Origin of the sequence: Collimonas sp. (genome assembly GCF_039923675.1) — a bacterium.
Lineage (GTDB): Bacteria > Pseudomonadota > Gammaproteobacteria > Burkholderiales > Burkholderiaceae_D > Collimonas.
Genome location: NZ_JBDTCG010000015.1, coordinates 57672 through 115342, shown reverse-complemented (window position 1 = coordinate 115342; position 57671 = coordinate 57672). Strand labels below are relative to the sequence as shown.

53 protein-coding genes (1 of these 53 only partly in view) are annotated in these 57671 nt (G+C 56.3%); 8 read left to right on the top strand and 45 right to left on the bottom strand.

From position 1 onward, the window contains the following. The 4 genes from ABI171_RS03395 to ABI171_RS03380 all read right to left on the bottom strand — a co-directional run. Positions 1 to 1231 carry the 5' portion of an AlkA N-terminal domain-containing protein gene (locus ABI171_RS03395; protein WP_348091197.1) on the bottom strand. The gene continues 254 nt to the left of window position 1, outside the view, so 1231 of the gene's 1485 nt are visible here — the first part of the coding sequence; its start codon is at positions 1229 to 1231; its stop codon lies beyond the left edge, outside the window. A 245-nt stretch (positions 1232 to 1476) separates the two neighbouring features. Further along, positions 1477 to 1836, bottom strand: coding sequence for a hypothetical protein (locus tag ABI171_RS03390; RefSeq protein WP_348091196.1), 360 nt, complete (start codon positions 1834 to 1836; stop codon positions 1477 to 1479). Positions 1837 to 1980: 144 nt separating this feature from the next. Beyond that, positions 1981 to 2850 carry an SAM-dependent methyltransferase gene (locus ABI171_RS03385; RefSeq protein WP_348091195.1) on the bottom strand — a complete coding sequence of 290 codons (870 nt, stop codon included), beginning with the start codon at positions 2848 to 2850 and terminating at the stop codon, positions 1981 to 1983. A 99-nt stretch (positions 2851 to 2949) separates the two neighbouring features. Beyond that, entirely contained in the window at positions 2950 to 3582 is a 633-nt protein-coding gene (locus ABI171_RS03380; RefSeq protein ID WP_348091194.1) for a response regulator transcription factor, read from the bottom strand. Between the two features lie 251 nt (positions 3583 to 3833). Here ABI171_RS03380 and ABI171_RS03375 point away from each other — a divergent pair, with 251 nt between their 5' ends. Then, the gene (locus ABI171_RS03375) at positions 3834 to 4538 is read left to right on the top strand and encodes a response regulator transcription factor (protein WP_348091193.1); all 705 of its coding nucleotides are present in this window, start codon (positions 3834 to 3836) and stop codon (positions 4536 to 4538) included. A gap of 5 nt (positions 4539 to 4543) precedes the next feature. On the opposite strand, the gene ABI171_RS03370 is transcribed toward ABI171_RS03375, so the two are convergent. Further along, positions 4544 to 4885, bottom strand: a complete 342-nt coding sequence (locus ABI171_RS03370; RefSeq protein ID WP_348091192.1) for an L-rhamnose mutarotase — start codon at positions 4883 to 4885, stop codon at positions 4544 to 4546. Positions 4886 to 5193: 308 nt separating this feature from the next. Between ABI171_RS03370 and ABI171_RS03365 the strand changes: the two genes are divergently transcribed. Further along, a complete protein-coding gene (locus ABI171_RS03365; protein WP_348091191.1) occupies positions 5194 to 6030 on the top strand; it encodes a FadR/GntR family transcriptional regulator in 837 nt (278 codons plus the stop codon). Here ABI171_RS03365 and ABI171_RS03360 read toward each other — a convergent pair. From ABI171_RS03360 to ABI171_RS03350, 3 genes are all read right to left on the bottom strand, one after another. After that, entirely contained in the window at positions 5981 to 8023 is a 2043-nt protein-coding gene (locus ABI171_RS03360) for a primosomal protein N' (protein ID WP_348091190.1), read from the bottom strand. The genes ABI171_RS03365 and ABI171_RS03360 overlap by 50 nt on opposite strands. 817 nt (positions 8024 to 8840) lie before the next feature. Beyond that, on the bottom strand, positions 8841 to 9920 hold the full coding sequence (hemE, locus tag ABI171_RS03355) for a uroporphyrinogen decarboxylase (RefSeq protein ID WP_348091189.1): 1080 nt from the start codon (positions 9918 to 9920) through the stop codon (positions 8841 to 8843). A 98-nt stretch (positions 9921 to 10018) separates the two neighbouring features. Beyond that, positions 10019 to 10933, bottom strand: a complete 915-nt coding sequence (locus ABI171_RS03350; protein ID WP_348091208.1) for a LysR family transcriptional regulator — start codon at positions 10931 to 10933, stop codon at positions 10019 to 10021. A gap of 159 nt (positions 10934 to 11092) precedes the next feature. On the opposite strand from ABI171_RS03350, the gene speB reads away from it, so the two are divergent. Then, positions 11093 to 12046, top strand: a complete 954-nt coding sequence (gene speB, locus ABI171_RS03345; RefSeq protein ID WP_348091188.1) for an agmatinase — start codon at positions 11093 to 11095, stop codon at positions 12044 to 12046. 49 nt (positions 12047 to 12095) lie between these two features. Here the strand turns inward: speB and ABI171_RS03340 are convergent, their stop codons facing one another. After that, positions 12096 to 12950, bottom strand: coding sequence for an AraC family transcriptional regulator (locus ABI171_RS03340; protein WP_348091187.1), 855 nt, complete (start codon positions 12948 to 12950; stop codon positions 12096 to 12098). Between the two features lie 125 nt (positions 12951 to 13075). Here ABI171_RS03340 and ABI171_RS03335 point away from each other — a divergent pair, with 125 nt between their 5' ends. Beyond that, the gene (locus tag ABI171_RS03335; protein ID WP_348091186.1) at positions 13076 to 14032 is read left to right on the top strand and encodes a phytanoyl-CoA dioxygenase family protein; all 957 of its coding nucleotides are present in this window, start codon (positions 13076 to 13078) and stop codon (positions 14030 to 14032) included. A 189-nt stretch (positions 14033 to 14221) separates the two neighbouring features. Then, positions 14222 to 14713, top strand: a complete 492-nt coding sequence (locus ABI171_RS03330; RefSeq protein WP_348091207.1) for a thioesterase family protein — start codon at positions 14222 to 14224, stop codon at positions 14711 to 14713. On the opposite strand, the gene ABI171_RS03325 is transcribed toward ABI171_RS03330, so the two are convergent. The 10 genes from ABI171_RS03325 to gabT all read right to left on the bottom strand — a co-directional run bounded on the left by ABI171_RS03325 (position 14710) and on the right by gabT (position 29151). Further along, positions 14710 to 16161 (bottom strand): ATP-binding protein, encoded by a 1452-nt coding sequence (locus tag ABI171_RS03325; protein ID WP_348091185.1) that lies wholly within the window; start codon positions 16159 to 16161, stop codon positions 14710 to 14712. The genes ABI171_RS03330 and ABI171_RS03325 overlap by 4 nt on opposite strands. A 380-nt stretch (positions 16162 to 16541) precedes the next feature. Continuing rightward, the gene (locus tag ABI171_RS03320) at positions 16542 to 17711 is read right to left on the bottom strand and encodes an MFS transporter (protein ID WP_348091206.1); all 1170 of its coding nucleotides are present in this window, start codon (positions 17709 to 17711) and stop codon (positions 16542 to 16544) included. A gap of 208 nt (positions 17712 to 17919) precedes the next feature. Beyond that, on the bottom strand, positions 17920 to 18657 hold the full coding sequence (locus ABI171_RS03315; RefSeq protein ID WP_348091184.1) for an OmpA family protein: 738 nt from the start codon (positions 18655 to 18657) through the stop codon (positions 17920 to 17922). A gap of 303 nt (positions 18658 to 18960) precedes the next feature. Continuing rightward, the gene (locus ABI171_RS03310) at positions 18961 to 20847 is read right to left on the bottom strand and encodes a S53 family peptidase (RefSeq protein ID WP_348091183.1); all 1887 of its coding nucleotides are present in this window, start codon (positions 20845 to 20847) and stop codon (positions 18961 to 18963) included. Positions 20848 to 21698: 851 nt separating this feature from the next. Beyond that, positions 21699 to 23153, bottom strand: coding sequence for an NADP-dependent succinate-semialdehyde dehydrogenase (gene gabD / locus ABI171_RS03305; RefSeq protein WP_348091182.1), 1455 nt, complete (start codon positions 23151 to 23153; stop codon positions 21699 to 21701). An 86-nt stretch (positions 23154 to 23239) separates the two neighbouring features. Further along, positions 23240 to 24073, bottom strand: coding sequence for an ABC transporter permease (locus tag ABI171_RS03300; protein ID WP_348091181.1), 834 nt, complete (start codon positions 24071 to 24073; stop codon positions 23240 to 23242). Between the two features lie 4 nt (positions 24074 to 24077). Further along, positions 24078 to 25373, bottom strand: coding sequence for an ABC transporter permease (locus ABI171_RS03295; protein ID WP_348091180.1), 1296 nt, complete (start codon positions 25371 to 25373; stop codon positions 24078 to 24080). Between the two features lie 198 nt (positions 25374 to 25571). Further along, positions 25572 to 26612 (bottom strand): ABC transporter substrate-binding protein, encoded by a 1041-nt coding sequence (locus ABI171_RS03290; RefSeq protein WP_348091179.1) that lies wholly within the window; start codon positions 26610 to 26612, stop codon positions 25572 to 25574. Positions 26613 to 26660: 48 nt separating this feature from the next. Beyond that, entirely contained in the window at positions 26661 to 27761 is a 1101-nt protein-coding gene (locus tag ABI171_RS03285) for an ABC transporter ATP-binding protein (RefSeq protein WP_348091205.1), read from the bottom strand. 67 nt (positions 27762 to 27828) lie between these two features. After that, positions 27829 to 29151, bottom strand: a complete 1323-nt coding sequence (gene gabT / locus ABI171_RS03280; protein ID WP_348091178.1) for a 4-aminobutyrate--2-oxoglutarate transaminase — start codon at positions 29149 to 29151, stop codon at positions 27829 to 27831. Between the two features lie 160 nt (positions 29152 to 29311). Here gabT and ABI171_RS03275 point away from each other — a divergent pair, with 160 nt between their 5' ends. Then, the gene (locus tag ABI171_RS03275) at positions 29312 to 30790 is read left to right on the top strand and encodes a PLP-dependent aminotransferase family protein (RefSeq protein ID WP_348091204.1); all 1479 of its coding nucleotides are present in this window, start codon (positions 29312 to 29314) and stop codon (positions 30788 to 30790) included. A gap of 32 nt (positions 30791 to 30822) precedes the next feature. Continuing rightward, entirely contained in the window at positions 30823 to 31596 is a 774-nt protein-coding gene (locus ABI171_RS03270; RefSeq protein WP_348091177.1) for a transporter substrate-binding domain-containing protein, read from the top strand. 79 nt (positions 31597 to 31675) lie between these two features. Here ABI171_RS03270 and ABI171_RS03265 read toward each other — a convergent pair whose 3' ends face one another. The 26 genes from ABI171_RS03265 to ABI171_RS03140 form a co-directional block, all read right to left on the bottom strand. Beyond that, complete coding sequence (locus tag ABI171_RS03265; protein WP_348091176.1) at positions 31676 to 32494, bottom strand: SGNH/GDSL hydrolase family protein; 819 nt, start codon at positions 32492 to 32494, stop codon at positions 31676 to 31678. Positions 32495 to 32570: 76 nt separating this feature from the next. Next, positions 32571 to 33377, bottom strand: a complete 807-nt coding sequence (locus ABI171_RS03260; RefSeq protein ID WP_348091175.1) for a PPK2 family polyphosphate kinase — start codon at positions 33375 to 33377, stop codon at positions 32571 to 32573. A 43-nt stretch (positions 33378 to 33420) separates the two neighbouring features. Further along, entirely contained in the window at positions 33421 to 33861 is a 441-nt protein-coding gene (locus ABI171_RS03255; protein WP_348091174.1) for a CoA-binding protein, read from the bottom strand. A gap of 96 nt (positions 33862 to 33957) precedes the next feature. Continuing rightward, positions 33958 to 34212, bottom strand: a complete 255-nt coding sequence (locus ABI171_RS03250) for a hypothetical protein (protein ID WP_348091173.1) — start codon at positions 34210 to 34212, stop codon at positions 33958 to 33960. A gap of 202 nt (positions 34213 to 34414) precedes the next feature. After that, positions 34415 to 34840: a F0F1 ATP synthase subunit epsilon gene (locus ABI171_RS03245; RefSeq protein ID WP_348091172.1), complete on the bottom strand. Its 426-nt coding sequence runs from the start codon at positions 34838 to 34840 to the stop codon at positions 34415 to 34417. Positions 34841 to 34998: 158 nt separating this feature from the next. Further along, the gene (gene atpD, locus ABI171_RS03240; protein WP_348091171.1) at positions 34999 to 36399 is read right to left on the bottom strand and encodes a F0F1 ATP synthase subunit beta; all 1401 of its coding nucleotides are present in this window, start codon (positions 36397 to 36399) and stop codon (positions 34999 to 35001) included. Positions 36400 to 36448: 49 nt separating this feature from the next. Beyond that, positions 36449 to 37333: a F0F1 ATP synthase subunit gamma gene (atpG, locus tag ABI171_RS03235; protein ID WP_348091170.1), complete on the bottom strand. Its 885-nt coding sequence runs from the start codon at positions 37331 to 37333 to the stop codon at positions 36449 to 36451. A gap of 17 nt (positions 37334 to 37350) precedes the next feature. After that, positions 37351 to 38892, bottom strand: a complete 1542-nt coding sequence (atpA, locus tag ABI171_RS03230; protein WP_038494300.1) for a F0F1 ATP synthase subunit alpha — start codon at positions 38890 to 38892, stop codon at positions 37351 to 37353. 52 nt (positions 38893 to 38944) lie between these two features. Further along, positions 38945 to 39484 (bottom strand): F0F1 ATP synthase subunit delta, encoded by a 540-nt coding sequence (locus tag ABI171_RS03225; protein ID WP_348091169.1) that lies wholly within the window; start codon positions 39482 to 39484, stop codon positions 38945 to 38947. 2 nt (positions 39485 to 39486) lie between these two features. Further along, positions 39487 to 39957 (bottom strand): F0F1 ATP synthase subunit B, encoded by a 471-nt coding sequence (locus ABI171_RS03220; RefSeq protein WP_348091168.1) that lies wholly within the window; start codon positions 39955 to 39957, stop codon positions 39487 to 39489. A 67-nt stretch (positions 39958 to 40024) separates the two neighbouring features. Next, positions 40025 to 40270 carry a F0F1 ATP synthase subunit C gene (atpE, locus tag ABI171_RS03215; RefSeq protein WP_038494309.1) on the bottom strand — a complete coding sequence of 82 codons (246 nt, stop codon included), beginning with the start codon at positions 40268 to 40270 and terminating at the stop codon, positions 40025 to 40027. 106 nt (positions 40271 to 40376) lie between these two features. Further along, positions 40377 to 41201 (bottom strand): F0F1 ATP synthase subunit A, encoded by an 825-nt coding sequence (gene atpB, locus ABI171_RS03210; RefSeq protein ID WP_348091167.1) that lies wholly within the window; start codon positions 41199 to 41201, stop codon positions 40377 to 40379. Next, positions 41198 to 41542, bottom strand: a complete 345-nt coding sequence (locus ABI171_RS03205; protein WP_348091166.1) for an ATP synthase subunit I — start codon at positions 41540 to 41542, stop codon at positions 41198 to 41200. Before ABI171_RS03205 ends, atpB begins: the two co-directional genes overlap by 4 nt. 342 nt (positions 41543 to 41884) lie before the next feature. Further along, on the bottom strand, positions 41885 to 42781 hold the full coding sequence (locus tag ABI171_RS03200; RefSeq protein ID WP_348091165.1) for a ParB/RepB/Spo0J family partition protein: 897 nt from the start codon (positions 42779 to 42781) through the stop codon (positions 41885 to 41887). Between the two features lie 137 nt (positions 42782 to 42918). Further along, positions 42919 to 43689: an AAA family ATPase gene (locus tag ABI171_RS03195; RefSeq protein WP_348091164.1), complete on the bottom strand. Its 771-nt coding sequence runs from the start codon at positions 43687 to 43689 to the stop codon at positions 42919 to 42921. Positions 43690 to 43708: 19 nt separating this feature from the next. Next, positions 43709 to 43918 (bottom strand): hypothetical protein, encoded by a 210-nt coding sequence (locus ABI171_RS03190; RefSeq protein WP_348091163.1) that lies wholly within the window; start codon positions 43916 to 43918, stop codon positions 43709 to 43711. A 16-nt stretch (positions 43919 to 43934) separates the two neighbouring features. Beyond that, complete coding sequence (gene rsmG / locus ABI171_RS03185) at positions 43935 to 44597, bottom strand: 16S rRNA (guanine(527)-N(7))-methyltransferase RsmG (protein ID WP_348091162.1); 663 nt, start codon at positions 44595 to 44597, stop codon at positions 43935 to 43937. Between the two features lie 69 nt (positions 44598 to 44666). Continuing rightward, positions 44667 to 46592, bottom strand: coding sequence for a tRNA uridine-5-carboxymethylaminomethyl(34) synthesis enzyme MnmG (mnmG, locus tag ABI171_RS03180; protein ID WP_348091161.1), 1926 nt, complete (start codon positions 46590 to 46592; stop codon positions 44667 to 44669). Between the two features lie 442 nt (positions 46593 to 47034). After that, entirely contained in the window at positions 47035 to 47808 is a 774-nt protein-coding gene (locus tag ABI171_RS03175; RefSeq protein ID WP_348091160.1) for a TSUP family transporter, read from the bottom strand. A gap of 313 nt (positions 47809 to 48121) precedes the next feature. Continuing rightward, positions 48122 to 49099: a branched-chain amino acid ABC transporter permease gene (locus ABI171_RS03170; protein ID WP_348091159.1), complete on the bottom strand. Its 978-nt coding sequence runs from the start codon at positions 49097 to 49099 to the stop codon at positions 48122 to 48124. A 28-nt stretch (positions 49100 to 49127) separates the two neighbouring features. Beyond that, positions 49128 to 50012 carry a branched-chain amino acid ABC transporter permease gene (locus ABI171_RS03165; protein ID WP_348091158.1) on the bottom strand — a complete coding sequence of 295 codons (885 nt, stop codon included), beginning with the start codon at positions 50010 to 50012 and terminating at the stop codon, positions 49128 to 49130. Between the two features lie 142 nt (positions 50013 to 50154). Beyond that, the gene (locus tag ABI171_RS03160) at positions 50155 to 51363 is read right to left on the bottom strand and encodes an ABC transporter substrate-binding protein (protein ID WP_348091203.1); all 1209 of its coding nucleotides are present in this window, start codon (positions 51361 to 51363) and stop codon (positions 50155 to 50157) included. Between the two features lie 80 nt (positions 51364 to 51443). Continuing rightward, a complete protein-coding gene (locus ABI171_RS03155; RefSeq protein ID WP_348091157.1) occupies positions 51444 to 52199 on the bottom strand; it encodes an ABC transporter ATP-binding protein in 756 nt (251 codons plus the stop codon). Next, a complete protein-coding gene (locus ABI171_RS03150; RefSeq protein WP_348091156.1) occupies positions 52199 to 52969 on the bottom strand; it encodes an ABC transporter ATP-binding protein in 771 nt (256 codons plus the stop codon). Before ABI171_RS03150 ends, ABI171_RS03155 begins: the two co-directional genes overlap by 1 nt. Before the next feature lie 200 nt (positions 52970 to 53169). Further along, on the bottom strand, positions 53170 to 54795 hold the full coding sequence (locus ABI171_RS03145; protein ID WP_348091155.1) for a GMC family oxidoreductase N-terminal domain-containing protein: 1626 nt from the start codon (positions 54793 to 54795) through the stop codon (positions 53170 to 53172). 191 nt (positions 54796 to 54986) lie between these two features. After that, positions 54987 to 56513, bottom strand: a complete 1527-nt coding sequence (locus ABI171_RS03140) for a CoA-acylating methylmalonate-semialdehyde dehydrogenase (RefSeq protein ID WP_348091154.1) — start codon at positions 56511 to 56513, stop codon at positions 54987 to 54989. 151 nt (positions 56514 to 56664) lie between these two features. Between ABI171_RS03140 and ABI171_RS03135 the strand changes: the two genes are divergently transcribed. Further along, positions 56665 to 57552 (top strand): LysR family transcriptional regulator, encoded by an 888-nt coding sequence (locus ABI171_RS03135; protein WP_348091153.1) that lies wholly within the window; start codon positions 56665 to 56667, stop codon positions 57550 to 57552. The last annotated feature ends 119 nt before the right edge of the window (positions 57553 to 57671 follow it).

The following is a 57671-nucleotide window of genomic DNA, read 5'->3' as shown; positions in this document are numbered from 1 at the left end:
TGGCGCGGCTGTCGAGCAATTGCGGATCAGCTACTAGTGCGGCGGCCATCGCCGATAAGGTTGCCGCGCGCGATTTCGGCATGCCGAGCGGCCCCAGATCCGTCTTCGCCACATGTGCGGGTTGCGGGAATACATGGGTGAGGCCGGGACGGTCTGCGCATTGTTCCCGCAGCGCTTCGCCATGCTGCGCCACCAGTTTGGCGGCTAGCCGGATGGCGCCGGCCACGGTAATCTGCTGCCCCAGTACGGCGCGCATCGCCAGTTCAAACCCATCCCAGGCGCCTGGCAGGCGCAAGCCGGAACGCGCTGCGGTCAGCGCCGCCATCAAAGGGTCGGCGCTCAATTGCTGGTTGATGGCTTGCGGATCGGCGGCGAGGTCGAACATCCTTCTCAGGCGGGCGATGATGGCCGGCAGCGATGCCAGGCGCGGAAAACGAATGGTGGCTTGCAACGCATGGCCGGCGCCCTGCTGCACCAGCACCGTGCCCTGCACGCCATCGAGACAGATGCTGCGGGAATAACTGCTGTCGGCCACCAGTTCAAGTCCGGTGATGGCGCGCGCCTTGAAAAACGCCAGCATGGCCGGCCAGTCGTACGGAGGACGATAGCGTAGCAATAGCGTCACCTCGCCTTGGGCTCCCGCCGATTGTTCGGGCTGGGCGTTGTGCCGCAAGGCGCTGGGCGGGCGTTGATACAGGCCATGGAAAACTTCGTTGAAACGGCGCACGCTGCCGAAGCCGGCGGCGAAGGCGATCTCGGTGAACGGCATGCGGGTTTCGTGGATCAGTTGCTTGCCCAGCAGCACGCGGCGGGTCTGCGCCACGGTGACCGGCGATGCGCCCACATGCAGCACAAACAGGCGGCGCAGCTGGCGCTCGCCCAGGCCGAGACGCTCTGCCAGCGCATCCATGCCGGCCTCATCCAACGCCCCCATCTCGATCAACGCCAGCGCCCGCGCCACGGCATGCGAGACGCCGGTATTCGAGACGCCGCGCCAGGCGCCGGAATCGGGCGCGGCTTCGGGCCGACAGCGCAGGCACGGACGAAAACCGGCTTCCTGAGCCGCAGCGGCATTGGCAAAAAACAAGACGTTTTCCGATTTGGCGGTACGCGCCGGACAAATCGGCCGGCAGTAGATGCCGGTGGTTTTGACGGCAATGAAAAAGCGGCCGTCAAAGCGCACATCGCGGCTGGCTAGCGCCCGGTAACAGGTGTCGTGATCGAGTTCCATGGCGGCATGATCGCGCCATCGGCAGGTGCTGTCTAGCGGTTTTCGGACATGGGCATTGTGATAATAAAGACGGCGATGAGAGTAGTCATGATGCCGAAGATCCGCGCGAAAATGCGCAGGGTCAGAAAAGCCCCCCGTGGGTGCAATGCGGGATATTGCTATGGTAATTAATGAAAATAGCAGCCGGGAAGCCATGTAACGCGGTTTCTATGGCTTCGACCAGGCTGAGGCATTGTTTACCTGACTTATTTGCCGTTCAGGGCGGGCCACAGGCGCGGGCCGCCGTCGCCGTAGCGGTCATCGAAGCGTTTTAATACGGCTTCGCGGGCGGAATCGGTCAGGCTAGGGTATTTATCGCCCTGCTCGATGGCGGCGTAAGCTTCGCCAGCCTTGGCGAGGTCGTCGGGGATATGGAAATTGCTGACAAAATCTTGTTGCCACTGCTCGGTCACTTTGGCGACCAGCACGGCGCGCGCCGGGTGGTTCAGGACACTGAATTCATCGGCGCCGGCGGTAATCCTTTGCAACGTCTCAGTCAATCCGTCCTCGGTTAGCGGCGCCTTGGTGAATTCTTTAACGGCATGTGAGCCACTCGTCTTACTCATGTCACTCTCCTCGGGTTAAGTGGTGTGATGGTGGACGGCCCGCTGCTGCGGGCAGATGTTGCAGACTCGGTATTGCTCAGATGATGGTCCAGGTTCGCTTGCGCTTTTTTCGCCGTAAAGCATGCGGCAGATTCGCCTGATAAATTATTGCGTGGTGAAAAAGCGTTCTTGCATTTCTTCCAGCCCGAGCGTGTGCAGCACTTCTTGCAGACGCTCGGTCGGTCGCTTGCGCGGCAGGTTCTTGTAGCTGGCGATAATCAATTCATTCTTCATGGAATGCTCCCACCCGACCAGCTCGGTTACGCTGACTTGATAACCGTGCGCTTCCAGCTGCAGGCAGCGCAATACATTGGTGACCTGGCTGCCGAATTCACGCGTATGCAGCGGATGACGCCAGATCTCGGTCAATGCTTCTTTTCCCAGCGATTTACCCTTGTTCTTTTTCAGCACCGAAGCCACTTCAGCCTGGCAGCAAGGCACCAGCACCATGAAACGCGCCTGTTTCTTCAGACCGAACTCAATCGCATCGTCGGTCGCTGTGTTGCAAGCGTGCAATGCTGTGACGACATCGATCCGGCTTGGCAGCAATGCCGACTCGATCGATTCAGCCACCGATAGATTAAGAAACGACATGCCGGGAAACGCCAGGCGCTGCGCCAGTTCCTGCGATTTCTTCACCAGTTCTTCGCGCGTCTCGATGCCGAAGATATGCGAATTGTCACTCAGCGTCTTGAAGAACAAATCGTAAAGGATGAATCCCAGATAAGATTTGCCCGCCCCATGGTCGACCAGCTGTACGCCGCTTTGTTCCCGCTGGATTTCCTGCAGCAGGGGTTCGATGAATTGATATAGATGATATACCTGCTTGAGCTTGCGGCGGCTATCCTGGTTCAATTTGCCGTCGCGCGTCAGGATATGCAGCTCTTTGAGCAGTTCTATCGATTGACCTGGACGAATTTCGTGCTTGGACGGCGCTTGGCCGGTGGAAGTGGATTCTTGCTTGATACCGTTCATGGAGCTTGCTTTCTGTCGGCCAGTCTGGCCCGCTATTCTGCCAAGTATAACGGCTTCGGCCGCCGGAGGTCTTGTAAACGCTCCCTGCGGCCGAAAAAACTAACGCGCCGGCGGACTCACCCGCCCCATCGTGCAGGCGTAGCGGCCCAGTTCGATATCGTTGCGCAAGCCCATTTTTCTCATCGCCGACGCTTTTTGCAAACCCACCGTCTTGACGCTCTTGTTGAGCCGGTCGGCAATTTCGCGCAGGCTATTGCCGACCACGTACATCTTCAGCACTTCGACTTCACGCCGGGTCGGCAGCTTGCCGCTCGGGCCTTTTTTCAGTATCAGCAAGGCCGACTTGCCGATATACGGCGTGCTCTTCGACCCCTCCAGCAGGGCGCGGCCAAGTTCGACCATCTCGTCGCTCTTGTGCACCAACCCTTTCACTCCGCTATGCATGATCTGGTGCAGCACGGCGGGTATGTCGATCATGGTCAACACAATCAGCGAGACCCGCGGGTAGTCGCGCTTGAGCTGGTTGAGCAACGTACAACCGCCGCCGATACGGTTGATCGGCATCGAAAACTCAGTGATTAGCAGGTCGCACGGCGTATCTTGCAGCCGCTCCGCAAGTTCTGCGGCCGACACCGCCGTCGCCACCACCACAAAGCCGGGCATCTGCCGGATGTATTTTCGAACGCCAGAAATAACGGCCGGCTGATCGTCGGCCAGAATGATCTTGATCATGGAATTTTCTCCCTTGGATATAAGTGGTTGGCGTACCGCGCTAGGGTTTTACTTATCGTTATCGATTAGGAAGTATCCAATTTTTACATTATTAAATATATAAGGTAATTTCTTAAATTCGTAGCTTAATTGATAACCAAGATGCAAAATGGATAATATCAATCCCGCTGTCACAAGCTGCTGGGATTCCCGGACTATTGCTATTCCTGGACCAGCCCTATCCGGTTTGGTTTTGCCATGGAGCAAACATTGTGAAAATCGTTCTTGCTGACGACCACCCCGTATTTACCGCAGGGGTGCGCGATTACCTCGATCACGTACCGGATTGCCGCGTGATCGCCTGCGTAACCAGTGCCGATGACTTGGTCCGCTGCCTGGAATCGACGCCATGCGATCTCGTCATTACCGAGTTTTCAATGCCGATGACGCGTGTCAGCGATGGCTTGCATCTGCTGTCCTACATCCGGCGTCACCATCCGCATACCTGGCTGATCGTGCTGACCATGAATGCCTTTCCGGTCGTGCTGCAGCAGATCATCAATAGCGGCGTGAACGGCTTGCTGCATAAAAGCGATGCGATTCCTGAACTCGGCAAAACCATCCGCCAGCTGGGTAGCAGCACGCCATACGTGGGGCCCTCGTTTCAGGCGCTGTTGCAGAACGAAACCGAGGAACAAGGCAAATGCCGCCTCCCCAGCCCACGCGAGATTGAAGTGCTGCGCCTGTATGCGGCCGGCAATAGTTTGCGCGATATCGCCAAGCGCCTCAGCAAGAGCGTGAAAACCGTCAGCCTGCAAAAGGCGTCGGCAATGAAAAAGATGGGTTTGCGCAACGACATCGAACTGGGTCGCTACTGCGCAATGTTCAGCGGCGACATCATCCGGCCGCAAGGGCACGCAGACTGGATAGTGCCAGGGTTGACAGGTTTTAAACGCGTAGGAAAAATTGAGTCCTGACTGGCTCAGTCCTGCTGGCCCAGATCGAAAATCCGCGTCATCGGCGCCCATTTCTCGCCGGCGGCGGTCCATGGCGTCGCCGCCTGGAATTGCCACATCAAGGCTTCCCATTCCTGCACTTTGGGATTGATGCCGGCGGCATGCGCCATTTGTTCCGGGCTATAAACGGCGTCGTCGGTTTCCATCAGCATCACCAGCCGCGTGCCGAGGCGGTAGATTTCCATGCCGGTCACGCCATGTTGACGCAGATGCGCGGCAATCTCTGGCCAGATCCGGCGGTGATACTGCTCGTACTCCCGGATCAGGACGGGATCGTCTTTCAGGTCGAGCGCCAGGCAATAACGCATGTCAATTGTCTCCGTCTGCCGAGTTTGCAATGAAAAGTGTCCAAGTCACGGATCTGATTGGCCCCTGGATTAAAGCGGGTTAAAATTTCTCTTGAAAAGGTTTATTGGCTGGACCAATATTATCATGTCAAAAAACCTGGCAGCAATCGATAAACCCGATTAATTTGTGCTGGAGGAAACTTATGGTGGCCCGGGCCGATTGAGCAATGCAGGCATTTATCCATGACAAGATGGTCATCCGCTACTGTCGAACCGGCTTCGAGCGGCTTCGGCGTGGCACAATATGCAAAATATCACTCATTGTCGCCATGCCCATACAACTTATCCACAACCGCCGCCTGTATCAACAAATCGCCGACCAGTTACGCGACATGATCGACCGCGGCGAATATGGTCCCGGCGGCAACCTGCCGCCTGAACGGGAGCTGGCCAAGCAATTCGGCGTCAGTCGTACTTCGGTGCGGGAAGCGCTGATTGCCTTGGAAGTGATCGGAATTGTCAGCGTGCGGGTCGGCAACGGCGTGGTAGTGCTGCCGCGCGAAGAGCAGCCTTTAGCCAAGGACGAGCCAGAGCCATCCGCTCTGCAACAGGCGGCGCGCCGCAGCGGTTGGGAAATCGATCCGGAACTCGATCTGGAAATCAGCCACGAGCTGGATGATGAAATTCCGCCATTCAAGCTGTTGCAGGCGCGACGCCTGGTGGAGCCGGAAACCGCCGCCCTCGCTGCGGTCAACGCCAGTGACGAGCAGCTGCGCAGTATCGCTGAAGCCTATGCGCGCAATGTCGAAGATAACCGCAACGGTTCGCACACCCATCCGGGCGACCGCCTGTTTCATATCCGTATCGCCGAGGCCAGCGGCAATCCGGCTTACCTGTTACTCGTCAGTCATCTGCTGGGACGCAAATACGGCATGATGTTCCAGCGCCTGCAAACGCTGTATACCTCGAAAGACATGCCGAACCGTTCAGAGCACGAGCATCTGCTGATCCTGGAAGCGCTGCAGGCACGCGACGCCGCAGCAGCGCGCAAGGCGATGCGGGCGCATATGGATTCCGTGGTGAAGATTTTCTCGCGCTCGGTGCCCGATCAAAATATCAAATATCAACCGGATCCACTTCCAAAGACCACTTCGCGCGTGTCTTGATCTGCCGCAGTTGTGCCATCCAGTCGGTCAGGAAAGCCTGTAAACCCGGACGCGACGGACATTCGATCAGCAATTGCGCGCGGTCGACATTTGCCACGCGGGTCATGGTCATCGGAATCGGGTCATGAATCGTGATGCCCTCATGCTCGATGCAGTGCGCCGCCTGTTGCAGGAATTCAATCGCGGTTTCCAGTTCCTTGGCTTCCGCCCTTAGCAAGGCTTGATAAATGTAGGGCGGCAAACAGGCTTGTTCGCGCTCTTCCAGCAGCGAACTGGCGAAGTGGTCGTAATCGTGGGCGATCACGGCCGCATACAGCGGATGTTGCGGATAACGTGTCTGGATCAGCACTTCGCTGGCACTGCCGCCCTCTTTCTGCGCCGCCCGGCCGGCACGCCCGGCCACCTGCATCAATTGCGCGAACAGCCGCTCGCTGGCGCGGTAGTCGTGCGAAAACAGCGCCGTATCGGGATTCAGGATACCCACCAGCGTCAAATTCTTGAAGTCATGACCCTTGGCGACCATCTGGGTGCCAATCAGAATGTCCACTTCGCCTCGGTGCACGCTATCGAAAGCCGCTTGCGCACTCCCTTTGCGGCGGGTTGAATCGGCGTCGATGCGCAGCACCCGCGCTTCCGGAAACATCGCTTTCAAACCCTCTTCCAGTCTTTGTGTGCCGCGTCCCAGCGGTTGCAGATCGACATTGCCGCAAGTCGGGCAAGATTTCGGAATGCGCAACTCCAGGCTGCAATGATGACAACGCAGCCGATGCTCGGGTTTGTGCAACACCATGAAAGAGGTGCAACGGGTGCAGTTGCTGACCCAGCCGCAGGCGTCGCAAGCAATTACCGGCGCGTAGCCGCGGCGGTTCAGGAACAGCAGCGATTGCTCTCCGCGTTCCAGCCTTTGCTTGAGCGCGCTGATCAGGATCGAGGTCAAACCCTCGCTGGGCTTGTCGCGCTCCATATCTATCCGGCGCACCTTGGGCAAGACCGCATCCTTGACCGCCCGCTCGCGCAATTCCAGTTTTTTATACCGGCCGGATTGGGCGTGATGCCAGGTTTCCAGCGACGGCGTGGCCGAGCCCAGCACAATCGGAATGCTTAATTGATGGGCGCGCCATACCGCCAGGTCGCGCGCCGAATAACGTAAACCTTCCTGCTGCTTGTAGGAAGGATCATGCTCTTCGTCGATGACGATCAGCTTCAGGTGCGGCAATGAGGCCAGCACCGCAAGCCGGGTGCCCAGGATAATCCGCGCCTGTCCCAAGTGCGCCGCCAGCCAGTGGCGCATGCGCTCGCCTTCCGCCAAGCCGCTGTGCAGGGTCGCCACCATGACGCCGGGGAATCGGGCGCGGATGTTTCCCTCCAGTTGCGGCGTCAGGTTGATTTCCGGCACCAGGATCAGGATTTGCGATTGGTTCTCTGCGCCATTTTCGCGTTGCGCCAGGATTTGCGCCGCCGCCTGCAGATAGACCTCTGTCTTGCCGCTGCCAGTGACGCCATACAGCAAGGTTGGCGCAAAACCGCTGGCGCCGGCGATCGTGTCTGCGGCCTGCTGTTGCGCCGGATTCAGTTGCGCGGCATCGATTGGCGTAGCGTCGTGTACCGCACCCGCTTGCTGCAGTTTTTTCAAACCACGGTCCAAGGCTACCGGCGTCAGCGCCCGCAGGTTTTTAGGCAAACCCGGCAACGCCACCTCGCCCAGCGGCCGCTGGTAGTAATCGGCGGCAAAACGGCACAGCGCCAGCCACTGTGCCGATAAAGGCGCGAGCTGGTGGCGTACGGCTTGTACATTTTTTAATTTTTCAGCAGGAACCTCGCTCTCGTCGCTCAGGCCGACAATCATGCCGACCACTTCGCGCCTGCCGAACGATAGTTGCACCAGCTGACCGATGCGCGGCACAGGCTCGCTGTCGTCGCCAGCTTGCCAGCGATAATCGAAGCTACTATCGAGGGGGGTATCGAGGACGATCTGAAGAATGCTTTGTTTCACGAACTTAATGTATTTCCCGAGGAAATTGGCTAACTATCGGTTTCATAAGCGCTTTTAAAACGCACCAGATTTTCTGTGGATAACTTTGTGGACAACGTCAGCTAAACAAGGAGAAAGTACCTGTTTACGCGGCATTCCAGCCGATGGACAAATTTAAATAAAAATAAAAATCCTTTTAAATCAAGGACTTAATTTATGCGTTATTCACAGTGAAAATTTTCTCTGCATTTTAAAAATAGCCTTGCAGAAACAAAAATATGTGCATAACTACATTCAAAATATTCCAAAACAAAGCGCAAAAAGGTAACAATCAAGTCGACATTCGAAACCGACGCCGTGCACCATCATGTCGCCTTTTCCGGAAAAATCATCCAACTTCGCTTTGGCAAAATTAGCGGCGTGTCAACTGCCGCCAAATCGCTATTGCGCCAAATTCCTAAGATTCCACTTAATGTAAAACATTAGGAAGTGTCCTAAGCGTCGGTTTCATAAGCGCTTTTCAAATTATCCACAATGTCTGTGGATAACTTTGTGGGTAACCTGCTCTTGACAGGCTGCAGGCTCATAGTTGACGCGGGTTTCATTAAATTGCCTAAACTAAAAGCAGAAAATAAAACCTTAAAAATCAATTACTTACAAAACACAATCAAGTCGCAAAATAAAAATATCTATATAAATAATTACCGTGGTGCAGCAGATTTATTTTGTGCATAACTAGCGGCTATTGATATGCCTGGCAGCGTTGAATGTGTTATGTGTTTCGCTTTGTAACAGTAGAATTTTCCACGAGGAAAGCCGAAATCTCGCTCCGCCAGCCCTATGCGCGCATTTTACGGCTGATTTCATGGACCGCATCGACCATCACCGCAACCGATTCCGGCGGCGTAAATTGTGAAATTCCGTGCCCCAGGTTGAAGACGTGGCCATTTCCTGCTTGTGGCGCACCGTAGGCATTCAGCAATCGGCTGACTTCGCCACGGATCTGCTCAGGGTTGGCAAACAGTACGGCAGGATCGAGATTGCCTTGCAAGGCAACGCGCAGGCCGACGCGATCGCGGGCTTCAGCCAGGTTGACCGTCCAGTCGAGGCCGACAGCGTCGGCGCCGATGTCGGCAATTTGCTCCAGCCACAGGCCGCCGCCTTTGGTAAACACGATTGCAGGAATCGGTACGCCGTCTTTCTCGCGCTTCAATTGCGACACCACCTGGCGCATGTAATCCAGCGAAAATTCCTGGTAAGCGCCGTCCGCCAGCGCGCCGCCCCACGAATCGAAAATCATCACGGCCTGGGCGCCGGCGTCGATTTGCGCATTCAGGTAAGCCGCCACTGCCGCCGCGTTGGTGCTAAGCACGTGGTGCATCAGGTCCGGGCGGTTGTACAGCATGGTCTTGATGGTATGGAATTCGCGCGACCCCTGGCCTTCCACCATGTAGCAGGCGAGAGTCCACGGGCTGCCGGCAAAGCCGATCAGCGGCACGCGGCCGTTCAGCTCGGTGCGGATTTGCGTCACTGCCTTGAATACGTAATCCAGTTTTTCCAGATCCGGCGCTTGCAACGCCATCACGTCTTTTTCGTCGCGCAACGGCCGCTCGAACTTGGGGCCTTCGCCATCGGCAAAGTACAAACCCAGTCCCATCGCGTCCGGCACCGTCAGGATGTCGGAAAACAGAATGGCGGCATCCAGCGGGAAACGCTCCAGCGGCTGCAAGGTGACCTCGGTAGCGTAGTCGGGATTGGTCGCCAGGCCCATGAAAGACCCTGCCCTGCTGCGGGTTTTACGGTATTCCGGCAGGTAGCGGCCAGCCTGACGCATCAGCCATAGCGGCGTGTATTCGGTCGGCTGGCGCAGCAGCGCGCGCAGGAAGGTATCGTTTTTCAGCGGGGCGAATTGTGACATGAGGGCTAATATGAATGCATGTGATAACGCCTTATTATCTCATCCAAAGCCATGGCTGCGGCAGCGCTTTGCCTAATGAGCGGTATAAGGTACCGTCACTAAGCGTTGTCATGGTGAGCCGCGACCAGATCATCGAGGAACGCTTGCAGCACCTCGCCGCGGCTGGACTGGCGGCGCGTCACCATGTGCAATGTCACGTCATAGCAGAGTAATCGGGGATTCAACGCTGCCAGCAATCCCTGTTGCACCAAGGGCGCGGCAAAGTGTTCCGGCAGGAAGCCAAGATGCCGTCCCGACAGCATCAGGACCGCGACCGCCTCCATATTATCGGCCAGCGCCGTCACCCGCGCCGGCTGAAACGCGCCATCCACCCCATCGGCTTCCGGCAGAGGATAGCTGCGCCAGACCCAGTCGTGGTCGGCAAGCGCCGCTAGGCTTAACTTGCCGGCTTGAGTAAACAGCGGATGACCGGCGGCGCAATAGGCTATCTGATGTTCCGCATACAGGGGCGCGTATTCCAGATTCGGCAGACGGTGCCAGAAATAGCCGATGCCCAGATCCAGCCGGCCGTTGATGACTTCTTCCTCCAGCTGGCCCGGCGCCAGCACTGCCAGCGATAGCATGACCGCCTCGTCCCTGGCGCGAAACCTGGCGATTGCCTGGCTCAGGCGCGCATTGGCGCTCATGGCGGTGTGGCCGATCAGGCCCAACTGTAATTTGCCGGCCAGCTTGCGGCCGATTTGCTGCGCATCCAGGCAAAAGTGGTCGATGTTCTCGATCAGCCGGCGGCTGCTCAACGCAAACTGTTCGCCGCGCGGCGTCAGACGGAAGCCGGCGCGGCCGCGCTCGCACAGGCGATAGCCGAGCCGTGTTTCCAGCGTCGCCACTTGGGTGCTGATGGTGGATTGGCTCACATTCAACGCGGTCTGCGCCGCGGAAATGCCGCCGGCGTCCAGCACAGACAAGAAGACGCGGATCAGGCGCAGGTCAAGATCGGATAGCTGGTTGAGCATGGTGTAGCGCTGGCCGTAAACAAAGTCAAATCGATCATACATCTATCTGTATCAATGTAAATGTCTCATTACACAGATTTTTCATAGGGTTATTTATGGCTAAAGTCACAGCTGTTCACAATGCCAAAACGCTGCCCCTTCCCTTTACCGGAGTCGACCATGTCGGAAACCCCGCTTTATCAACCGCTAGGCGGCAACGACATGCCGCGTTTCGGCGGCATCGCTACCATGATGCGCTTGCCGCATGTGACCAGCAGCGCCGGACTGGACGCCTGTTTCGTCGGCGTGCCATTCGACCTCGGCACCTCCAACCGTTCCGGCGCCCGCTTCGGGCCGCGCCAGATCCGTACCGAATCGGTATTGCTGCGCCCCTACAACATGGCCACCCGCGCCGCACCTTTCGACGCCTTGCGGGTAGCCGACTTGGGCGATGTCGCCATCAATCCCTATAACCTGCTGGATTCGGTCAGGCTGATCGAAAATGCCTACGACAGCATCGTCGCTTCCGGCTGCCGCCCGATTTCTCTGGGCGGCGACCACACTATCGCGCTGCCGATCCTGCGCGCGCTGCATCGCAAATACGGCAAGATCGGCCTGATCCACGTCGATGCGCATGCGGATGTGAACGACACCATGTTCGGTGAAAAAATCGCGCACGGCACGCCGTTCCGCCGCGCTGTCGAAGAAGGCTTGCTGGATTGCCGGCGCGTGGCGCAAATCGGCCTGCGCGGCACCGGCTACACTGCGGAAGATTTCGACTGGTGCCGCGACCAGGGTTTCAAGGTGGTGCAAGTGGAAGATTGCTGGAACCAGTCGCTGACGCCGCTGATGGAAGAAGTACGGGCGCGCGTGAGCGGCGGTCCGGTGTACCTGAGCTTCGACATCGATGGCATCGATCCAGCCTACGCGCCGGGCACCGGTACGCCGGAAATCGCCGGCCTGACCGTGCCGCAGGCGTTGGAAATCATCCGCGGCGCCTGGGGCCTGGATATTGTCGGCGCGGATCTGGTGGAGGTATCGCCACCCTACGACCCGCTCGGCACTACCGCTTTGCTGGCCGCGAACCTGGCTTATGAAATGCTGTGCGTGCTGCCCGGCGTACCGCGCCGATAATGTTTTATCTAACAGACAGTAAGCGCTGGCTCTCGACTTCAGATAAGACTCATCTATATCTCTTCTTGAAGTCGCGCGGGCTGACGCCTTTGGCCGCGCGGAACTGGCGGTTGAAATGGGCCAGGTTGCGGTAACCCGCTTCTTGCGCGATCACGCCGATTGCCTTATCGGTCTGGATCAGCTGCTGGCAGGAGCTGCCGATCCTGAGCTGTGCCAGATAAGCGGTCACGGTCAATTGGGTGTGGCGCTTGAAGAAGCGGTGAAACGCCCCCACCGACAAGGCCGCACGTTCGGCCAGTAGCGCGACCGGAATCTCCGCCTGGAAGTGTTCGTGCAGATAATCCAGCACCTTGCCCATGCGATGGCGCTGGACATCCACCGTGATCGACGCCGATGCCACCGACGCCAGCGGCCGTGCCTGCTCATCTTGCGCAAGCAGCAGCAACAATTCCAGCAATATCGGCAAACGCTGCGCGGGAGCTAATTTTTCCAACCGTAGCATCAATGGCTTGACGCCGATTGCCGTCGCCGCAGAAAACTGCAACCCCCTGTCGGCCCGCTTGCCCAATTGCAGCAGCCCGGCCAGTTCCGGCAGGCTGGTTTGCAACTGCACCAGCCAATCGCGCGAAAACCAGATCACCACCGCCAGCATTTGCCGCTCGGGCGCGATACGTTCGCTGGCCGACCAGGTGTGCGGCAGATTCGGGCCGATCAAGATCAGGTCGCCATCGGAGAAATCCGCCAGATGATCACCCACATAACGCTGTCCGCGCGCGTTCAAGGTCAGCGTCAGCTCGAATTCCGGATGGTAGTGCCAGAGGAAAGGCAGCTCCGGCAGCTCGCGCCACAGCAGGCGCCAGGATTGGCCGGGAGACAAGCTGAGATGTTCGTATTGCGGTCGCATAGTGATCTTCGATTGAGCAATAACATCAGAATAGTATCAATAAGCGATAGTTGCCGCGAAATCCGGGCGTGGCCACGGACGCAGAATCTAGCTGCACACCCCATAAAACCAACGTGGAGATCCTCATGAACCAGCCTTACACGGCCGACAAGCAAGTCCTCAGCAACCCGTCCGTACTCTATCCCGACCAGGCGCAATTGCGCGACATTCGGAAAACCTTGCCGCTGCGAGTGCTGACGGCGGCCGATTTTTATCACTGGCAAATCTACGGTTACGTCATTGTCAGGAATGCCGTGGATGCGGAACAGGTCAAACGCACCGCCGATTTCCTGTGGGAGTTCCAGGAGCTCGATCCCGATGCGCCGGAAAGCTGGAACCGGGCGCAGTTGCGCGACCATGAAATGACCGAGCTGAACGGCTCCGGCATGGTCGAGGCCTATCATCACCAGACCTTTTGGGACAACCGCCAGACCCCGCGCATCGTCGATGCCTTCATCGACATCTGGGATCGCGAAGACCTGTGGGTGACCATCGACCGCGCCAACCTGAATACGCCGAACCAAGGCGCGCGGCGTTTCGGCGGCTTCATCCACTGGGATGCCGATACCACGATCGATCCGCTGCCGGTCAACGTCCAGGGCGTGCTGGCGCTATCCGATACGACGCCGGAAGGCGGCGGCTTTCAATGCATTCCGGAGCTGTTCCAGCATTTCAGCGAATGGCGCAAGAGCGCTCCCAAGGATCGCAATCCGTGGCGTCCGGATGTGGCGTCGTTGCCGTGGGAAGTGAAATTCATCCCGATGAAAGCCGGCGACCTGCTGATCTTCAACAGCTTGCTGGCGCATGGCATCAGGCCCAATACCTCGGCCGATAAAGTCAGGCTGGCGCAGTACATCGCGTTCACGCCGGCGCGTGAAGACCAGGCTGAATTGCGGCAATGGCGCGTGGAAAGCTGGCGTCAGCGCATGCGGCCCGATAGCTATGCTTTCCCCGGTGATCCGCGCGAATGGGAAAGAACGCGCTATCCGCTGGCGCAACTGAATGCGCTGGGTGAGAAAATCCTGGGCCTCAGCAGCTGGTGAGGCCGTACGCCTGGTAGCGATACCTGTCGTTGCAGCTCCTATAAAAAAATACTAACAATGAAATGGCTGTCTTCCGAATCGTCGGAGGCGGCCATGTTCACTTGTGAACGTTTTCAAACTCATGGAGCTTCTATGACTACCACGCTACAAAAAACATCGCTGTTTCAAGAAGCCGGGATGACGTCGACAATGTTTTCCCATGGTTCCGCATTACCCATCTTGCCGGTTTCACCCATCTCGCCAATTTCATCTATTTCAAGCAAGGTTTTCCGGCATTCGATCGACATCTATCTGAAAGACTCCAACGCCACCGGCAACATCTACTTTGCCCGTTACTTTGAATGGCAAGGCATCTGCCGGGAACGCTGGTTCTTCGAATGCATTTCAGCCGACATGCTGGCGCCGCTAGGCGTATTCATTACCAAGGACGCGCAGCAGAAATACATCCACGAGACCTTTGCCTTTCAAAAGGTGGAGTGCGAAGTCAGCACCACCGCCATCAAGCAATGCTCGTTTTCCTTGTTGTTCCAATTTTTTGTAGAAGGGAGACTGGTGTCGACCGGACACCAGCAAATTGTCTTTGCCAACAAGGACAAGAAGATCAGCCGCTTGCCGGAGCACATTCTGGAAAAAATCCGGCAATATGAAAATCCGAGAAAAGTAGAGATGCTCTCTAACTAGGGCAGAGGGCGCGCGCCGCCGGTCTCATCTGGTCGGCGCGCGTTGCCGTAGCTGTGGTTCGGACTATTCTGCGGACTCGCAACAACCGGGAACTCCAGCGTGAAACGGGTATATTCGCCAGCCACCGATTCACAGCGGATGCTGCCGCCGAACACCGCCATCACTTGATGGCAGAACGCCAGCCCGATGCCGGAACCGGCCCCTTTTTTGGTTGTATAGTGCGCGTCGAAAATATGCGGCAAGACATTGGCGGCGATACCGGCGCCGGTATCGGTAAAACACAGGCTGTTGAATTTTGCGGAGCGCGCGGTGGAAATGCTGATCTGGCCCTTGGACGCCGCCTTTAAGGCGTACAAAGAATTCTTCAGCAAGTTAAACAACACAAACACGAACAGCCGGTCCGAGCCGAAGAACGCGTAATCCTCCACGGCGGCCAGGTAAATCCTGGTGCGCTCGCCCTGTTCGAAGGGGTAGCGCTCCAGCGCTTCGTCGATCAGCCGGGCCACCGAGTGGTTGGCAAAGGCGTCGGTATCGATGCGGTCCAGCTTGGCCGAAGCCAGCATCATGTCGATCACCACCGTGGTGCGATCGACTTCCTGCGTAATCGAATTGGTGGCCTTCGATAACTGCTTGACCGTGTCCGGACGAATGGACGGCGCCAGCAGGCCGTGTTCTACCGCCAGCCGGTAACCCTCCAGCAAAGTCGGCAAAAACTGCTCCATGCCTTTCGCCAGCATGCGGATCGAGGTCAGCGGCGTGCGCATTTCGTGACCGACCGTGGTGGCGACAGTCATCGGATCCAGCAAGTGATGGCGGACGATGGCGATCGACATGACGCCAAGGCTGACCGCAATGAACAGGACGCCGGGCGGATAAAACTCGATGCCATAGTTGCACAGGTAATCGACGGCGGCGAAAAAGTAAATCAGTATGGCGCCTATACACAAGCGCAGCTTGATGCGTTTGCCGAGTTCCGCCACCTGCTGCTCGCGATAGGTGATGTACAGGCCGCGGTTTACCACAATGACCGTCTGCAGCACATGCAGGGGATGAAGCGGCCCGGCCTTCGGATAATAGCCCCAGAAATACTGATAGTAGCCGGACACCAGCAAATCTGATCCCAGCAGGAAAATCGCCAGGATAGCGGCGAAAGCGTAGGAGGCGTAGACGAATTTCCGCTCCGTGGTGCGCTCGCAGATTTCGGTCAGGAAATGATAGAGGCTGGTCGGTAAAAACAGGATCAGCAGGTAGCCGAACTTCACCACAAACATCGCCATATGCGGATCGCGCAAGGTGAACAGGAACGCCCACGTGCCCTGCCAGAACGCCGAGGTAATGCACAGCACCAGAAAACTGATGCCGATGCGCGTGAAGCCCTTGGTGCATACCACGTACAGGCCGTAGGCCAGGAAGATCGAAGCAACGACTGCGGGCAGTATCGAATACATGAACGACGATCAGGATGAATGCTTGGCTATAAAATATACCGATGCCATGGCGGCTGTCTAGCGAGGCTGGGCACATACGCGCGGATATCGGATATCCGGTCCTTCTTTGCTCTAACCAGTGAATCTACAACCAATCTTTCTTTAAAGCAAGATTTTGGCGCGAGCCATCATCCGCAATTGCCTTGTCACGGCGGCTGGATAGCAGCAAGGCATATGGTAGCAATGCGTAAAAGATAATAATAATGCAAAATCAGTATAACGGCGATCTGATCAATTGCGCCCCGGGATTTGGGGCGCGGCGGGAGTTGGCGCTAGCTTAAGCAGCCGGGCCGATGCAGGGAAGTGCTGCATTCATTGATGGCAGCAGCGAGGCCGCCGTTTTATTCGCTCGGCGTCATCACCAAGCCGCTACTGCGTTCGATCGACGCCGACCACAAGGTAAGCCCGAGCGCCAGGACCACCAGCACCACACCGACATAAGGCAACGTGGTCAGCTGGAAGCCGGCGCCGATCGCCATGCCGCCAAACCAGGCGCCGCCGGCGTTGCCGAGATTGAAGGCGCCCTGATTAAGGGTGGAAGCCAGGTTCGGCGCGGCGCTGGCGCGTTCCACCACCAGCACTTGCAGCGGCGGCACGATCGCAAAGGCCAGTACGCCCCAGACGAAAATCGTGATTACCGCAGGCAATGGCGTGCGCATGGTCAGGGTAAATACCGTCAGGATCACCGCCAGCGCCATCAAGAAGCCGATCAGCGACGGCAGCAAACGCCAGTCGGCCAGCTTGCCGCCGAGTGCACTGCCGACCGTCAGGCCGAGACCGAATACCAGCAACACCAGAGTCACGGCATGCGGCGTCAGGCCGGTGACGTCTTCCAGGATCGGCGTGATGTAGGTGAACACCGCAAACAGGCTGGCCGAAGCCAGTGCGCTGATCGCCAGCACCATCACGACCTGCTTGTCCTTGAGCACGGAAAACTCTTGCAGCAGGCTGGTCTTTTGCATCTCGATTTTCTTCGGCAGCCATAGCGCCAGGGCAATTGCCGCCAGCACGCCGATCACGGTCACCGCCCAGAACGTCGAGCGCCAGCCCAGCTGTTGGCCGAGAGCGGTGCCGAAAGGCACACCCAGCACATTGGCCAGCGTGAGGCCGGCAAACATCAGGGCAATCGCCTGCGCGCGGCGATTGGGCGGCACCAGGCCGGCAGCCACCACCGAGCCGATGCCGAAAAAGGCGCCATGGCAAAACGCCGTCACGATTCGGGCCAGCATCAGCACCGCATAATTCGGCGAAAGAGCGCACAGCACGTTACCCATGATAAACAGGCCGATCAGGCTCAGCAGCGCGCTCCGCCGCGGCATGTTGGCGGTGGCGATGGCGACGATCGGCGCACCGATCGTGACGCCCAGCGCATAGCCGGTCACCAGCATGCCGGCTGCCGGGATGGTCACCCCCAGATCGCGCGCCACATCGGGCAGCAAGCCCATGATGACGAACTCCGTCGTACCGATGCCGAAGGCGGCAACGGCGAGAGCAAACAGGGGCAGAGACAGCATGATGATCGTCCGGAAATGGAACTGCCGAATAGCGGGAAACAGGCGGCAGTCAAGGCGCGCACCGGAGTCGTGGTGCGTAGCAACATTATATCAATCGCGGTTTATTTGTGTTAGCGCTACCAGATTTCGACGATGAAATCGGGTAGCGAGAGCGCAAAGTGTTGGATTTTTGCGATATGGCGGTTCAGGGCAAGCTGCTGCAATCTCACTGCATCGAAAAAGTGGCAATCTCGACGCGCCGGTTAGGCAACAGACAGCGGATCAGCGTTTCCTGAGGAAGGCGATCACTACATTGGGTAACCGGCTCCTGCGATCCGAGGCCGACCGCTTTGATTCTGTCGGCCGGGATGCCATAGCTCACCAGCACATCTTTCACGGTTGTCGCGCGGCGGATCGACAGGTTCAGGTTGTAGCTGTCGGCGCCCAGGCGATCGGTATAGCCGCGCACTTCAACCCGTGCATAGCGGCTGGCCGCGAGGCGCTTGGCGATGACCGCAAGTTGCGCGCGGCCCGTCGGCAGCATCTGATCAAGGCTGGACTGGTCGAATCGGAACAGTGCATCGGCGGAGATGCGTTCTATTTTTGGACGCTGGTACTGAACAGGTGGTGGCGGCACCACCACCACTGGCTGCGCGGCGACTGCAACCCAGTAACCCCTGACCCAGCGCGGTTCATCGCGATGGCGCTGTAGCCAATAGCCGTTTTGCCATGCGTAACCTGAACGGGGCGATTGCGGCACGATTTCATAACGCGGCGGCGGCGCCTCGAAGCGTTGCCAGCCATCGTGTTCATAGACCGTTTGCGGAGCATCGCGACGCCAGCCGGGATCGCTCTGGACCTGTGGTTGATATTGGGGTTGTTGCGCAAACACGTTGTTGGCTGCGCCCAGAAAGCTGGCGCCGGCGACCGACAGGAGCAGGAGATTGCGGATATGGGTATGCATGATGTTGTCCTCGTAATAAGCAGCAGATAACTGCTACGTATTAAACGGGCAACGGTCATCGGCAGACATGCCGACGGTGTAATTTCAGTAACGGAATGTTATTTTTTAAACATCTCCTGCCTTATATAATTTCTGCCTGGCAGCTGGCCACATAAAAAGATACCCCTCCGGCTGTTGCCAGCCGGCGAGGCATTTACCCATTTGAAAATATCATTGCGCTATACGCTGTAGCGCAATGCGCTGCCAGGCCAAACCGGCCCCATGCTTTCCGGCAAGATGTCGATGAGGCCGGTATGTGCTCCCTTATTTGGCCGGGAAGACAGTCGGATTGGCTGTGATGTAAGCGTTCAGGTTATCGATGTTCAGGCTGCCGAAACCGGTCGCTGCACTCCATCCCGATGCATTGGCTTTCATCCCTGGATAAGTCGTGCTCCAGCCGTTGTAGTCGACCGCATCGCCATCGACAGTTGCGCTGGTCACCGGGAAGACCAGATTTGCGTTTGATGGAATGGAGGCGTAGAGGGCCGAGTTAGGGAAGCCGAGATTGTTGCTGTGCGCGGATTCCAGGCGCGACCAGAAACCGGCAAACATCGGCGCCGCCATGCTGGTGCCGCCAACTACGCCGGCAGCGGTACCGCCGTTGTTCGACGCGGTGATGTAGATGTAGGTGCCGCTGGCCGATGCAGCATCAAATACGAGGTCAGGCAAACCACGCGTGGTGTGACCCGTACCGACGATGCTGGAAGTCTGCCAGCTTGGCGCAGTCTCATACTTGCTGAAGCCGCCGCCGCTAGACCAGATACGCACGGCGCTGCCGTCGCCAGTCGATGCGGTGCCTTCATTCCACACTGCCTGGCCGTTATAGGCGCCGGCAGAAGTGGTAAACAAGGCCGTGCCGCCAACCGCCATCACATACGGCGAGCTGGCAGGCTCGCTCACGTCATAGGTCTTTTTCTTGGTCGTAGTATTTGCCACGCCGGGATTGCCCTGAGAATCGGTATCGCAGTTATAAGGACCGGCATCGCCCGAGGCGATAGAGAAGGTAATGCCTTGTGCCACGCCTTGTTCAAACACAGCATCATCTGCTGCTTGTACACCGGATGACTTGGCGGAAGCTTCACACTCGCCGAGTGAAACGTTAACCACGCTAGCGACATTGTCGGTCACGGCTTGGTTATAGGCTGCGTTAAGTGGCGCATCCTGCATCGACGTCGCAGTATAAAATATCAATTGTTTTACGCCACCAGCGGCGCCATAAATCACCTGGCTATCCAAAGCCCATTCGACTTCACCAGACTCATCCGAGGTCTGGCCACCAACGTATACAACGGTAGGAGTCAGCTTTGGCAAGCCTGGATTATTGCTGAGGAAAGTCTGGAAGTCGTTGAGGGTATACGTCATGTTACCTTCAGAGATCGTACCGACAACTGCATTCGACGCCGCAGGCGTCGTGACGGCGCCATAGATGCCTGGGTACTGCACGGGCGTGTGCGAGGTTTCCGTACCGGCCGCGGCCTGGACGATGCTCTTTTGCGTATTGTGCACACCGCTATGCGTCACATGATGGATTGCCGCATTTTGCAGGCCGAGCACCGAGCCGACGATATTCGCCAGTTCCGGCGGCACTTGTGCTGCGGTTTCATTGGCGTAGACGTTGCGGCCTTCATGCGTGAAGCGTTTCAGGGACGTGTTGAACGCCTGTTTCACAGTAGCCGCAGTGCCGTCGGCGCTGACCAGCAAACGGTTCGAGCTGACGCTGATATTCTTGAAGCCGGCTTTGCTCAAGTGCGCGGTAACGGCGTCGACTTGCGCTTGTGTAGGCGAATACTGCTCGGCGAATTGCGCCGGCGTCAAAAACTTGTGGTACACCGAGCTGCCTGGTGTGTAGAGTTCTTTTACGAAGCTGTCCAGTTGTGCCTTGTTGCGCAATTGCAGGCTGACGGTAACGCTCTTTTCTTCACCTTGCGCCATATCCACAGCGACCTGGTCCGCTGTCACCGCGGCACCGGTGCTGTCGTGCGTCTGTACCCGTGGTAAAAAGGCGTCGGTCTTGGTCGATACCCAGTTCGAGGTATCGGTGGCTGCATGCGCCGCCATGCCGATGCATGCGAGGGACAGAGCCAAGGCCAGTGCGCTGATACGCGGCAGTGCGAATTCCCCTGCTTTTGCTGCTGATGCTTTCGATTTCATCTTCTTATTCCTTTTAAAGTAAGCAACACGGAAACAACGTGGAAACATCTTGCGACAACGCTTGAGCGCACCTTCCCATACCCCCGCAATGCGGTGCATGCGCGATGAAGCCTCCCTGCAACTTAGAACCGCGGGTAGCGCACAAACGACAGATGTACGAAACCACAAGGTTGCAAAAAGCAGCCTTAAATGAGCACGCTAAGCGTCAGATTTGCATCGCCTATGCGATGCAGGGTTAACGAACTTCTAGCTCGTTACTGGGATGGCCGGTGTGCAACCCTTGGGGATCGCGCAACCTGTACCGGAATACGGGGGGAGATGGTGTGGAAGGAATCCAAAATTCGTTCGGATTGCGACTGCAGAAACACTGCTGATTCTAAAGACTTAACGCCGGTCATCACTATTCCCTTTTAAGGACCATCGATACGACAGCATTACGCTTGTGGGGTAAGTGTCGCTACAAAAAATCTGTATTTCCACGTGCCTGATATTGCATATTACGGCCCCAGCATAAGTCTTAAATTTCCATACTGCAATATTTACTTATCCGTTCTTACAATTTGTTTCATCTTAAAAAAAACAGAAAATCCTGTACCTGTGCGAGATACAAAAAGACATATTTAAATACAGGGATTTACATGGGATTGTTGGCCGAAAAGCCGCATGAATATTGGCTCGCGGCGTTTTTTACCTTGCCGCATTATGGTGCATTTTTATATTAAAAAATGCCGTATCGACTTGGTGGTGCAGCACCACATTGATGCCTTCCCAGACATCAAAACGGGGTATTCAGTTTGTATAAAATTGCCTGTAAGAACAGGCAATTTTCACCTAAAAATCTTGGCTATTTGTCAGATACCGCCCATGCACAAATATTTGATCACCTGGTAATCCTCGATGCCATATTTGGATCCCTCGCGCCCCAGACCGGATTGCTTGACGCCCCCGAATGGTGCGACTTCATTGGAAATCAAACCGGTATTGATGCCCACCATGCCGCTTTCCAGACCTTCGGCAACGCGCCAGATGCGGCCGATATCGCGCGAGTAGAAATAGCTGGCGAGGCCGAACTCGGTATCGTTGGCCAGCACTACCGCTTCCTCTTCGGTCTTGAAACGGAACAGCGGCGCCATCGGCCCGAAAGTCTCTTCGCGCGCCACCAGCATATCGGCAGTGACGTCGGCCAGCACGGTCGGCTCGAAGAAACTCTGGCCCAGCGCATGGCGCTTGCCGCCAGCCAGTACGCGCGCGCCTTTGGCCAGCGCATCAGCAATATGCTGCTCGACCTTGGCCACCGCTTTCTGGTCGATCAGCGGGCCTTGCGTGACGCCCTCCTGCAAGCCATTGCCAACCTTCAGCCTGGCGACCGCAGCCACCAGTTTTTCCGCGAAGGCATCGTAGACGCCGTCTTGCACATACAGGCGATTGGCGCAGACGCAGGTTTGTCCGGCGTTGCGATATTTGGACGCCATCGCGCCTTCTACCGCGGCATCCAGATCGGCGTCGTCAAACACGATGAACGGCGCATTGCCGCCCAGCTCCAGCGACAGCTTCTTGATGGTGGCGGCGCACTGCTCCATCAGCAAACGGCCAACGCCGGTGGAACCGGTAAACGTCAGCTTGCGCACGATCGGATTGCTGGTCATCTCGGCGCCGATTTCACGCGCAGAACCGGTCACCACACTGAACACGCCGGCAGGAATGCCGGCGCGCTCGGCCAACACCGCCAGCGCCAGTGCCGAGAACGGCGTCGACTCCGCCGGCTTGAGCACCATGGTGCAACCGGCGGCCAGGGCCGGACCGGCTTTGCGGGTAATCATCGCAGCAGGAAAATTCCATGGCGTGATCGCGGCGCAAACGCCGATCGGTTCCTTCACCACCACGATGCGCGTACCTGGCGTTGGCGATGGAATCGTGTCGCCGCCGGCGCGTTTTCCCTCTTCGGCAAACCATTCGATGAATGAGGCAGCGTAGGTGATTTCGCCTTTCGATTCAGCCAGCGGTTTGCCTTGTTCGACGGTCATGATCAGGGCCAGATCGTCCAGGTTGGCCAGCATCAGGTCATTCCATTTGCGCAGAATGATGCTGCGTTCCTTGGCGGTCTTGCGCCGCCATTGACGCCACGCCTCGTCGGCGGCGGCAATTGCGCGTTTGGTTTCGGCGGCGCCCATCAGCGGCACGCTGCCGATGGTTTCGCCGGTGGCCGGATTGGTCACCGCATGGGTGCCGCCGCCATCGGCGTTGCACCACTCGCCATTCAGGTAGGCTTGCTGACGGAACAATGTGGGATCTTTTAATTGCTTCATGAGGTAACTCCTATGAACATTGAAGACCGGCATATCGCAGTGCGATATGCCGGCTAAAAAGCGGTAACTTGCAGGCAAGCGAAGAACTAGATTTTGGCGAGCGCCTTGTTGCGTCCGCGTATCCATTCCAGCACCAGCAGCAGGCAAGTGGAAAACACGATCAGGATAGTGGCCAGCGCAGCGATGGTCGGGCTGATGTTTTCCTTGATGCCGGTAAACATCTGGCGCGGCAAGGTGGCTTGTCCGGGACCGGCGACAAACAAGGTTACCACTACATCGTCGAACGATGTGGCGAAGGCGAATAATGCGCCGGAGATCAAACCCGGTGCTATTACCGGCAAGGTGATACGGAAGAAAGTCGAGAGCGGATTGGCGCCGAGGCTGAGACTGGCGCGCACCAGATTCTGATTGAATCCCTGCAAGGTCGCCAGCACCGTGGTGACCACAAACGGCGCGCCCAGCGCCGCATGCGCCAGTATCAAACCCGTATAGCTATCCGACAAACCGATCTGCGCGAAGAACAGGTAGACGCCGACGCCGACCACCACCACCGGCACCACCATCGGCGAAATCAGCACCGCCATCAGCAAACCCTTGCCGCGGAAATCGGCCTTGTTCAAACCGACCGCCGCCAGCGTGCCGAGTATGGTCGCCAGCACGGTCGCCAGCGGCGCTACGATGAAACTGTTCTTGGCGGCGCTGACCCATTCTTCCGACTGCACCAGGTTTTGATACCAGCGCATGGAGAAGCCGTGGATCGGATAGACCAGGAAAGTGCTATCGCTGAACGACAGTGGAATGATGACCAGGATCGGCAGCAACAGGAACAGCAGCACCAGCAGATTGAAGCCGCGCGAAAAATAAAACCAGACGCGCTCAGTGAGCGATACATAGGGCGGGAATTGCGGAAATAGTTTCATGACTTTATCCCATGCTCACATCGGCTTTTGTGAAACGACGATAGACGCCGTACAACACCAGCGTAGCTGCAAACAGCAAGGCGCCGAGCGCGCAAGCCATGCCCCAGTTGATGGTGACGTTGGTGAAATAAGCGATGTAATAGCTGACCATCTGCTCGTTCGGGCCGCCCAGCAATGCCGGCGTGATGTAGTAACCGACCGACAGGATAAACACCAGCAAGGCGCCGGCGCCGATGCCGGGAAAAGTCTGCGGCACATACACGCGCCAGAAGGCGGCGAACGGATGGCTGCCGAGCGATACCGCCGCCCGCATATAGGTTGGCGGGATCGCTTTCATCACGCTATACAGCGGCAGGATCATGAACGGCAGCAGGATATGGGTCATCGCGATGTAGACGCCGATACGGTTGAACAACAACTCTAGCGGCGCCTGCGTCAGGCCGGTCGCCATCAAGGCCTTGTTGACCAGTCCTTCCGATTGCAGCAGCACGATCCAGGCGGCGACCCGCACCAGGATCGACGTCCAGAATGGAATCAGCACCAGGATCATGAACAGGTTGGCGCGCCGCTCCGACATGGTTGACAGCCAATAGGCCAGCGGATAGCCGAGCACCAGGCAAGCCAGTGTGGCGACCAGTCCCATCCAGAAAGTGCGGCCGAAAATCTTTTGGTACACCGAGGCGCTGGGATCGGCCTTTTCGATATGTCCGAAAGCGTCCTGTTTCAAGTCCAGCGCCGCCAGCAGATAGTAAGGAGAATACGGTGCGCCATTCTTGGCGATCGCCTGCCAGTATGGCAGCTCGCTCCATTGTTCGTCGATATCGATCAGAGCCTGTTTGATATGCGTGGCAGGCAGCGGTTTGCCATCGGCATCAAGCAAGGGCAATGCACGCGCGGTCTTCATGATGATGGAACGCGCGCCGGAAATTTCCGAATTAAGACGGCGCGCCAGCGAACCAGCCTCGCTGTTTTCCCTGGCCTGCAACAGATCGGTCGCCAGCCCTGCATACGCGGCGTCCGGCGGGCTGCTCTTGCGATCCCAGTTGGACAGTGCCGCTACGGTATGCGGCAGCGTGGTGACGATTTCCGGATTTTCCACCGCGCGCTTGAGCAACATCGCAATCGGCACCAGGAAGGTCAGCAAAAGAAAAATCGCCAGCGGCGCGATCAATGCCAACGCAGCGGCGCGCTTGCGAAATTGCGCTTGCCGCAACTCACGTTTTAGCTGTGAATTGTGTGGCGATGCAGGCGGCGCTGCCGGCATCGCGTTAGCGCCGGCAGCGGATGCAATAGAAGTCATGGTAATCCGGTTTGATCAGAATTGAACTGCAAAGAATAGTCGCGCACCGCTTTAACCGGCTGAATTGCGTCATCCTCGCGAACGCGGGGATCCAGGTTGCAATATTCAATTGCAGATAAGTTGGATTCCCGCGTTCGCGAGGATGACGCGTTGAGAATTTCCGCAAGCATATGCATCCGTAAGCAATGCCGACAGCAGTTATTTCGCAGCCCAGGCAGTGAAACGCTGCTCCAGTTCTTCTCCATGGTCCGTCCAGAACGACAAGCTTAGTTGCAATGCATCCTTGGCGTTGGCCGGCGAAGTAGGCAAGTTGGCCAACACCTTCGGATCCAGCAGCTTGAGCGCCTGGTTATTTACCGGGCCGTAGGAAATATTGCTGGCGTAGGCCTTTTGCGAGTCCGGCTTGCTGGCGAAGGCGATGAATTTTTCAGCATCCGCCTTGTTCGGGGTACCCTTTGGTATCACCCAGAAATCCAGCGTGTAGATGCTGCCGATCCAGCTGACTTTCAGGTTCTTGCCTTCCCGTTGCGCGGCGTCGATGCGGCCATTGAACGCGGTCGTCATGACAACGTCACCGGCCACCAGAAATTGCGGCGGCTGCGCGCCGGCTTCCCACCACTGGATGTTCGGCTTGAGCTCATCCAGTTTCTTGAAGGCGCGATCGACGCCAGCCTTGGTTTCCAATAGTTTATAGACGTCTTTCGGCGCCACGCCATCGGCCATCAGCGCAAATTCCAGCGTGTACTCGGCGCCTTTCTTCATGGCGCGCTTGCCCGGGAATTTCTTGGTGTCCCAGAAATCGGCCCAGGTTTTCGGCGCGACTTTCAGTTTATCGGCATCGTAGGCCAGCACGGTCGACCAGACGAAAGCGCCGACGCCGCATTCATGAATGGCGGCGGGACTGAAATCCGCCTTGTTGCCGATCTTGCTGAAGTCGATTTTTTCCAGCAGGCCTTCTTCGCATGCACGGCCGATATCGCCGGCGTCAACTTCCACCACATCCCAGCTGACTTTCTTGGCTTCGACCATGGCCTTGACCTTGGCCAGCTCGCCATTGAATTCCACCACGGTGATCTTGTCGCCGCTAGCCTTGGCGTAGGGATCGATGTAAGCAACCTTCTGCGCTGCGCCGTTGGCGCCGCCGAAATTGACCAAGGTCAGCGCCGCGGCTTGCGCCATGCCGATGGTAGCCAGCGACAGTACGATGCTGGTAAAAACAGGCTTGAATACAGACTTCATCACATCTCCTCGGAATTGAAAAAAAGCAGGCCAGAATTTTTAATAGTGTTAAGTGAAAATCCGCAAGTGCTTGGGATCTATGTCCAATGCAACTACCGTACCTTCGTTCAGTCCCACCAGCGCCGGGTCGTTCAGCGACAGCTTGACGAAGCAATCCTCTTGCTGCGGAATCGCACAGCGCACCCGCACGTGATCGCCGAAATAAATCAGGCTGCTGACATTGACCGGGAATGCATTGGCGGTAGCGCTCGCCAAAGGCAGTAAATGAATTCGCTCGGGCCGGATGCACGCAACAACGTCTTGATTGATGCCGGCCTGGTTGGCGTTGACGCCGCTCAGTAAGCCGCCATGCGGCAGGCGCACCGTGCCGTTTTCGCCATCGGTCGCGCTCAGCACGCCGTGGAAGCGGTTGTTGTCGCCGATAAAGCCGGCAACGAACAGGTTTTCGGGATATTCGTACAGGCGATCAACTACCGCGAGTTGCTGGATGATGCCCTGGTCGAATACGGCGACGCGGTCCGACATGGTCAGCGCTTCACTTTGGTCGTGCGTCACATAGACGAACGTCACGCCAAGGCGTTTGTGCAGGGCTTTCAGCTCCAGCTGCATATGCTCGCGCAGCTGCTTGTCGAGTGCGCCCAGCGGCTCATCCATCAACACCAGCTTGGGATCGAACACCAGTGCCCGCGCCAGCGCAATACGCTGCTGCTGGCCACCGGACAATTGCGCAGGATAACGGTCGCCGAACTTGCCCATCTGGACCATGTCGAGCGCCTTCTTGACCTTGTCGATGCGCTCGCTGCCGTTGATATTGCGCACCCTTAGCGGGTAGGCAACGTTCTGCGCCACAGTCATATGCGGGAACAAGGCATAGTTCTGGAACACCATGCCGATATTGCGTTTATGCGGCGGGACTTTATTGAGCAGCTGGCCATCCAGGCGGATTTCGCCGCCGGTGGGAAACTCGAATCCGGCCAGCATCATCAGGCAAGTGGTCTTGCCGGAACCGGACGGTCCCAGCAAAGTCAGGAACTCGCCGCGCTGGATATCCAGGTTGAGATTCTTGACGACCAGGTTCTCGCCGTCATAGGTTTTCTTGACGCCGGAAAACTGCACCAGCGTATCCTGCGTGGCGCTGTGGCTGGCGATATCCTCAGCAGATGTGGCTAGGTGAGGAGCGATATTCTCTTGCTTCAACTTGTTCTCCTGACAGGTTTCAAGCGGCCGCAACCGAACGCATCGCTGTACTCAGGATGGCGAGCGCCTCATCCATCAAGTTATCCTCTATGGTCAGCGGAAACAAGAAACGGATCGCATTACTGTAGACCCCGCAGCTCAGCAACAGCAAGCCGTTTTTGAGGGCTTCGGCCTGAATCTTCTTGGTGAAGTCGGCATCCGGTTGGCGCGTGCCCGGCCGCATGAATTCCACCGCCACCATCGCTCCCAAGCCACGGATGTCAGCAATCTGCGGGATCTCTGCGCGCAAGCCTTCCAATGTTTGTTTGAGCTTGGCGCCCAGCAGATTGGCCCGCTCGACCAACTGCTCTTCCTCGATCACTTCCAGCACCGCCAGCGCCGACGCCACCGCTAGCGGATTGCCGGCGTACGTGCCGCCGAGACCGCCGGGCGCTGCCGCATCCATGATTTCAGCGCGTCCGCAGACGGCCGACAAAGGCATGCCGCCAGCCAGGCTCTTGGCCATGGTCATCAGGTCCGGAATGACGCCGGAATGTTCTACCGCAAACAACTTGCCGGTACGGGCAAAACCCGTTTGCACTTCGTCAACGATCAGCAAGATGCCATGTTCATCGCACAACTTGCGCAGCGCTTGCATGAAGGCCGGCGGCGCGGCGTAGAAACCGCCCTCGCCTTGCACCGGTTCCAGGATGATGGCGGCGACGCGCTTGGGATCGACGTCTGCCTTGAACAGGGATTGCAAAGCCGCCAACGACTGCTCGCTGCTGACGCCGTGCAGTTCGACCGGAAACGGCACGTGGTAAACCTCGGCCGGAAACGGGCCGAAACCGACCTTGTACGGCACCACTTTGCCGGTCAGCGCCATGCCCATCATGGTGCGGCCATGGAAGGCGCCGGAAAAAGCGATCACCGCGCTGCGGCCGGTGGCGACGCGGGCGATCTTGACGGCGTTTTCGACCGCTTCGGCGCCAGTCGAAAAGAAGGTGGTCTTTTTGGCATGATCGCCCGGGGTAATGGCGTTGATGCGTTCGGCCAGCTCGATATAGCTGGCGTAGGGGACGATTTGATAGGCGGTGTGGGTGAATTTGCCAAGTTGTTCTTGCATTGCCGCAATCAGTTTCGGATGACGGTGGCCGGTATTCAACACGGCGATGCCGGCGGCGAAATCGATAAAGCGGCGATTCTCGACATCCCAGATTTCCGCATTAAGGGCATGCGAGGCGTAGAAATCGCACATGACGCCGACGCCGCGCGGAGTGGCGGCATTCTTGCGCTTATGCAGTTCGGCATTGCTGTTCGAGTTGGCGATGGCCGCGGCCGCGTCGTATCCGTCGTTCTTCATACTGGCTCCTGGTGTCGATATGCGTTTTTTGTCTGTATTACTGCTTATGCACTGCTGCTTTAATGCATACTAAGGCCGGGCTGGCTCTATAATATAGTGCCACTTTCAGTTTTCTCATGGAGCCACTTTGCGCATCGCCTCGCTCACCGATTTCCTGCTGATGCGCATTGAGCGTGGCGCAGATGGCACGATTGCCAAGGCTGCGGCCGCCGGCACGCCGCTCAACCGGCAGATTTACCAAGCCATCCGCGAAGCCATCCTGTCGCAGCTACTGCCGTCTGCCTTGCAATTGCCCTCCTCGCGCGACCTGGCGCAGGAACTGGGCATATCGCGCAACACCGTGACCTATGCCTACGAGCAGCTGATCGCCGAAGGTTATCTGGAAACCCGGGCCGGTTCCGGCACCTACATCGCCGACACCACGCCTGACCAGATTCCAGAAACCCGCCTGAACATGCCGCCGCTGACCGATCCTAGCGGTGAATCGGAATTGTCCGCGCACGGCGCGCAACTGATCCAGCAAGCCGGGGTCAGCGATTTGCAATGGGGCGCTTTCATGCCGGGGGTGCCGGATGTGACGCTGTTCCCGAACAAGATCTGGAGCCGCCTGCAAAACAAGCACTGGCGGCGTTCGCGCGCCGATCTGCTGACCTACGGCGATGCCGGCGGCTACCTGCCGCTGCGCGAAGCAATCGCCGAATACCTGCGCATGGCGCGCTCGGTCAACTGCAATGCCAACCAAGTGATCATCACTACCGGCATCCACCAGTCGCTGGATATCGTGGTCAAGCTGCTGGGCGAGCATGGCGACAGCGCCTGGGTCGAGGATCCCTGCTACTGGGGCACCCGCAGCGTGCTCAATTCGCTCGGCATCAAGCCGGTGGCGATTCCGGTCGACGCCGAAGGCATGCGCATGCGGCTGGCCAACCTGCGGCAACCGCCACGCTTCATTTGCGCCACCCCCTCGCACCAATATCCTCTGGGAATGGTGATGAGCCTGTCACGGCGGCGCATGCTGCTGGAGTATGCGGCGCAGCGCAAAGTGTGGATCATCGAAGACGACTACGACAGCGAATTCCGCTATGGCAGCCGGCCGCTGGCCTCGCTGCAAGGCATGGATACCGACGACCGCGTGCTGTACATGGGCACCTTCAGCAAGACCATGTTCCCCAGCCTGCGCATCGGCTTCATGGTGGTGCCGGAATCGCTGGCGAACGCCTTTGCGATTGGCGTGTCCGAACTGTACCGCGGTAGCCAGGTGTTCATGCAGGCGATCATGGCGGACTTCATGACCGAGGGCCATTTTGCCTCGCACATCCGGCGCATGCGCCTGCTGTATGCGGAGCGCTTGCAGCTGCTGCAGGCGGCCATCGACCGCCACTTCGGCGACGGCATCACGTTGACCGGCGGCGAAGCCGGCCTGCATCTGGCGCTCGGCCTGCCGGCGCAATGCGACGACCTCGCGATCAGCCGCGCCGCGCGCGAAGCGGGGATTGTGGCGCGGCCATTGTCGCGCTATTACATGAACAGCGAAACCGCCCGCAATGGCTTGCTGCTAGGCTACGCCGGCGTATCGAATGAACAGATCGCGCCGGCCTTCGACAAGCTGGCGGCGATTATCAAAGCCCATTGGAAATGAATTATCACCATTTTTTTAATCGAGGAGACTGTATGAAAAAGCTGATTTTTATCCTTGCCTTGGCGCTCGGTGTGCAAGCCATGCCGGCATCGGCGCAAGTGTCCCCATCGCGCCTCGATGAAGTCATCAAGTCCGGCAACCTGCGTGTCTGCATGACCGGCGACTACAAACCATTCAGCTTTTTGAAGGCCGACAACAGTTTCGAAGGCATCGACGTCGACCTCGCCCGCTCGCTGGCCAAGGCGCTCGGGGTCGAAGCGCACTTTGTCAAAACCAGCTGGAGCAACCTGACCAGCGATTTCCTGGAAAAATGCGATATCGCCATGGGCGGCGTCTCGGTGACGCTGGAACGGCAAAAGAAGGTTTCGTTTTCGGTGCCGCACATGGTGGACGGCAAGTCCGCTATCGCCCGCTGTACCGATGTCCAGAAATTTCAGTCGCTGGCAGCCATCGACCAACCCGCCACGCGCGCCATCGTCAACCCGGGCGGCACCAACGAGCGCTTCGCCCGCGCCAACTACAAGCAGGCGCAGCTGATCCTGCATCCGGACAATGTCACCATCTTCGACCAGATCGTGCAAGGCAAGGCCGATGTCATGGTGACCGACGCCAGCGAAACGATGTGGCAGGCCAAGCTGCATCCGCAGCTATGTGCGATCCATCCGGAGCAACCGTTGGAATTTTCGGAAAAAGCCTTCATGCTGCCGCGCGGCGATGTGCCGTTCAAGCAGTTTGCGGATACCTGGATGCATCAGTTAAAGGCCACCGGGAATTATGAGCGGCTGGTCGATCAATGGCTTAAATAGGATAAATAGCAGCAAGTGAAGCAAAAACTACGAATGGCGTAGGCTTTGATCCTATCGAGTCGGGTCAGCCTGTGATCCATTACCCTTGCTTGCTGGCCGTTTTCTGCGCTGCGTTGCTTTTCTTGATCGATTTCAAATGCGCTGCAACCGCGGTAGCCAGTTGCCGAGCCCACAGTGAAACGCCGTTGGCCGATGGATGAAAGCCATCGGAGGCCATCAAGGCGCGATCATTGATATCGATCAGCATCGGCACCCGTGTTACCCGCACATTATTCAGATCCGCAGGTAGATTGAAAATCAGCTCTTCCACGGTTTCATCCAACGCCTTGGCTTTCAAGCCAAGTATGTAGCGCAGGGGTTCTGGCAGCGCCGGGAAAGCGTGGATGGGAGGAATACCGGAAATGACGATCAGGCGTGGCGTCAGGTGCGCCTGCAGATCGCGCATCAGTTGCAGCAATTCGGCGCGATAGCGGCGGCAAGAGCGGAACGCGGTGGTGTCGTTGACGCCGAAGGCAATCAACACGATATCGACCTTTTGCGAGGCTACCTGCGGCAGCATGGTCTTGACTGCATCGCTCAGGGTGGCGCCATTCTTCCCGACTGCCTGCCAGGTCACTGTGCGCTGCAGGCGCAGCGACAGCGCGGCGGCAAACTGGCCGGTGATCGCTTCATAGTGGGTGGCGACGCCAACCCCTGCCACCGGCGACTCGCCGATCGTCAGCAATGCCAATGGCCGTTGTTGCGGCTCGGGGCCGATTCCGGTCGGGATCTGCGCCTGGCCGATGGTCGGCCCCATCGCTTCGGGCAGACGTGGCGTGATGCGGCGCGTGCGACGGCCTTGCATGATCAACCATGGCAAAAGCGGTAATGCAATCAGTTCCGGCAACCAGCGGCGCACTTCGTGTCTCCTTGGCTTGTGAGGTATTTTATATTTTGCCTTTCAGCAAGCAATTATAGGGGCTGGCGGCCAGAATTTAGGTAATTTTCAAGCCTTTTAATTCAGGTTTGGCGGCTGGCGGCTTCAACTTCAAATCGGCCAGGGTTTCCAGCAGGATGCTGGCAATTGCCAGGTTGCGGTGGGTTTTGGAGTTGGCGGGAATCACATACCAGGGCGCATGATCGGCATCGGTGGCGTCGATGGCTTTGCCAAACAATTCCTGATACTTGTCCCAGCTTTTGCGTTCCTCCAGATCCTGCATGTCGAATTTCCAATGCTTGGCAGGATCGTCCACCCGCTCTTGCAGGCGGTCGCGCTGCTCGTCCTTCGAGATATGCAGCAGGCACTTGATGATGGTAGTGCCGGTTTCCGCCAGCATTCTTTCGAAATCGCGGATCTGGGCGTAACGGCGCTCGCATTCGGCCTCATCGATCCAGTCATGCACCATCGTCACCAGCACGTCTTCATAATGGCTGCGGTTGAACACCACGATCTCGCCTTGGCGCGGCACTTGCTGATGGACCCGCCAAAGATAATCGTGGGCGCGTTCGATGGTGCTCGGCGCCTTGAAATCGGCGATCTGGATGCCCTGCGGATTGACCAGGTTGAACACCCCTTTTACCGTGCCGTCCTTGCCGCTGGTGTCGATGCCTTGCAATACCACCAGCACCTTGTGCTGGTGGCCGGCGTAAAGCATTTCCTGCAACGCGGCGATTTCCGCTGCCATCGCCTCGACCTGCTCCTTATCCTTGATTTTATCGCCGCTGGAAAGCGGCTTATCCGAGGCGTCGGCGTCCTGGATCTTGGTCTGTTTGCCGGCGCGGAACTGCTTGCATGCTTTCATTCGTTTCTCCGATCAATAAATTCTTGTTGCGTGGCTGCGCTGGCTACAAGATGCCGTGCAGGTTGCCCAACGCATGTTCGATCTTGATGCAGCTATCCATTTCTACTTGCATCCCTATGGCGCGCGCCTTGACAGCCGCCGCTTCATTAACGATGCCAAGCTGCATCCAGATGCAGCGCGCATCGATCATGATTGCCTCGCCGACGATAGGTGGAATGTCGTCGGCCTTGCGGAAGCAATCGACGATATCGATCTTCTGATTTTCCTTCGCCAGCGCTTTTGCCGCATCATACAGATTGGCGTAACAAGGCTCTCCGAGAATGTGAGCGCCTACATGCATGGGATTGACCGGAATGATGCGGTAGCCGTGCTCTTGCATGTAGCGCGCCACGCCGTAGCTGGGACGGTCTGGTTTCGGCGACAGGCCGACAATCGCAATCACCGGGTTGGCGGGGTTATATTCGGGCTTGGATAGCGTAGTCATGAGTTGGGCGATCTGCTGGCTGGTGTAAGGGAAATTTCGATAAATTCGAGAACCTGAACATGAAGTCTTACTGCGGATCCTACTGCGATTTCACGATTACCGGTACAGCCCTGCGAGGCGGGCGGGCAAGCGTATCAAGCCGCCCTCCCCTTGCCGGAAAACCGCTGCGCGGCTAGTTGGTGGAGTAACCGGCGAGATCTTATCGTAGCTGCTGTTAGCGCGCACTGCCTTCAGTCCGCCGTTGATCTTGAGGCCCGCCTCGTCCACTGCTACTTGCATGATATCCACGTCAAACCCGGCGATCTTGCCTGAGGGATCGACCGAACCGAAAGGAGCAAATGCGGCGTTCATGCCGAATCTTCATTGCCGTCCGCCTTGATGTAGCCTGAGACACACGCCCCGCCGGCCTGGCCGATTGGTGCATATTAGTTGAAAAAACTGCCTCGAGTCATCATAAACCAGGTCCTCGCGACGTGCGCGGTTTTGCGCAGACAACAAAAAAGCAGCCGAAGCTGCTTTTTCTTGTTGCCATCCGAAATACTGCGCTATCGGATCAACGCCCTTTTTGACGCAATTTCGCAATCGCTGCCAATTGTGCAATCGCCGCCGACAACTCGGACTGTGCTTTTGCGTAATCGATCAGGGATTCTTTATTGGTCAACGCTTCTTCGGCGCGACGCTTGGCTTCGGTAGCCTTCGCTTCGTCCAGGTCGGCGCCACGGATCGCGGTGTCAGCCAGCACGGTAACGCGATGCGGCTGCACTTCCAGCAAACCGCCGGCAACGAACACAAACTCGTCCTGTGCCTGGCCTGCCACCTTGATCCGTACAGCACCCGGCTTGATGCGTGTGATCAGCGGAGTATGACGAGGATAAATCCCCAGCTCGCCCGATTCACCCGGCAACGCGACGAATTCAGCTTCGCCGGAGAAGATCATCTCTTCCGCGGAAACAACGTCTACGTGAATAGTGTTTGCCATCTTAAACCCTTTGTTGTCCATCAAATCAAGCGTCAAGCAGCGCCACTGCGTCATTTCCGACCCAGTCATTCCCGCGCACGCGGGAATCCATCTTAGTCGCCATCCAAGCTGGTAACCTGGATCCCCACGTTCGCGGGGATGACGCAGCGAGGCTGTCTTTAGCCGATCTTCTTGGCCTTTTCGATTGCTTCTTCGATCGTGCCGACCATGTAGAACGCTTGTTCCGGCAGGTGATCGAGTTCGCCGCTGGCGATCATCTTGAAGCCCTTGATCGTGTCCTTCAGCGAAACGTATTTACCTGGTGAACCGGTAAACACTTCAGCAACGTGGAAAGGCTGCGACAGGAAACGCTGCATCTTACGTGCGCGTGCCACCAGCAGCTTGTCTTCAGGAGCCAGTTCGTCCATACCCAGAATTGCGATAATGTCGCGCAATTCCTTGTAGCGTTGCAAGATGCCTTGCACAGCACGGGCGGTTTCGTAATGCTCTTGACCAACCACTTGCGGATCCAGCTGACGCGAAGTCGAATCCAGCGGATCGACCGCAGGATAGATACCCAGCGAAGCGATATCACGCGACAACACAACGGTGGAATCCAAGTGAGCAAAGGTAGTAGCAGGCGACGGGTCGGTCAAGTCATCCGCAGGAACGTAGACGGCTTGGATCGATGTGATCGAACCGGTTTTTGTCGATGTGATACGTTCTTGCAGCTGGCCCATTTCCGAAGCCAGCGTAGGCTGGTAACCCACAGCCGATGGCATACGGCCCAGCAGCGCGGACACTTCAGTACCGGCCAGTGTGTAACGGTAGATGTTATCGACGAAGAACAGCACGTCTTTACCTTCGTCACGGAAGCCTTCAGCGATCGTCAGGCCGGTCAGCGCAACGCGCAGACGGTTACCTGGCGGTTCATTCATCTGACCGTACACCATCGCCACTTTGGATTTTTCCGGATTTTCCAGATCAACCACTTTGGCATCAGCCATTTCGTGATAGAAGTCGTTACCTTCACGAGTACGTTCACCGACGCCGGCAAACACGGACAAGCCGCTGTGCGCCTTGGCGATGTTGTTGATCAGTTCCATCATGTTCACGGTCTTGCCCACACCCGCACCGCCGAACAGACCGACCTTACCACCCTTGGCGAACGGACAAACCAGGTCGATGACCTTGATGCCGGTTTCCAGCAATTCCTGCGATGGCGACAGTTCGTCGTAGGCAGGCGCCTTGCGGTGGATCGACGCGGTAGTTTCGCGGCTGACCGGACCACATTCGTCGATCGGGTTACCCAGTACGTCCATGATGCGGCCCAGTGTTGCTTTACCGGTCGGCACCATGATTGGCTGGCCTGTGTTCTTGATTATCATGCCGCGGCGCAAACCGTCGGATGTACCCAGCGCAATGGTGCGGACTACGCCGTCACCCAGCTGTTGTTGTACTTCCAGCGTCAGTTCCGAGCCATCCATCTTCAAGGCGTCGTAAATCTTAGGCATCGCGTCACGTGGGAATTCAACGTCCACCACAGCGCCGATACACTGAACGATTTTGCCATCAGCCATTTTCGTTCCTTCAATATATAAAATTAATTTCTGTTAAACGCAATTTGCGTTACACCGCAGCAGCACCGGCGACGATCTCAGACAATTCCTTGGTGATCGCAGCTTGACGCGTCTTGTTGTAGACCAGTTTCAATTCGCCGATCACGTTACCCGCGTTGTCGCTAGCCGACTTCATCGCCACCATCCGCGCCGATTGCTCGGACGCCATGTTTTCAGCGACAGCCTGATAAATCAGCGCTTCCACGTAACGCACCAGCAATTCATCGATGACACTTTGCACATCCGGCTCATAAATGTAGTCCCAGGAATGCGAACCTGCATCACCAGCTTTACTGTCAGCCTCAAGACGATCAGCTGACAGCGGCAGCAACTGCTGCAGCATCGGCTCTTGCTTCATCGTGTTGATGAACTTGGTGTACACCAGATAAACCGCGTCCAGGTGACCTTCCTGGTAAGCATCGAGCAGTACCTTGACCGGCCCGATCAGCTTGTCCAGATGCGGCGTATCGCCCAGTTGCACGGCGTGCGCAACGACCTTGGCGCCGATCCGGTTAAGGAAACCCAGACCCTTGTTGCCGATCGCTACTGCCTGAACCTTGTTGCCTTGTCCTTCCAGCTCACGCAGTTTCGCGGTCAGCATACGCAAGGAGTTGGTGTTCATGCCGCCGCACAGACCTTTGTCTGTGGTGACGACGATGAAACCAACGTTCTTGGAGTTGTCCTGCTTCACCATGAACGGGTGCGTGTACTCTGGATTGGCTTGCGACAAGTTAGAAGCGATATTACGAATCTTGTCACTGTAGGGACGTGCCGCACGCATCCGGTCCTGCGCCTTGCGCATTTTGGATGCGGCGACCATTTCCATCGCCTTGGTGATCTTCTTCGTATTTTCTACGCTCTTGATCTTGCTGCGTATCTCTTTACCTGTAGCCATTCCGTGCTCCAGTTAAATTAAGCCACGAACGATTTTTTGAAATCAGCAACGGCAGCGGACAATGCAGCTTCGCCATCTTTATCGAGTTGCTTGGTTTCTTCGATCTTTTGCAGCAAAGGCGCGTGGCTGGTCTTCATGAAGCTGTGCAGACCGCTTTCGAACGGCAGTACTTGCTTGACGTCGATGCTGTCCAGGAAGCCCTTGTTGACCGCAAACAAAGTCACAGCCATCAGCGAAATCGACAACGGCGAGTATTGCGCCTGCTTCAACAGCTCGGTTACGCGTGCACCGCGGTCCAGCTGCTTGCGGGTCGCTTCGTCGAGGTCGGAAGCAAACTGAGCAAACGCAGCCAGTTCGCGATACTGCGCCAAGTCGGTACGGATACCGCCGGACAGGTTCTTGATCACTTTGGTCTGAGCAGCACCACCAACGCGCGACACCGAAATACCGGCGTTGATCGCAGGACGGATACCGGCGTTGAACAAGGAAGTTTCCAGGAAGATCTGACCGTCGGTAATCGAAATCACGTTGGTCGGAACGAACGCGGAAACGTCGCCAGCCTGGGTTTCGATGATCGGCAAAGCAGTCAGCGAACCAGTCTTGCCCTTGACTTCACCCTTGGTGAAATCTTCGACGTACTTTTCGTTCACGCGTGCTGCGCGTTCCAGCAAACGGCTGTGGAGGTAGAACACGTCGCCAGGATAAGCTTCACGGCCTGGTGGACGGCGCAGCAGCAGCGATACCTGACGATATGCAACAGCTTGCTTCGACAGATCGTCATACACGATCAGCGCGTCTTCACCGCGGTCACGGAAATATTCGCCCATTGCGCAGCCGGAGTAAGCCGACAGATATTGCATCGCAGCCGACTCGGAAGCCGATGCAGCAACAACGATGGTGTATTCCATGGCGCCGTGTGCTTCCAGCGAGCGCACGATGTTCTTGATCGACGATGCTTTTTGACCGATAGCGACATAGATACATGTCACGTCCTGGCCCTTTTGATTGATGATCGCATCAATCGCCACAGCAGTCTTGCCGGTTTGACGGTCGCCGATGATCAGTTCGCGCTGACCGCGGCCGATCGGCACCATCGAGTCGATCGACTTGATGCCGGTCTGCATTGGCTGCGAAACGGATTGACGGGCAATAACGCCTGGAGCGATCTTTTCAATCGGCGCTGTCAGCTTGGTGTTGACCGGACCCTTGCCGTCGATAGGCTGGCCCAGTGCGTTCACTACACGGCCGCGCAGTTCCGGACCGATAGGCACTTCCAGGATACGGCCGGTACATTTGACTGTATCGCCTTCGGAAATGTGCTCGAAGTCGCCCAGGATAACGGCGCCGACGGAATCGCGCTCGAGGTTCAGCGCGAGGCCGAATGTGTTGCCCGGGAATTCCAGCATCTCACCTTGCATCACGTCAGACAGACCATGGATACGGCAGATACCGTCGGACACGGAAATAACCGTGCCTTGATTGCGAATTTCAGCGGTATCGCCAAGGCCTTGAATCCGGCTCTTGATCAGTTCGCTGATTTCAGACGCGTTGAGTTGCATATAAACTCCTAAATATTTTTCGTTGCTTAGGCAATGGCGTCAGCAGGTCCGATTACGCTGCCAGGGCAGCGTGCAGTTCCTGCAGCTTGGCGCGTACCGACGTGTCGAGCACTTCATCACCAACCATTACGCGGACACCGCCGATCAGCGAGTTATCCACAGTGACCGACGGGTTCAGCTTACGGCCGAATTTCTTTTCCAGCGTGGCGATCAAATCCTTCACTTGCGCTTCGGTCATTTCGAAAGCGCTGGTGATCTCAGCATCGGCAGCGCCTTCCTGTGCGTTCTTCAGCACATGAAATTGCTCGGCGATTTCCGGCAACGCCATCAAACGGCCGTTATCAACCAGCATGGCGACGAAGTTCTTGACTTCGGCACTGGCTGCCTGCGGCGATTTCAACAGCGCCAGAAACGTATCAGCGGCTTGCTGATGCGAGACGGCAGGATTTTGCGCCAGCGCCTTGACCTCGGGATGGGACACCACTTGTCCCATTTCCGACATCAGGTTGGCCCAGGCTGTCAGATCTTGCGATTTGGCGACACGGAACAGCGCTTCTGCATAAGGGCGAGCAATCGTTGCAAGTTCTGCCATGATTACAGCTCTGTTTTCAGTTGGTTCAGCAAATCGGCGTGAGCAGCAGAGTTGACTTCGCGCTTGAGGATCTGTTCGGCGCCTTTGACCGCGAGGGTCGCAACGTCGCCGCGCAATGCTTCGCGAGCTTTAGTCATTTGCTGTTCTGCTTCGGCTTTGGCGTTAGCGATGATACGAGCAGCTTCTTCAGCAGCAGTTTTCTTGGCTTCGTCGACAATCGCCTGGCCGCGCTTTTCAGCGTCGCCAATGCGCTTTTGACCTTCGTCGCGCGCGGTTGCCAGTTCTGCCGAAGCGCGCTTTTCAGCGGCTGCCAGGTCTGCCTTGCCGCGGTCCGCGGCTGCCAGGCCGTCCGCAATCTTCTTGGCGCGCTCATCGAGCGCTTTTATCAACGGCGGCCAGATGAATTTCATCGTGAACAACGCGAGGATAAAGAAGACTACGAACTGAGCAAGCAATGTTGCATTTAAGTTCATAGTAATTTCCTTCTCAGAATAACGTGGGCTGAAATGCTTTCAGCCGATTCGGTTACGCTCGATTAAATTACTTAGGAACGAATGGATTTGCGAATGCGAACAACATGGCGATACCAACACCGATCAGGAACGCAGCGTCAATCAGACCAGCCAGCAGGAACATCTTGGTTTGCAGGGTGTTCATCAGTTCTGGTTGACGTGCCGATGCTTCCAGGTACTTACCGCCCATGATCGCGATACCGATACAAGCACCGATAGCGCCCAAACCGATGATCAAACCACAAGCCAAAGCAACAAAAGACAGATCAGTCATGACAATTCCTTCAAAGTTAAGTGAATACAAAAATTAATACAAAAAATTAATACAAGAATTAATACGCAAACAGATACAAAAACTAAAACACCAGATTCAAAACCGATTAATGCGACTCATGCGCCTGGCCGATATACACCAGGGTCAGCATCATGAAAATAAACGCTTGCAACAACACGATCAGGATGTGGAAGATCGCCCAGATCGAACCGGCAATCACGTGCCCGACAAAACCGAACGCAGTCGCTGTGGAACCCAGCAGCGCGATCAACAGGAACAACAGTTCGCCGGCATACATGTTGCCGAACAGCCGCATCGCCAGCGATACAGTCTTTGCAGCAAATTCGATCAGGTTCAACAGCAGATTGGCGGGAGCCAGCCAGATACCGAAAGGCGCCGCGACCAGTTCATGCAGGAAGCCGCCGATACCTTTGATCTTGAAGCTGTAATACAGCATCAGCACCAGCACGCCCAGGGCGATACCCATGGTGCCGTTGAGGTCGGCGGTCGGCACTACGCGGTGATGCGAAATGACGCCTTCCAAACCAATCCATTTGAAGAAGAAGGAAAACATGTCGACCGGCAGGAAGTCGAGCGAATTCATCAGCGCAACCCAGACGAACACCGTCAACGCCAGCGGTGCGATGAAGCTACGGTCACCATGCACAATGCCTTTGGCCTGGTCGTCAACCATCTCGACCACCATTTCGACGAAAGCCTGGAAACGGCCTGGCACACCGGCCGTCGCTTTACGCGCGGCCAGGTACATCAGCAGGCTGCCGAGCACGCCGGCGAATACTGACCAGAAAATGGTGTCGATATTGATGATCGAAAAATCGACTATCTTGACTTGATGGCCGTTGGCAAAATGTCCAAGGTGATGGACGATATATTCTGAGGGGGTTAGTGCTTCGCTTGGGGCTACAGTCATGATCGATGTCTAAAAAGTAAGATTATGTAACTTTTAAGTACCACGATGAAGCTGACGATAAAGGCCGGCCAATTCAAATCGTGATACAACCATACGACCGCGCCAATCAGCGCAATCGTTGTAGCAATTTTGACAAACTCGCCGATGAAAAAAGACATCGGGTTGGCGCCGCCTGGTTTGCGCGCGCTGATATAAAGACGGAGAGCAAACAGTCCGTTGGGAACCGCGCAACACACCCCACCTAACAGCGCGGAACAGAATCCGGGTACGCCGGCTAACAAACCTGCGATACACGCCAGCACGACCGTAGTAACAAATTGCATAAGCACGATGCGCAGCATACTGACCCAATAATGTGCGAAAACGACTCGCTTAACAGAACGCGGTTGCAGTGTGTTGATGCAGCGCAGTTATCTCGCAACGACCACGCCGTTGCTAAGAACTTACCAGTCTACGGCTGATTTAGAAGCCCGAGGATTATAAAGGCTGGGCGCGGCTTTCGTCAAACTTTTGCTGCCGAATCATAAGCTTATACAACAAATGATAATGGCTCCAATTGCCTTCGCCGATCAAATCTTTGGGACCAATCCGTGAATTCGTCTACACGATTAATCTGCATTGATGCACCCAAATGGTGAGCCGCAAAAATCTGTCGTCCGGTCTTCCATGTTTCGCTTTGTAACTTACTCCGCACCTTTCAGGCGAGTAATCAGACCGTCCAAGGTATCCAGATCGGAAAAATCGATAATCAACTGGCCGCGGTTTTTAGCCGCCGTCTTGATGGTCACCTGCGTCGCCAGCAGATCCGACAACTCTTCTTCCAGACGGGCGATGTCGCGTGACTTTTCTTTATTTTTAGGCGGACGGTTCGCCGCTTCCGCTTCGGTGGTGGCGCGCGCCACCAGTTTTTCGGTATCGCGCACCGACATGCGCTTGGCCACCACCTGGTTCGCCAGCGTGATCTGGGTCGCCGCATCGACCGCCAGCAGCGCCCGTGCATGGCCCATGTCGATATCGCCCGCCATCAGCATGGTTTGTACCGGCTTGGCCAGGTTCAGCAAACGCAACAGGTTCGATACCGCGCTGCGCGAGCGCCCTACCGATACCGCCGCCTGCTCGTGGGTGAAGCTGAAATCGGTGATAAGGCGATGGATGCCTTGTGCTTCTTCCAGCGGATTCAGGTCCTCGCGCTGCATGTTTTCGATCAGCGCCATCGCGGCAGTGGTCTGGTCGTCAACATCCTTAACCAATACCGGCACCTCAATCAGCCCCGCCATCTGCGCCGCCCGGAAGCGGCGCTCGCCGGCGATGATTTCATAGTGCTGGGCGCCATTGTGCAAAGCAATCGGCCGCACCAGGATCGGCTGCAGCAAGCCCTGCTCCTTGATCGACGACGCCAGTTCGGCCAGCGCGCCTTCATCCATGCGGGTACGCGGCTGGTATTTGCCGGCCTGCATGACAGTCACCGCCAACACTGAAGGTGCGCCGGCAATCGTCGGCACCGCATCTGTGATATCGGTCGATCCGCCCAGTAAAGCTTCGAGACCGCGACCCAGTCCTTTTGATTTTTTCGTGACCATCTTTTCCTACCGTAGATTACTGATTACACGCCGAAAGGCCTGTGGATAACTCTGTGGGCAACCCATGAATAAAACGGGAATAAGCTGTGGTTAAACCCATGGATAACTATGTGTACTACCCCTGTATTACCTGTGCACTACATGCTTTTGATGCGCTCTACCATCTCGGCGCCAAAGGCGATGTAAGCTTGCGCGCCCTTGGAAGCGGCATCAAAACTCACGCCTGGCATGCCATACGACGGCGCTTCCGCCAGACGCACGTTGCGCGGAATCACTGTCTTGAATACCTTGTCGCCAAAATGCTTTTCCAGTTCGTCCGACACTTGTTGCGATAAAGTCATGCGCGGATCGAACATGACGCGCAGCAAGCCGATGATCTTCAAGTCCGGATTCAGGTTGGCGTGCACCTTCTTGATGGTGTTCACCAGGTCCGATAAGCCTTCCAGCGCGTAGTACTCGCATTGCATCGGGATGATGACGCCGTTGGCCGCACACAGGCCGTTCAGGGTCAGCATCGACAGCGCCGGCGGACAGTCGATCAGGATGAAATCGTATTCGTCGGCAACGCTGGCAAATGCATCTTTCAGGCGCTTTTCGCGATTTTCCAGCTCGACCATTTCCACTTCGGCGCCTGCCAGTTCACGGTTCGCCGGCAATACATCGAAGCCGCCGGTCTCGGACGTCTTGCGTACCGACTTGATATCCGACATCCCCAACAGCACTTCATAAATCGTGGCGGCCAGCGTACCTTTATTGATTCCCGCGCCCATCGTGGCGTTCCCTTGCGGGTCCAGATCGGCCAGCAATACGCGCTGATTCAGCTGCGCCAGGCCGGCGGCCAGATTGACGGCGGTGGTGGTTTTACCGACTCCGCCCTTTTGATTGGCGACACAAAATATTTTTGCCATGTAGTGGTCAGGTCGTTATTTAATTGGTTGATAACTTGATGCCAAAGCCGATCAGGAAAAATCCTGCGGCCTTGGAGGCGAATGCGGCAATACGGCGATTGTGTCCCAGGCGCTTGGCGGCATGGTTACCAAGCAGTACCAACAGACTACCGTAAATAAATGCGCAACTGGAAATGATTGCGCCCATCGTCAAAAATGTCACGCCGCGAGTATGAAAAAAGGCGGTCATGGTAGTCCGGCTCCTGTTATGGATTGCTGCGCTTGATAAATATCAGATGGCGTTCCGCGTCCAGCCCGGGCACCGCCACCGGCCTTATTTCCGTGACTTGCCAGCCAGCCGGCAAGCGGGCGATTTCCTCGTCCGGCTTGACGCCTTTCAGTGCGATGAACTGGCCATCATTTGTCAACAAATGCGCCGACCAGTTGATGAAATCGGCCAACTCGGCAAACGCACGCGATGTGATCACGTCGAATTTCTGCGTCACCTGCAGCTGCTCTACCTTTGCCGTATGCACGCTGACATTGCTCAATCCCAGCTCGGCTTTCACCTGTGTCAGGAACGCCGTTTTCTTGTGCACCGTGTCGATCATGGACACACGCATCGACGGCTTGGCCTTGGCCGCCCAGATCGCCAGGATCATCCCTGGCAAGCCGCCGCCGGCGCCGACATCCAGCACATGCCCGGCTTCAGCGAAGGCCGGCACCACCGCGAGCGAGTCCAGCAAATGGTGGGTCATCATCTGCGCCGGTTCACGGATCGAAGTCAGGTTATAGACCTTGTTCCACTTGGCCAGCAGGTTGAGATAAGCCAGTAATTGCTGTTCTTGCTGCGGATCCAGCGTGATGCCTATTTTTTGTGCACCTTGCTGCAGGCTCGCGTCCAATAGTGCGGTCTGCGTTGAACTCATGTTGCCGCTCCACGATTATGCTGGCAATTACCTGCCAGGTCGTTAATTTTCATGCAAGCCATTCTCACCTCAAGCCGCCTGGTCATCGGCATTCAGGCGCTTCATCCCACCCTTTTTCAGATGCACCAGCAACAGCGACAATGCCGCCGGCGTGATGCCGGAAATGCGCGAAGCCTGGCCGAAGGTTTCTGGCCGATGCAGATTCAGCTTCTGCCGTACTTCGATCGACAACGCCTGGACTTCCATGTAATCGAGGTCGGCCGGCAATTTCAGGTTTTCATTGTGTTCGTGGCGCTCTACTTCGCGCGCCTGGCGATCGATATAGCCGGCGTACTTGACCTGGATTTCGACCTGTTCCTTGACGCTGTCATCTTGCACGCCCGGACCGCCGAGCTCCTGGCCATCGACACCCTTCAGCGTCATTAATTGTTCATAAGTAACATTTGGCCGGCGCAGCAAATCCATCAGGGCATATTCCCGTTCCATCGGTTTGCCCAGCAAACGCTCTGCTTCGGCATTGGCGACGATGCGCGGATTGACCCAGGTCGATCGCAGGCGCTCCATCTCGACGGCGACCGCTTCGCGCTTTTTCTCGAACTGCGCCCATTGCACATCGCCGACACAGCCAAGCTGGCGGCCGGTTTCGGTCAGGCGCAAGTCGGCGTTATCTTCGCGCAGGCTCAGGCGATATTCGGCGCGGCTGGTGAACATGCGATATGGCTCTTGCACACCTTGAATTATCAGGTCGTCGACCAGCACGCCGAGATAAGCTTGATCGCGCCGCGGCGTCCAGGCATCGCGTTCTTGTGTTTGCAATGCAGCGTTGAGACCGGCCAGCATCCCTTGCGCCGCAGCCTCTTCGTAACCGGTGGTGCCATTGATCTGGCCCGCAAAGTACAGGCCCTGGATCATCTTGGTTTCGAGCGAAGCCTTCAAACCGCGCGGGTCGAAGTAGTCATATTCGATGGCGTAGCCGGGACGCAGGATGTGAGCATTTTCCAGACCACGCATCGAATGGACCAAAGCCAGCTGCACATCGAATGGCAGGCTTGTCGAAATACCATTAGGGTAAAACTCGTTGGTGGTCAGCCCTTCTGGTTCCAGGAATATCTGGTGCGAATCCTTGCCGGCGAAGCGATGGATCTTGTCCTCGATCGATGGACAGTAGCGCGGACCAACTCCCTCGATCACGCCCGTGTACATCGGGCTGCGGTCGAGGCCGGCGCGGATGATATCGTGCGTTTGCTGGTTGGTATGGGTAATCCAGCATGGCAGTTGTGCCGGATGCATCCCGGCATTGCCCATGACGGAAAATACCGGAACCGGGTCAAGATCCCCCGGTTGCGGCTCCATGACCGAAAAATCGATAGTGCGGCCGTCAATGCGTGGCGGCGTCCCTGTCTTCAGCCGCCCTTGCGGCAACTTCAACTCTTTCAGACGTGCCGACAAGGAAATCGCCGGAGGATCGCCGGCGCGGCCTGCCGAATAATTATTCAAGCCGACGTGGATTTTCCCGTCCAGGAAAGTACCGGCGGTCAGCACCACCGCCCTGCTCAGAAAGCGAATCCCCACCTGAGTGACAGCACCAACGACACGATCTCCATCCACAATCAGATCATCCACCGCCTGCTGAAACAACCACAGGTTTTCCTGATTTTCCAGGCGCGAACGGATGGCTTGCTTGTACAAGATACGGTCAGCTTGCGCGCGGGTTGCGCGTACCGCCGGGCCCTTGGAGGAATTCAGGATGCGAAACTGGATACCCGCTTCATCGGTGGCAATTGCCATTGCACCGCCCATGGCGTCGACTTCTTTCACAAGATGGCCCTTGCCTATCCCGCCAATCGAAGGATTGCAGGACATCTGGCCCAAGGTCTCGATATTGTGAGTCAACAATAGCGTTTTTTGGCCCATGCGGGCGGAAGCCAGCGCGGCTTCGGTGCCGGCGTGGCCGCCGCCAACGACGATTACATCAAAATGTGTAGGAAAAAGCATAGTGCGCCTCTTGGAGACGATGAATAACGGTGAGCAGAGGGGTGATTATAAACCTAGAAGTGGTGGCGGGACGCGTCCGAGTGTGCTTTTGCCAGGATGCCTGACAGCGTTGCTCCTCCTTGCAGGGAAATCCCTGCTGCGATCGTCTCGCTTTGTCACGCATCCTGGCAAAAGCACAATCGGATGCGTAACGTTCTCTGCGCATATGTGAACTATTTAACCCTTCCCCAACCAGTCAAACGCAAACTTTCAAATGCAGATAAGTGGTCCACCGCCACTTCTAGGTTTATGCATGCAGCGCTGACATTGATTCCTGTGCTGGACATACAACAGATGTTTCACGTGGAACATTAGGCATTTAGCTTTGTTTGCGAACAGAAAAAGCAAAACGGCGATTGTTTCACGTGGAACAATCGCCGTTTTGTTTGGAAGCTTGGGGAAGCTATCTTAGAAAAGCATCATAGCCAGTCTTCAAAATCAATACCGACACTACAAACAAGAACAGCTTTCGTACAAAACCACTCCCATGTCTGAGTGCGAGCCTGGTACCTAACAGCGAACCACCGACATTGCAGATAGCCATAATCAATCCAAGTTGCCAGATGATATGTCCGCTATATCCAAACCAAAGCAAAGCGGCCAAATTGGTAGCAACGTTGATCACCTTGGATACTGCGGAAGCCGCAAGGAAATCGAAGCCGAAAAATCGCACAAACAGGAAAATCAGGAAGCTACCTGTACCAGGGCCGAAAACACCGTCATAAAATCCGATGCCGCCACCGATCAACATCGCCAATAGCTTCTCTTTCGAGCCGGTATGCAAGGGCGCGTGAATACTGCCGAAATCTTTCTTCTTGATTGTGTAAATCGCTACCGCCAGTAAAATGAACGGCAGCGATTTCCGGATAGCTTCGGTAGGAATATGGGTAATGGTATAAGCACCCAGGAAGGCAAACAAGAATGCCGCTCCTGCAGCGGGCAAAGCAGAGTTCCAGGCAATCTTTACACGCTTGGCGAAATTCACCGCGGCGGCACCGGTACCGAAGATGCCGGCAAGTTTATTGGTGCCGAAGATCGTTGCGGGTGTGGCATTAGGCAACATCGCAAACAAGGCCGGAATCTGGATCAGGCCCCCTCCTCCAACTACCGCGTCAATCAAACCAGCGAGAAAACTGGCAAGCGCCAAAATAAGGAAATCCGGGAATAACTCAGGCATGGCATGTACGAACGAGGGGTGAAAAGAAAATGGCGAACATAGATGCCGCCAAGGCATAAAAGACACGCAATTCTACGTGCCAAACCTTGAGCCGGATTACGTCATGGCTATGATATTTAATCATAGCTGTCCAAGCATTTCCCTAGCTTGAGTCAGATCGCAAGCAGCGATGGATTTAAATAAGCAACATACGCCAAAATGAAGTATCTGCCTATTATTTAGGCAGAAGATTCGGGCCGGGCACTTAACAAAAAACCCGTACAAGACAAGCTATGTACGGGCTCTTGATTGGCGCCAAACTGCAGCGAAAAGATCAGCTGGTACCGGATGCCCGCTTCTTCAGCAGTGCTGAAATTTCACCAACAATTCCGCGCCGGAACGCCAGCACGCAAACGATAAAGATGAAACCGGTAACGATCGTTACCGATTCGCCAAGCCCGTTGAACCAGTCGATATGCGTGACCGCGGCAAGCCAGTTACCGATATCACCCAGCTTGTTTTCAAGCACTATAATAATGACTGCGCCGACGATAGGTCCGACGATCGTGCCCAAACCTCCAACCAATGTCATCAGCACCACCAGCCCGGACATGGTCCAGTGGACGTCGGTCAAAGTTGCAAAACCCAGAACCAAGGTCTTGGTAGAACCAGCCAGGCCCGATAACGCCGCCGACAAAACGAAGGCCAGCAGCTTGTAGCGATTGACGTCATAGCCGAGGGAAATGGCGCGCGGCTCATTTTCCTTGATGGCTTTCAACACCTGGCCGAATGGAGAATTTACCGTACGCACGATCAATGCAAAGCCGGCCACCGCAATCGCCAGCACCACATAATACAAAGTCAGGTCGTTGCCGAGATCGATGAAGCCGAGCAGATGTCCGCGCGGCACGCCTTGCAAACCATCCTCGCCGCCAGTGAACGGCATCTGCAGGCAAACGAAATACAGCATCTGCGCCAATGCCAGCGTGATCATGGTGAAATAAATCCCCTGCCGCCGGATCGCCAGGCTGCCCATCACCAGGCCGATCAGCGCGCCCGTCGCAGTGCCGGCGATCAACCCGAGTTCGGTCGGCAAGCCCAAAGTCTGCAAGGCATAACCGGCGACATAGCCTGCACCGCCAAAGAACGCAGCATGCCCAAACGACAACAATCCTGTAAAGCCGATCAGCAAATTGAAAGCGCAGGCGAACAGCGCGAAACAGATGATCTTCATCAGGAACACCGGATAGATACCGAACGGCACCGCCAGGGCCGCCAGCAACAGCAAGCCATAGCCGATTTTCTTATTCATGTTCATAGCTCTCCCATCGCTCCGGTTTTCACTTTTCTTTACCGAACAAGCCGGCAGGCCGGATCATCAGCACAATCGCCATCACCACAAACACCACAGTGGCCGAGGCTTCCGGATAGAACACCCGGGTCAGTCCCTCAATCACGCCCAGCGCCAGGCCGGTAATGATCGACCCCATGATGGAGCCCATGCCGCCGATCACCACAACCGCGAAGACGACGATAATCAGGTTGGAACCCATCAGTGGCGAGACCTGGATCACAGGCGCCGCCAGCACCCCGGCAAAGGCCGCCAAAGCGACGCCGAAGCCGTAGGTCAAGGTCACCATCAGCGGCACGTTGACGCCAAAGGCTTCCACCAGTTTCGGATTCTCGGTGCCGGCGCGCAAGTAAGCGCCGAGCTTGGTCTTCTCGATCACGAACCAGGTCGCAAAACAGACCGTCAGCGACGCCAGCACCACCCAGGCGCGGTAGTTCGGCAGTACCATGAAACCGAGATCGGTGGCGCCGCTCAAGGCATCAGGCACCGAATACGGCTGGCCGGAGACGCCGTAGAACGAACGGAAGATGCCCTCCACCATCAAGGTGATGCCGAAGGTCAGCAGCAGCCCGTAGACGTGATCCAGCTTGTATAGCCAGCGCAGCATGGTCTTTTCAATGATGATGCCGAACAGGCCCACCAGCAGCGGCGCCAGGGCCAGCATCACCCAGTAGTTCAGGTTGAAATAAGTCAGGCCGATCCAGGCCAGGAAAGCGCCCATCATGTACAGCGCGCCATGGGCGAAGTTGATGACGTTGAGCAGCCCGAAGATCACCGCCAGGCCCAGCGACAGCATGGCGTAGAACGAACCGTTGACCAACCCCAGCAGCAGCTGGCTCATCAAGGCTTGAAAGGGAATGCCGAAAATTTCCATGGCAATATCATCAAAAAATCACTCGTGCGAGTGAAGAACAATCAAACAGCGCAACGGCGTGCCGACCCCAGCAAGGATCAGCACGCTTATGACACGCCAGGCATATCGTCAGCCAAGACAGCGCAGGAAAATCAGCGCACCATCATTTCCACAGCGCGCATTTGGTTTCGGCCTTCGGTGTGAAAGCCTGCTCGCCAGAAATGGTCTCGATCTTGTTCAGATAGTCCCAAGGATATTTAGAATCGGCCGGCGCCTTGACCTGGTACAGCATCATGTCGTGCACCACACGGCCATCGGGACGCAGATAGGCGTTCTTCGCGTACATGTCGTTGAACTTGCTCTTGTGCAGTTGCGCCATGACCTTGTCGCCATCGTCGGTGCCTGTGGCTTTGACAGCGCTCAGGTATTGCATCGCCGCCGAGTAATCCCCTGCCTGCAAACTGGAAGGTTCTTTTTTCATCTTTTCAAAATAGCGTTTCGCCCAAGCGCGCGATTCCGCATTCTGATCCCAATACCAGCTGTCGGTCAGGTACATGCCCTGGGTCTGCTTCAAGGTCAGCGAATGGATGTCGTTGATGAAGACCAGCAAACCGGCCAGCTTGGCATTCTTGGTGACGCCAAATTCATTGGCGGCCTTCACCGCATTGATCAGGTCGCCGCCGGCATTAGCCAGGCCGATGATCTGCGCCTTGGACGATTGCGCCTGCAGCATGAACGAGGAAAAATCGGAGGCGTTGAGCGGGTGCTTGACCGAACCGAGTACCGTGCCGCCGGAAGACTTCACCACCGCAGTGGTGTCTTTTTCCAGCGAAGCGCCGAAAGCATAGTCAGCGGTGATGAAGTACCAGCTCTTGCCGCCCTGCTTCACCACCTGCGAACCGGTGCCATGCGCAAGCGCATAAGTATCGTAGGCGTAGTGCACGGTGTAAGGCGTGCATTCCTCATTGGTCAGGCGAGTGCTGCCGGCGCCGATTTCAAAGAAAGGCTTCTTCTTTTCAGCGGCGATTTTCGCCATCGCCAATGCCGTGCCGGAGTTGGTGCCGCCGATCAGCATGTCCAGGCCTTGCTGGTCGAACCACTCGCGCGCCTTGCTGGAAGCGATATCGGCTTTGTTCTGGTGATCCGCCATAATCAGTTCGATCTTCTTGCCGTTGATGCTGCCGCCCATGTCCGCAATCGCCATCTTGATGGCCTCGGCGCCGCCCGGACCGTCGATATCGGAGTAGACACTCGACATGTCGGTGATGAAACCGATCTTGATCACATCGCCCGAAATTTGCGCGGCTGCCGGCAGCGCAACACTGAAGGCGATCGTACTGCTCACGGCAACTGCCAGCGTCTTTAATTTGATATTCATTGTCTTCTCCAATTTTTTAAACGACCCGTTGTCCTGCAACCACGTTACATCAGCAGGACCTCCCTTACGCAAACCTACACACCCAGCAAAGCATTCAACACCGGCATCTTTTCTTCCAGCTGCGACGAGGCGAAGGACTCGACGATCTGGCCATGCTCCATCACATAAAAACGGTCCGCCAACGGCGCGGCAAAACGGAAGTTCTGCTCCACCATCACGATCGTATAGCTCTTGGATTTCAGGGTCGTGATCATGCGCGCCAACGCTTGCACGATCACCGGCGCCAGGCCTTCGGAAATTTCGTCCAGCAACAGCAGCCGCGCGCCCGTGCGCAATATCCGCGCGACTGCAAGCATCTGTTGTTCACCGCCTGAAAGCCGTGTGCCCTGGCTGTTCCGGCGCTCTTTCAGGTTGGGAAACATGTCGTAGATTTCTTCCACCGACATGCCCTTTTCGGTGCTCGATAACGACGGCGGCAAGAGTAAGTTTTCTTCGGTAGAAAGCGAGGAAAAAATCCCGCGTTCTTCCGGACAATAACCGACGCCATGATGCGCAATCTTGTAGGTCGGCAGCGCGATCGTCTCAACCCCGCCGATCTTGATCGAGCCCTTGCGGGCGCCGGTCAGGCCCATGATCGCGCGCATGGTGGTGGTGCGGCCGGCGCCGTTGCGACCCAGTAGCGTCACCACCTCGCCCTTGTGCACGCTCAGGTTCACATTGTGCAAGATGTGCGATTCGCCGTACCAGGCTTGCAGGTTTTCGATGCTCAGCGCTACTGTACCCTGGCCGCCAACTGCAGCATTGATTGACGAAGAATGAACGGCAGACATCAATGTGCTCCCACCAGTGCTTCGGTCGTGGTGCCCATATAGGCCTCCATTACCAACGGATTCTTCGATACTTCCTCATAGCGCCCTTCCGCCAGCATGGCGCCGCGCTGCAGCACGCTGATCTTGTCGCAGATGCCGGACACCACATTCATGTTGTGCTCCACCATCAGGATCGTGCGGCCCACAGACACCTTCTTGATCAGCGCCGTGACCCGATCCACATCCTCGTGCCCCATGCCCTGCGTCGGCTCATCCAGCAGCATCAGTTCAGGCTCCATGCTCAGCGTGGTTGCTATTTCCAGCGCGCGCTTGCGACCGTAGGGCAAGTCAACCGTCAGGGTATCGGCAAACTCGGTCAGGTCGACTTCCGCCAACAGCTCCATCGCGCGCTGGTTCAACTGCGCCAGCGACTTGCCGCTCTTCCAGAAGTGGTAGGACGTGCCAAGCGAGCGCTGCAAACCAATGCGGACATTCTCCATCACGCTCAGGTGCGGAAACACTGCCGATATCTGGAATGAACGGATGATGCCCTGGCGCGCGATCTGGGCCGGCGCATCGGCGGTAATGTCGCGGCCGTTGAACAGGATCTGGCCGGAAGTCGGAATCAGGAATTTAGTCAGTAAATTGAAGCAAGTCGTTTTCCCGGCGCCGTTAGGACCGATCAATGCGTGGATATGGCCACGCTCAACCTGCAGGTTGACGGCATTGACGGCCGTAAACCCCCTGAACTCTTTCGTCAGGTTTTTTGTCTCCAAGATGATGTCGGTCATCCAGTCTCCCATTGATGTTGCTTTATTCGGAACATCCCGCGCTGATAGATACTATTGCATGTACCTTATCAGCCTTATATTTTTTACGGATACTACCGGCGCCACTCTAACGGGGCAATACGTAGAAATACTATACAAAAACTGAGGAGAAAATCAGTCATGTCTTACAAAATAATTTAAAACGCACAACAAACCAACCATCAGTAACGCTCTTCCCTGATGAATTTTGCCGCCATTTCCGCAATCATCAAGGTCGGTGAATTGGTGTTGCCGGAGGTGATGGTCGGCATCACCGAAGCGTCAACCACGCGCAAGCCCCCCACTCCCTTGACCCGCAGCTTGCTGTCGACCACCGCCATCGCATCGTCGGCACGTCCCATCTTGCAGGTCCCCACCGGGTGGAATATAGTGGTGCCCACTTCACCGGCGGCCTTGATCAGATCCTCCTCGGTACGGTATTGCAGTCCAGGTTTGAATTCTTCGGGAGCGTACTTTCGCAATGCCGGCGCCGCGGCAATTTTACGGGTCAATAATACCGAAGCAGCGGCGACCTTGCGGTCTTCCTCAGTTGCCAGGTAATTCAAGGTGATTTTAGGCGCATTCTCGGCAATGCCTGAACCAATCCTCACATGGCCACGCGAAGTAGGACGCAAATTGCATACGCTGGCGGTAAAAGCGGGAAATGCATGCAAAGGATCACCGAATTTCTCCAGCGACAATGGTTGCACGTGATACTCCAGATTGGCCGTGATTTGCGCCGGGTCGGACTTGGCAAACGCCCCCAGTTGCGAAGGCGCCATCGACATCGGACCGCTCTGCGTCAACAGATATTCCATGCCGATTTTCGCCTTGCCAAACCAGCTGTTACTCATCCCATTCAGGGTTTTCACGCCGCTGACTGTAAAAGCCATGCGGATCTGCAAATGGTCTTGCAGGTTCTCCCCGACACCCGGCGTATCCTGCATCACAGGGATCTGGTGCAGCTGCAATAAAGCCGCCGGACCAATGCCTGACATCTGCAAAATATGCGGTGAGCCCACAGCGCCTGCACTCAGCAACGTCTCGCGGCCGGCCTCGGCATTCCATTCCCTGCCACCACCTGAAAATTCAACGCCTTTGCAGACCAGCCCCTGCTCGCCACGTTCAAGCACCAGGCGCTTGACGTGGCAGCCTGTCATGATATCCAGGTTGCCGCGCCGCGTCGCCGAACGTAAAAATGCCTTCGACGCATTCCAGCGGATACCGCGCTTTTGGTTGACGTCGAAATAGCCGGACCCTTCATTGTCGCCACAGTTGAAATCATCGATTTTAGGGATACCGGTTTCCGCTGCGGCGTCCCGGAATGCGTCAAGTATTTTCCATGACAACCGCTGCTTTTCCACCCTCCATTCGCCGCCGGCGCCGTGAAATTCGCTGGCGCCTTTATAGTGGTCTTCGCTCTTTTTAAACAGCGGTAGGACCTCCTCCCAGCGCCATGACGGATCGCCCGTGAGTTGCGCCCATTGATCATAATCGCGCGCCTGGCCGCGCATGTAAATCATGCCGTTGATCGAGGAACTTCCTCCCAATACTTTACCGCGCGGATATAGCAATCTGCGGCCATTCAGGCCGACATCCGGCTCGGTTTTATATAGCCAGTCGGTGCGAGGATTATTGATGCAATACAGATAGCCGACAGGAATATGGATCCAGATATAATCATCTTTTGCGCCTGCTTCTATCAGCAGCACCTTGACCGAACTATCTTGTGTCAAACGGTTCGCCAGCACGCAGCCCGCGGTCCCTGCACCGATGATGATGTAGTCGTACTTGCCTGCTGATTCCATGCGCCTCTTTCTATTTTTTTTCGATTTGTTCTTTTAATTTTTATTCAAAAGTAGAAAAACTTTTTCCACAAAAAGCACAAAATCACGAACAAAAATCAAAAGAAGATCTTAAGTTCTTGTTCGTGAATTTATTGCTTTTCTTGGATAGTATTTTCAAATAATATAATAATTATTTATATTGTTTATACTATTTATTTAGCGACCGGCATGGTGAACTCCGCGCCCTTGGAAATCGTCTGCGGCCAGCGCTGCATAATCGATTTGTAGCGCGTATAAAAACGCACGCCTTCTTCGCCATAGGCATGCGCATCGCCAAACAATGAGCGCTTCCAGCCACCGAACGAGTGCCATGCCATCGGCACAGGAATCGGCACATTGACGCCCACCATGCCAGCTTCCACCCGCCGTGAAAACTCGCGCGCGGTATTGCCATCCGAAGTAAACAGCGCAACGCCATTACCGAATTCATGGGCGTTGATCAGGTTCACGGCGGAGGCAAAATCTGGCACCCGCACGATGCACAGAACCGGACCGAAAATCTCTTCCTGATAGATTTTCATTTCCGGCGTGACCTGATCGAACAGCGATCCGCCGAGGAAGAAACCTTGTTCGAGACCAGGCACTTTCAAGCCACGCCCATCGACCAGCAACTTGGCGCCGGCAGCAACGCCGCCCTCGATATAGCCTTCGATTTTTTCCTTATGCACGGCAGTGACCACCGGCCCCATTTCCGCATCGGCTTCCATTCCGTTCTTGATCTTCAAAGCCTTCACGCGAGGGATCAATGCCGCAATCAATTTGTCTGCAACATTACCCACCGCGACAGCAACCGAAATCGCCATGCAACGTTCGCCGGCTGAACCATAGGCCGCGCCCATCAAGGCATCGACAGCCTGATCCAGATCCGCATCCGGCATCACCACCAGGTGATTCTTGGCGCCGCCCAACGCTTGCACTCTCAGTGGATACGCACCTTTGCGCTTGGCGCCTTCCTGGTAAATATATTCTGCAATCGGCGTCGAACCGACAAACGACACCGCCTTGACATCCGGATGCTGCAACAAAGTATCCACCGCCAGCTTGTCGCCCTGCACCACATTGAATACACCATCCGGCAAACCGGCCTGCTTAAACAGATCAGCCATCATCAGCGATGCCGAGGGGTCGCGTTCCGATGGTTTCAAGATAAAGGTATTGCCAGTCGCAATCGCCATCGGCGCCATCCACAACGGCACCATCACCGGAAAATTGAAAGGCGTAATGCCGACGGTAACGCCGAGAGGCTGACGCAGGTTCCAGTTATCGATGCCGCCGCCGATATTGTCGGTAAACTGACTTTTCAACAGTTGCGGAGCGCCGCATGCAAATTCAACGATTTCAATACCGCGTGTAACCTCTCCTTTAGCGTCGGAAAACACCTTGCCATGTTCACGCGTGATCGCCGCTGCCAACGCATCGTGATGTTGCTCCATCAACTCCTTGAACTTGAACATCACCCGCGCACGCTTCAGCGGTGCCGTATCAGCCCAAGCGGGCGCTGCCGCCGATGCTGCGGCTACCGCTGCGTTCACTTCTTCAACACTGCCCAACACAACTCTGGCGGAAACCGCGCCAGTCGCCGGATTGAAAACATCTTGTTGGCGGCCGCTGGCCGATTCCGTCACTTTGCCATTGATGTAATGCTGAATCAGGGGGGTGGAGCTTGATGATGTGGTCATAAGGATTCCTTTGGTTGGGTCTGGGTTGAATTTGATCTGTATTATTTTTTGCCCAGAATATCGTTAGCCACGCCAACAATCCAATGAGTTATGATCAACAGCATTATAAGAAATACTAATAACGAATCCGTCACGATTAAAATTTAAGCACATGGACCTCATCCAACTTCTCGCCTTCGTCACGGTCGCCCGTGAGGGAAATCTGACGCGCGCAGCAGAATTGCTGCATGTCACCCAGCCGGCTGTCAGCCTGCAAATCAAATCGCTGCAAACTAGTTTGAACCTGCAATTGTTCACCCGCATCCCCAGTGGCATGGCGTTGACCGATGAAGGCGTCAAGTTACTGCCTTTTGCCGAACGTGCGATTGCGGTCATGTCTGAACTGCGCCAACAGGCCGCCAGCTTACATCCAAGCAACTCTAAAATACTGAGTGGAAAACTCGCCATCGGCACCATTCTCGACCCTGAATTTATCCGGCTTGGCGCTTTTCTCCAGCGTCTGGTGGAAAGTTATCCACAGCTTTCTACACAATTGCAGCACAGCATGTCAGGAGATGTTTTGCAGCAAATCAAGTCCGGCCGCCTCGATGTCGGCTACTACCTAGGTACGCCAAATAAGAATTTTCACCGGCTCACACTGACACAGTTTACTTACTGCGTGCTTGCACCATCGGGTTGGAAAAGTCGGATTTCCGGAAAAGACTGGCCGGCTTTGGCAAAATTGCCCTGGATCTGGACCCCGCCGGAGTCGGCGCATCATCGCTTACTCAGTAAAACGTTTGCACAATATAAAGTTACGCCGAATAAAGTTGCCTTGGTTGACCAGGAACCATCAATGCTCGATCTGGTGAAATCCGGCGTCGGGCTTTCTCTTGTCAGAGAATCAATTGCATTACGCGAAGCCCATGCGCATGGCTTGGTCATTTCCGATACGGTCAATTTATCCACAGAACTTTCGTTTATTACACTGGATAAACGTAAAGAAGAACCGGTGATTGCCGCTGTATTCGCCATATTGGAAACAATTTGGAAAAACTGATCTTCTGAAAGCTGGTTTTAGGGGGTAATCCCCCCCTGTTTCCAGATTTCTGGGCTCTTCGTGTTTACGTTTACTGATTTATATATATAAATAGTAGTAGTAGTTAACGCCCTGCTTTT

Excerpts from the sequence above, each read along its gene's own strand:
- gabT (WP_348091178.1), bottom strand. The coding sequence starts at position 29,151 with ATGAAGAACGACGGATACGACGCGGCCGCGGCCATCGCCAACTCGAAC.
- speB (WP_348091188.1), top strand. The coding sequence starts at position 11,093 with ATGTCGGAAACCCCGCTTTATCAACCGCTAGGCGGCAACGACATGCCG.
- atpE (WP_038494309.1), bottom strand. The coding sequence starts at position 40,270 with ATGACTGATCTGTCTTTTGTTGCTTTGGCTTGTGGTTTGATCATCGGT.
- ABI171_RS03295 (WP_348091180.1), bottom strand. The coding sequence starts at position 25,373 with ATGACTTCTATTGCATCCGCTGCCGGCGCTAACGCGATGCCGGCAGCG.
- ABI171_RS03145 (WP_348091155.1), bottom strand. The coding sequence starts at position 54,795 with ATGGAATCAGCAGGCAAGTACGACTACATCATCATCGGTGCAGGGACC.
- atpD (WP_348091171.1), bottom strand. The coding sequence starts at position 36,399 with ATGGCTGATGGCAAAATCGTTCAGTGTATCGGCGCTGTGGTGGACGTT.
- ABI171_RS03370 (WP_348091192.1), bottom strand. The coding sequence starts at position 4,885 with ATGCGTTATTGCCTGGCGCTCGACCTGAAAGACGATCCCGTCCTGATC.
- ABI171_RS03390 (WP_348091196.1), bottom strand. The coding sequence starts at position 1,836 with ATGAGTAAGACGAGTGGCTCACATGCCGTTAAAGAATTCACCAAGGCG.
- hemE (WP_348091189.1), bottom strand. The coding sequence starts at position 9,920 with ATGTCACAATTCGCCCCGCTGAAAAACGATACCTTCCTGCGCGCGCTG.
- atpB (WP_348091167.1), bottom strand. The coding sequence starts at position 41,201 with ATGACTGTAGCCCCAAGCGAAGCACTAACCCCCTCAGAATATATCGTC.
- mnmG (WP_348091161.1), bottom strand. The coding sequence starts at position 46,592 with ATGCTTTTTCCTACACATTTTGATGTAATCGTCGTTGGCGGCGGCCAC.
- ABI171_RS03220 (WP_348091168.1), bottom strand. The coding sequence starts at position 39,957 with ATGAACTTAAATGCAACATTGCTTGCTCAGTTCGTAGTCTTCTTTATC.
- atpG (WP_348091170.1), bottom strand. The coding sequence starts at position 37,333 with ATGGCTACAGGTAAAGAGATACGCAGCAAGATCAAGAGCGTAGAAAAT.
- ABI171_RS03175 (WP_348091160.1), bottom strand. The coding sequence starts at position 47,808 with ATGCCTGAGTTATTCCCGGATTTCCTTATTTTGGCGCTTGCCAGTTTT.
- ABI171_RS03135 (WP_348091153.1), top strand. The coding sequence starts at position 56,665 with ATGGACCTCATCCAACTTCTCGCCTTCGTCACGGTCGCCCGTGAGGGA.
- ABI171_RS03205 (WP_348091166.1), bottom strand. The coding sequence starts at position 41,542 with ATGCTGCGCATCGTGCTTATGCAATTTGTTACTACGGTCGTGCTGGCG.
- ABI171_RS03170 (WP_348091159.1), bottom strand. The coding sequence starts at position 49,099 with ATGAATAAGAAAATCGGCTATGGCTTGCTGTTGCTGGCGGCCCTGGCG.
- ABI171_RS03155 (WP_348091157.1), bottom strand. The coding sequence starts at position 52,199 with ATGTCTGCCGTTCATTCTTCGTCAATCAATGCTGCAGTTGGCGGCCAG.
- ABI171_RS03190 (WP_348091163.1), bottom strand. The coding sequence starts at position 43,918 with ATGACCGCCTTTTTTCATACTCGCGGCGTGACATTTTTGACGATGGGC.
- ABI171_RS03365 (WP_348091191.1), top strand. The coding sequence starts at position 5,194 with ATGCCCATACAACTTATCCACAACCGCCGCCTGTATCAACAAATCGCC.
- ABI171_RS03290 (WP_348091179.1), bottom strand. The coding sequence starts at position 26,612 with ATGAAGTCTGTATTCAAGCCTGTTTTTACCAGCATCGTACTGTCGCTG.
- ABI171_RS03340 (WP_348091187.1), bottom strand. The coding sequence starts at position 12,950 with ATGCGACCGCAATACGAACATCTCAGCTTGTCTCCCGGCCAATCCTGG.
- ABI171_RS03260 (WP_348091175.1), bottom strand. The coding sequence starts at position 33,377 with ATGAAAGCATGCAAGCAGTTCCGCGCCGGCAAACAGACCAAGATCCAG.
- ABI171_RS03250 (WP_348091173.1), bottom strand. The coding sequence starts at position 34,212 with ATGAACGCCGCATTTGCTCCTTTCGGTTCGGTCGATCCCTCAGGCAAG.
- ABI171_RS03195 (WP_348091164.1), bottom strand. The coding sequence starts at position 43,689 with ATGGCAAAAATATTTTGTGTCGCCAATCAAAAGGGCGGAGTCGGTAAA.
- ABI171_RS03330 (WP_348091207.1), top strand. The coding sequence starts at position 14,222 with ATGTTTTCCCATGGTTCCGCATTACCCATCTTGCCGGTTTCACCCATC.
- ABI171_RS03150 (WP_348091156.1), bottom strand. The coding sequence starts at position 52,969 with ATGACCGACATCATCTTGGAGACAAAAAACCTGACGAAAGAGTTCAGG.
- ABI171_RS03385 (WP_348091195.1), bottom strand. The coding sequence starts at position 2,850 with ATGAACGGTATCAAGCAAGAATCCACTTCCACCGGCCAAGCGCCGTCC.
- ABI171_RS03245 (WP_348091172.1), bottom strand. The coding sequence starts at position 34,840 with ATGGCAAACACTATTCACGTAGACGTTGTTTCCGCGGAAGAGATGATC.
- ABI171_RS03140 (WP_348091154.1), bottom strand. The coding sequence starts at position 56,513 with ATGACCACATCATCAAGCTCCACCCCCCTGATTCAGCATTACATCAAT.
- ABI171_RS03380 (WP_348091194.1), bottom strand. The coding sequence starts at position 3,582 with ATGATCAAGATCATTCTGGCCGACGATCAGCCGGCCGTTATTTCTGGC.
- ABI171_RS03275 (WP_348091204.1), top strand. The coding sequence starts at position 29,312 with ATGCGCATTGAGCGTGGCGCAGATGGCACGATTGCCAAGGCTGCGGCC.
- ABI171_RS03225 (WP_348091169.1), bottom strand. The coding sequence starts at position 39,484 with ATGGCAGAACTTGCAACGATTGCTCGCCCTTATGCAGAAGCGCTGTTC.
- ABI171_RS03200 (WP_348091165.1), bottom strand. The coding sequence starts at position 42,781 with ATGGTCACGAAAAAATCAAAAGGACTGGGTCGCGGTCTCGAAGCTTTA.
- ABI171_RS03165 (WP_348091158.1), bottom strand. The coding sequence starts at position 50,012 with ATGGAAATTTTCGGCATTCCCTTTCAAGCCTTGATGAGCCAGCTGCTG.
- ABI171_RS03325 (WP_348091185.1), bottom strand. The coding sequence starts at position 16,161 with ATGTATTCGATACTGCCCGCAGTCGTTGCTTCGATCTTCCTGGCCTAC.
- ABI171_RS03300 (WP_348091181.1), bottom strand. The coding sequence starts at position 24,073 with ATGAAACTATTTCCGCAATTCCCGCCCTATGTATCGCTCACTGAGCGC.
- gabD (WP_348091182.1), bottom strand. The coding sequence starts at position 23,153 with ATGAAGCAATTAAAAGATCCCACATTGTTCCGTCAGCAAGCCTACCTG.
- ABI171_RS03335 (WP_348091186.1), top strand. The coding sequence starts at position 13,076 with ATGAACCAGCCTTACACGGCCGACAAGCAAGTCCTCAGCAACCCGTCC.
- ABI171_RS03310 (WP_348091183.1), bottom strand. The coding sequence starts at position 20,847 with ATGAAATCGAAAGCATCAGCAGCAAAAGCAGGGGAATTCGCACTGCCG.
- atpA (WP_038494300.1), bottom strand. The coding sequence starts at position 38,892 with ATGCAACTCAACGCGTCTGAAATCAGCGAACTGATCAAGAGCCGGATT.
- ABI171_RS03255 (WP_348091174.1), bottom strand. The coding sequence starts at position 33,861 with ATGACTACGCTATCCAAGCCCGAATATAACCCCGCCAACCCGGTGATT.
- rsmG (WP_348091162.1), bottom strand. The coding sequence starts at position 44,597 with ATGAGTTCAACGCAGACCGCACTATTGGACGCGAGCCTGCAGCAAGGT.
- ABI171_RS03350 (WP_348091208.1), bottom strand. The coding sequence starts at position 10,933 with ATGCTCAACCAGCTATCCGATCTTGACCTGCGCCTGATCCGCGTCTTC.
- ABI171_RS03315 (WP_348091184.1), bottom strand. The coding sequence starts at position 18,657 with ATGCATACCCATATCCGCAATCTCCTGCTCCTGTCGGTCGCCGGCGCC.
- ABI171_RS03270 (WP_348091177.1), top strand. The coding sequence starts at position 30,823 with ATGAAAAAGCTGATTTTTATCCTTGCCTTGGCGCTCGGTGTGCAAGCC.